We start from the raw sequence: 57,042 nt of genomic DNA, 5'->3' as shown, positions 1-57,042 counted from the left end.
TGCGCGCGCGGTGCTACGCCGCGGCGGGCGCCTACCTGAGTTTCACCGACGAACTCGACGCCGCCGAGGGGGCCGGCACCGCTGTGCTCGATGGTCCGGGCCGGGCCGACGCGTTGGTCAGGCAGCTGAACGACGCCGCTCGCGGGGTCGACGAGTTCTACAACGCGAACCGCGCCGGTCTCGCCGAGGCGGCGACCGTGCGGGCATCGGTGCCGCAGCTCGTGACGCACGTGCGAGCCGAGGCCGAACGGGTGCTGGCGGCCGCGGCGTCGTCCGGATTCACGAATTACCCTTCGATCGCCACGGGTGTAAGGAGGCTGAATGAGGCTCTGATCACAGCCTCTTCGGTCGATCCCGGCACTGCCGTCGCGGGCGCGCGCGAGGCGGCGGCGCAGGTGGAGCAGGCGACCACGGAATTGTCGAATGCGTTGGCGCAGGCACCTTCTCGTGCGTCGGCCGCCGCGAACGCGATCGCCTCGGTGACCACCCGGCTGGCCGCGGTCCGCAATCGCGCCGGTGCGCTCGGGCCCGCCTACTCCGCGCTGCTTCGTGAGTTCAGTGCTGCGAGTTCGGCGGACTTGACCAACAATGAGCGGGAAAGCCGTCGCGGCATGGATGCCGCCGACGAGGCGCTGGTCGGCGCGCGCGTCGCGGCAGCCGATCGTGATCCGGAGACCGCCCTTGATGTGACCGCCACCGCACGCGAGTACCTCGCCGAGGCCGAGCAGTTGGTCGACGCCGTCACCCGGCGCCTCGAATTGCTCCGTGAGGTACGTGCCGACCCCGAAGCTCAGGCCCGCACCGTACGATTCCGGCTGCGGGACGCGCAGATGCTCGCGGTCGACCGAGGACTGGTCGCCGAGTGGGGCTCGGTTCTCGATGCACAAGCCGAACGCCTCGACCGCATCACCGCTGGACTCACTGGTCGCCATCCAGACTATTGGGCGTATGTTACCGAGCTGGGTACCGTCGCGGAGTTCATCGCCGGAGTGGTCGAGCGAATCAGAAAACACGCTTCCGAAAAGTAGAAATGACAATGGGTCGACAGATGAGGTGGGGGGAATGACCGCGGGCTACGCCATCGCACCGGAAGTTTGCTTGCGTAAGCAGGTACCGCTGCGCCATTTCCAGCAGTTGCAGGGTCCCCGCAGGCGGGAGTTGTTCCTGGTCGAGCCGGAGCCGATTGAAGGCCCCGACGACCGGGAGCTGTTGGCGACCGCGCTCGGCGCGACGCTCTATGTGCCCGCGACGCGCCCCGATCTCGCCGCGACGATCCGCCGACGCGCCGCGCGCGGGGTGTGTTCGATGGTGATCGACCTCGAGGACGCCGTCGCCGATCACCAGGTGGAGGCCGCCAAACAGCACGCGGTGGACACCCTCGACCTGCTCGCGCGCGGCGAAGACGCCAATCCGATGCTGTTCATCCGGGTGCGCGACGCGGCCTCGGTCGGCGAGCTGGTCGCCGCGCTCGGGCCGGGCGCCGATGTGCTCACCGGGTTCGTCTTCCCGAAGTTCGACGCCGTGAGCGGTCCCGCGTACCTGGCCGCGCTCGACGACGCCAACCGCAGCCTCGGCCGCCCGGTCTACGCGATGCCGGTGCTCGAATCGGCGAACCTGGTGCACCGCCAGACCCGCGACGAGCAGCTCGCGCGCATCGCCGAACTGCTCGCCGGACACCGCGAGCAGCTGCTGGCCGTGCGGATCGGCGCCACCGACATGTGCTCGACCTTCGGCATCCGTCGCGACCGCGACCTCACGATCTACGACGTGCGAGTGGTCGCCGACGTGATCGCCGACATCGTCAACTACCTCGGGCGCGTCGACGGCACCGGTTTCATCATCACCGGACCGGTGTGGGAGTACTTCGCCGACCACGAGCGGATGTTCCGGCCGCAGCTGCGCAGCGCGCCTTTCGAGGAGTCCGACGCGGTGAAGTTCCGCCAGTACCTGGTGAGCCGTGACCTCGACGGCCTGCTGCGCGAGATCACCCTCGACCGTGCCAACGGTATCCAGGGCAAAACGGTGATCCACCCCTCGCACGTGGCCGTGGTGCACGCGCTGTCGGTGGTGACCCACGAGGAGTACGCCGACGCGCTGGACATCATGGCCGCCGATGTCGGTGGCGTCGCGGCCTCGGAATACCGCAACAAGATGAACGAGATGCGCCCCCACCGCAGTTGGGCCCGCCAGACGCTGGTTCGGGCCCGTGCGTTCGGGGTTGCGAACAAGGGAGTGTCTTTCGTGGACTTGCTGACAGCGATGATCGCCGAATGAGTGCGTTCGAAACACCATGGGCAACAGTGAATCTCGGTATCGAGCTGCATCACGGCGAGTCCTTCGCCGCGCGCTCGGCCGAGGATGGCTTGCCGGGTGGGACGTCTGCCGAGGGCGTGCCGACTGACGGTGGGTTCGTCGCGTTGTCCGCGGAAAGTGTGCTGACGGGCGCACTGTCGATCGGCGCGCTGGTACAGCCGGGTCTGCGCCGCAATCCGCGCCGGGCGCATCTGCTGGTGTCCACCGTGCTCGGCAAGCACCTGCCGACCGACCCGCGTGTGGTGATCGGCGCGGGCAATCGGCTGGGCGATCTCGTGCGTGAAGTGCTCGGTGAGCGCGAAGCCGTCGTGCTCGGCTTCGCCGAGACGGCAACAGGTCTTGGTCACTGTGTGGCCGCGCGGATCGACGCGGGCTGCTACCTGCACTCCACCCGCCGCCACGAGTCGCGAGCCACCACGCTCACCGGGTTCGAAGAGGGCCATTCGCACGCCACCTCGCATCTGCTCCAGCCCGCGCCCGCCGCGATCTTCGCCAACGATCTCCCGCTGGTGCTGGTTGACGACGAGATCTCCACCGGCGACACCGCCATCGACGCGGTGCGAGCGCTGCACGCTTTCGCTCCCCGCTCGCACTACGTGCTCGCCTCGTTGGTCGACATGCGGACACCGGCCGACCGGACCAAATTCGAAGCTGCCGCAGCCGAACTCGGTGCGCGCATCGACACGGTCTGCCTGGCCTCCGGTCGCACCGAGCTGCCTTCCGGGCTGATCGACACCGTCACCGCCCTGCCCGATCCGCAGCTGAATCCGGTCGCGACACAATCGGGTTCGTACGGTCGCATCGAATTGAGCTGGCCCGCAGATGTTCCCGAGGGCGGCAGGCACGGGATCCTGCGCTCGGATGCCGCCGCGTTCGACATCGCGTTGAAATCCGTCGCCGACGAGGTGAACACCCGTCTCGACGCCGAGTTCGCCGGGCGCCCGGTGATCGTCATCGGCCACGAAGAACTCATGTACCTGCCCCTGCGCCTGGCCGCTGAACTGGCCGACGCGGGCACTCCCACCCGATTCCAAACCACTACCCGCTCACCGGCATACGTCCTGGACGAACCCGGCTACCCGCTCCGTCGAGGCTTCCGCTTCACCGCCCCGGAACCGGACCCCACCGCCCAGCGCTACCTGTACAACGCGCAGTGGCCCGACGCCGACCCGGTCCTGCTGGTCGTTATCGATCCCCCCGCCGACACCCCGGAGCTGGTTGCTCCCGGCGGCCTGGTCGACGCCCTCACGGCATCGGGTGCCGACGTCTTGGTCGCTGTGCTCCCCGGCGCTGATCCCCGTGCGCTGCACGCGGGCCGGACCGCTGCGCCGGTCGCCGTGACAGCGTCGCTCTCGATGTCGCACAACGATTCCGCGACCCGGGCTGATTCGCCGGGCCGCGAGAAATCGACCACGGGAACCGTATCGACTGACCGGGACGGCCACGCGGAACACGGTGGCGGCGCGAGCTCGGTCCCGGACGAGCGCGGTGCGCGCCCGCTCCCCGTCGCCCTGCACGGACCCGAGTTCGGTTCCTATGCGCCCGAAGATGTTTCGTGGCTGCTGAAGGATCTCTCGGATGCCGATCTGGAAGCCGATGTGACCGAGCGCGAGCATCGCATCCAGGCCGGCGTCGCCCATTACGCCGAGTCCTTGCCGGTGGAGTTCCAGCCCGACGCCGAATACCGCGAGCTCTTCGACCGCGTGCTGGCCGACAGCGCGCAGCGACTGGCGCTGGCGGTCGCGACCGTGGCCGAACTCGTTGTCGCCGAACGCGGTGAGAACATCGTGCTGGTCTCGTTGGCCAGGGCGGGCACTCCAGTCGGCGTGCTGATGCGACGGTGGCTCGTCAGCGGTATCGGCCGCGAACCGCTGACCGTCCCGCACTACGCGGTCTCGATCGTGCGTGACCGCGGCATCGACGCGGTGGCGCTGGATTATCTCGCGCGCCACCACGATCCGTCCTCGATCGTCTTCGTCGACGGCTGGACCGGCAAGGGCGCCATCACCCACGAGCTCACCGCCGCGCTCGACGCGTATCACGCTGCCGGCGGCGCCCGGTTCGACGACGAGCTCGTCGTCCTGGCCGATCCCGCCAATTGCGTGCGGACCTACGGCACCCGCGACGACTTCCTCATCGCCTCCGCCTGCCTGAATTCGACTGTGTCAGGGCTGGTTTCCCGCACGGTCCTCAACACCACCCTGATCGGCCCCGGCGAGTTCCACGGCGCCAAGTTCTACCGCGATCTGATCGACGCCGATGTGTCGAATCAGCTGATCGACACCGTCACAGCGGCTTTCGACGCGATCAGCGACAAGGTCCCGGCCGCCGTCGCCGCGATCCGGGATTCCGACCGCACTCCCGACTGGTCCGGATGGGCCTCGGTGGAGAAGGTCCGCGCCGAATACGGCATCAGCACAGTCAATTACGTGAAACCAGGCGTTGGCGAGACCACCCGTGTGCTGTTGCGCCGGGTACCGTGGCGAGTGCTGGTCCGCGAGGCAGACGCGCCGGAGCACGCCCACATCCGCCTGCTCGCCGCGGCGCGCAATGTCCCGGTGGAAGTGGTCCCCGACCTGGCCTATTCCTGTATGGGCCTGATCAAGGAGCTAGCCCGGTGACCGCCGAGTCCCTCTTCGCGACCGATCTGGATCGCACGATGATCTTCTCCCGCAACGGCTTCGGTGGCGCCGAAGCCGTGGCGAAGGAGTGCGTCGAGTACTACGAGGGTGAACCGCTCTCTTACATGACCACCGCCGCCATCGCCGCCCTGCGCGAACTCGCGGGCATCGCCCCGGTGATCCCCACGACCACCCGCACGATCGAACAGTTCCAGCGCATCACCTTGCCCGGCGCTCCGTGGCGCTATGCCATCACCAGCAACGGCGGCAACATCCTCGTCGACGGCATACCCGACCCCGCCTGGCGCGTCGCCATCGACGACCAGGTCAACGCGTCCGGAGCCACCCTCGCCGATGTCGGCGCCGAATTACGTTCCCGCATAGACGATTCCTGGGTCACCAAGTACCGCGAGGCCGACGAACTGTTCTGCTACCTGGTGGTGCGCCCCGACCAGGTGCCCACCGGCTTTCTCGCCGAATGGGATAGCTGGTGCCGTGCCAACGGCTGGTCGGCGTCCCAGCAGGGGCGCAAGATCTACACGATGCCCGACGCGGTCTGCAAGAGTCTCGCCGTCGCCGAAGTCCGCAAGAGGCTGACCGAGGCAGGCGAATTGGCCGGCAGCGCAACCTTGTTCACCGCGGGTGACGGCGCGCTCGACGCGGAGATGCTGAAAGCCGCCGACGCCGCCATCCGTCCGCGCCACGGCGAACTGGAAGAACTGAACTTCACCGCCCCCAACCTCACGATCACCACCACGGCCGGAATCCTGGCAGGCGAGGAAATCCTCGAGTGGTTCCACGCCTCGGCGCAGCGCACCACCGTGCCGGTCGGCTGACCGGCGAGAACCCGGGCGCCGAAATGGCCGCCCGGGTTCGAAGTGGTCAGTAGTGCTGCTGCTGACCAGCCAGCTGCTGGGCGATCACGCCCTGGATGCGCTGTAGGCCACCGACCGTCACACCGCTCTGGAGCTGACCCTCGATCGTGCGGACCAGCGCGTTGTCGCTCATGATCTTCTCGGTCGACTGGATCAGGACAGTGCCCGCGCCGGTGAAGTCGAACTGACGTTCCTCGCCGGAGTTGGCGCCCATCCTGGCCGCGCCCGCCGCGAGGAAGCTGCCGATCCAACCCTGGTCGTAGTGGTGACTGGGCGAGGGGCAATCAGCCCAGCCGACCAGGGATTCGGGGTCCACGCGCAGCGGCGGCTCGGCGAACATCACCGGCCCGTTCGACGAAGCGAGGAACTTGCCGGTACCGATCAGCGTGAGGAACCCGGGCACGATCGACTGCTTGAGAGCCAGTCCCGGCTCGAAGGCCAGCAGGTTCGCCCCACGGATGGTGAGATTGCCGTCTTCGAGATCGTAGGAATTGATGTCGTAACTGCGGTCGCCGATGATCAGCTTGCCGTGGCCCTGCGCCACCACGTAGTCGCCCGCGAACAGCGGGGCCGAGAACTGGCTGCTCACCATATGCATCAGCCCGCCCTGCAACCCGTGGGTGAGCATCTGGAACTCGATCTGGCCGTAGTAGGCGATCATCGCGCCCTTGCGCATGAACCACGGTCCGGTCAGATCGATGCTGTAGGCGTAGCTGTTGCCCGGAATGTTGTCGCTGGCACCGAGATTCATCGGCGAGAGGATTTCGCTCATCGGTTCACAACTTCTCTTCGGAGGCCTGCACGTACACCACACCCTGTCCGTGGCAATGCAACTGCATCGCCTCGCCCGCGCCGCGGCCTACCGCATCGCGCCAGCTCATCGCGGACTTCAACTCGGTCTGCACATTGCCGTACGCGGCGACGAACGCTTGTGGGTCGACCACGATCGGATTCGGCCCGCCCACCTGCAGTTCCAGGAATCCGCCGTGTGCGAGCAGCACCGCCGAACCCTGTCCGCTGAGCTGGGTGGTGAACATGCCGGTGCCGGTCGCGACACCCGCGGCAGCACCGCGCAGCGCGCCCATCAGACCGCCGCCACCACCGCCGCCGCCGCCCGAACTGGCCACGGACACCACGGAAGCCTGCAAACCGGCCGACTGCGCCAGCAGGCGCGAAGCCTCGGCTCGCAACACCGCACCCGGCTGCATCTGCACCACGTGCACCTCGAGCCCGGCGAATCCGTAATGGACTTCGCCGTTGCCCTGCGCCAGCATGGTCCGCTGGTGCTCACCGGCCATCATCTGCCCGGCCATCCGCATCAGACCGCCACCGCCCATACCCTGACCGGCGCCGGGAATCTGATGCGGCGCGAACGCCACCTGACCCGTGTAGAACAGCATCGCGCCGGACCGGGCGACGACGCCGCCCGCCTGTCCGACGTTGACCTTGACGACCTTGCTGTTGACCTTCTCGAACATCGCCTGCCCCTACCGTTCCGCCGGCTGGATCAGCACGACACCCTGGCCGTCGAACCGCAGCGAGAATGCCTCGCCCGCGTCCTGACCGACCATGCTCCGCCAGGAGACGTCGGTGACGAACGACTGGTTGAGATTGCCGCGCGAGGCGACGAACGCGTCGGGATCCACGATCAAGGGGTACTGCGGCGACACCTCCAGGTGGATCAGCGGCCCACCGGCCGACAGCAGCGCCACCTGACCCTGTCCGCTGACCGTGGTGGTGAACAGCCCGCTGCCCGCCGACATCCCACCGACCCCGGCGAACCGCACATCGGTGCGCAGATTGCCCGCGAAGGCCAGCAGCTGCTGCGACTCCACCTGCAGAGTCTCATTGTTGAGGTTCACCACGGTGACGTTCTGACCGTTCACCGCGAGGAAGACGCGCCCGTTGCCGTTGCATTCCATCAGTGACAGTTTCTCGCCGGTGGCGCGGCGCTTGAGGCCGTTGAGCACGCCCTCGCCGCCGCCGAACCCGGCCGATTTGAACTGCACATTGCCTTCGTAGGCCACCATCGAGCCTGCGATCGCGCGGATACTCGTCCCCGCGAGCTGCGCCTCGATCACCTTCTTCGACTGTTCGAACAATTGCGCCATGACAGGCTCCGCTGTCCCCTCTGAATAGGCGGGCGAACCGCCGTCGTCCGACTGCGTCGTCACCCTAACCGATCAGGCGAAACTCCGCCCGCGACGCCGAACATAGTGGGTGGGCGCCACAGAGCCCGGACGTGTGCGCCCGGTTTCTCGTAGAGTGGCAAGCGAGTTCCGTCGACACCCACCAACGACAAGCGAAGGGTCGAACTTGTCTGCAACACTCGCCAAGGGCCAGAACGGCCCGGTGGCCGTCAGTGATGTGGTGATCTCGCTCCAGGTCACCGCACCGGCCGACTTGTCCGCGCTGCTCGTGACCGAGCAGGGCAAGGTCCGCACCGACGCTGATTTCGTCTTCTACAACCAGCCGAGTGGACCGGGTGTCGATCTGCGGCCCGGACCGGCGGGTCAGCCTGCCTCGCTTGCTGTTTCGCTGCCCGCGGTGCCCGCCGACATCGATCAGATCCGGGCGGTGATCACCCTCGACGACGCGAACAGCAACTTCGGCCGCTTCGCCCCGCCCACCGCCATCGTTTCCGACGCGTCGGGCAACCAGCTGTTCAGCTACCAGATCGATGGTCTGAACTCCGAGTCGATCGTGATCGCGCTCGAGCTGTACCGCCGCCAGGGCAGCTGGAAGGTCCGCGCGGTCGGCCAGGGCTACGCGGGTGGATTCGCGGCACTGGTCACCGATCACGGTGTGCAGGTTGATGATTCGCCTGCCCAGGCCGCCCCGCAGCAGGCCGCGCCCCCGCCGCCCCCGCCGCAGCAGGCCCCGCCCGCGTACCCGGCGCAGTCCGCGCCCGGCTACCCGCAGCAGCCCGCGCCCGCCTACGCCCCGCCCGGTGGTGGCTACCCGCCCCCGCCCGGCCCGGCCCAGCAGCCCCCCGGCGGCTACCCGCCGCCGCCCGGACAGGGCTACCCGCCGCCCGCGCAGGGTGCGCCGCAGCAGCCGACCGGTGAGATCAGCCTGAGCAAGGATCGCCCGGTCAGCCTGCAGAAGGGCCAGCGGGTCACGCTGCGCAAAGACGGCGGCGCCGCGCTGACTTTCGTGAAGATGGGTCTGGGTTGGGACCCGGTGCGCACGCGTGGAATGTTCGGCAACCGCACCGTCGACATCGACCTCGACGCCTCGGTCTGCCTGTTCGCCGACCAGAACCTCGTGGACGTGGCCTACTACGGCCAGCTGTCGTCGAAGGACGGTTCGGTGCGCCACCAGGGTGACAACCTCACCGGCGAGGGCGACGGCGACGACGAGATGATCCTCGTCGACCTGACCAGGATCCCGGCGCACATCACCACGCTGCTGTTCATCGTCACCTCGTACAAGGGCCATTCCTTCGAGCAGGTGCAGAACGCGTTCAGCCGCCTCATCGACGGCACCACCAACGGCGAGCTGGCGCGCTACACCCTCGCGGGCGGCATGCCGTTCACCGCGATGGCGATGGCGAAGGTGTACCGCGCGGGCGGCGACTGGAAGATGCAGGCGCTCGGCGAGGGCTTCAACGCCAAGCATCCAGGTGAGGCCGTGCCGCAGTTGGGCCGATTCCTCGGCGGCAACTGAACCAAGCGACAGAGCAGGGCAGACACCGTGATTCACCTGAAAGCGGGGCAGAACACTGCTCTGACCGCTGATTCCGTGCGCTTCACCGCGCAGACCACCGGCACCGTCGAACTCGGTGCGCTGGTGGTCGGCGAGGATCTGCGGGTTCGCGACGTGCACGATCACGTGTGCGCGTCGCGGCCCGCGGCACCCGGGGTGAGCTTCGCCGGAGCGGCGGTGGATCTGACGCTGTCGCAGCTCAGGTCCGATGCGCACGCGGTGCTGCTGTTCGTCGCGGGCGGGCAGACGCTCGGTGCGGTGACCGCGTCGCTGTTCGAAAACGGCAGTCCCGCCGCTGAATTCGTCATCGCTCCGACAGCGGGCGAGAGCGCGCTGATCTGCCTCGAGGTGTACCGCCGTGGCGGTGGCTGGAAGTTGCGGGCGCTCGGTCAGGGTTACGCGGGCGGCTCGGCACAGTTGCTCAGCGCGCACGGCGTGACCCCACCCGCGCCCGCGCAGGCCTGGCAGCCGCAACCCCTCGCACCGCCGAGCGCTCCCACCGAGACGGTCGCGAGACCTGTACCCGCGTCGGGCATTCCGCTCGAGGTCGATCACGGCCTGCAACGCATGTGGATGATCTTCGAAGACGCCGCCCGCTCGGCCGCCGCCCTGGTCTCGGCCCGCGACTACGCGACCAAACGGCTGGATCAAGAACTCTCCGAAGCGGTGTCGAACCCGGCGACCCGTAATACCCCCGCCGCCGACGCGGCCCGCGCGCAAGCACAACGCCGGCACGACGACCTCGTCGCCTCAGCCGACGCCGACCACCGTCGCGACAGCGACCAACTCGGCCAGGAGATCGCCGAAGCCGACGCCGCCATGCCCGCCGCGCTGGCCTCCTGGCTCGCTCCCGCGTGGACCACCCGCGCCGCCCGCGCCGACGGTATTCGCCTCGGCGAGCTCTACGCCCTCGACCGCGGCGGCCTGCGCGTGCCGTATTGCGTTCCGGTGCCGCTGAATCGGCCGCTGTGGGTCGACACCGAGTCCACCGCCGCGGCCTCGCGCGTGGTCGGCGCCCTGGTGGCCCGGCTCGTGGCCGCGATCCCCGACAAGCCGACCAAGGTCGACCTGATCGACCTCACCGGTGGCCTGCGCACCCTCGCCGCCCCCCTCGCGCCACTGTTGGCAGGCCCGGTCATCGCCGACCACGGCGACATCTCCGCGCGCCTCGCCGAACTCGCCCACGCGGCCGAACTCGCCGACATCGCTTACAACAGTGGACAAGCCGTACCCCCCACCGAACACCGCATCCTCGTCGCCGCCGACTTCCCCCACGGCTACCAGGGCAGCGACGTGGTGCGCCTGGGCCAACTGATGGTGCGCGGCGACCTGATCGGCCTGTCTCTGGTCATCGTCGGCAGCGGCAGCGGCGAATTCGGCGACGGTCCGGTAGATCTCCTAGCCCAGTCGTGCAGGCACCTTCCCACCATGCCCGGCACCCCCCTGTTCGACCCCTGGACCGGCAACGCCTGGGAACTCGACCTCGACATGCTCCCCGCCGAACCAGAACTCCAGGCCCGCTACCTCCGGATGTAGAGCGGAAGTTTCGTTCGGGCCTGCGCCGGTCAGTTCAGAACCGATATGGGTCGCGAGCTGACCGTGGCCTGGCGGGGGCGCAGGAATTCCGGGAGCCAGGGGAGTAGCGGGTCGAGGGCGCGGTCGAGGACGCCGCCTGCTGGGTCGTCGACGAAATCGCGGCGGACCACGTCGTGCTGTGGGCGCAGGATCTCGTAGACGATCAGCGCGCACAGGCCCAGGACTGCCAGGTCGCGCAGGACGACGGTGCCGGTGAACCACTGTTCGGGCAGGCCCTTGTTGTCCTCGCCGAGGTAGTAGTACATGCGCGGCACCCAGACCAGTGCGTCGATCGTCATCCAGGCCAGCAGGATTCGGCGATGTGGCAGCGCGAGGACCGCCAGCGGCACCAGCCACAGCGAGTACTGGGGGCTCCACACCTTGTTCGTCAGCAGGAAGGCCGCGACGACGAGGAAGCACAGCTGGGTCAGGCGGGGGCGGCGTGGCGCGGTGAGCGCCAGGTAGGCGATGCCCACACAGGCGGCCACGAAGGCCAGCAGGGAGACGGTGTTCAGGATCGTCGGCGGCTCGCCGTGGCCGATCTGCCCGTCGAAGCCCGTCCAGCCGGTGAACGAGGTGATCACGTTGTAGATCGAATCGGGGTCGGCGTGGCGAGTGGTATTGAGGCGGAAGAACTCTCGCCAACCTTGTGGATACAGCGCCGCGATCGGCAGGTTCACCGCGGCCCAGGTGCCCGCCGCGCTGAGCACGGTGAGGATGGCCGCGCCGAGCGGACGCAACGCGAAAAGGTGTGTCCTCGCCGGTGTCTCACGCAACCAAGTGCGGGCGGTCTCGAGACTGTCGATATCGCGCAACCGCAGCCCGGCCCGCGCGGCGGGCTGGCGCTGCATCGGATCGATCCGCATGCACAGCACCACGATCGGTCCCAGCAGCAGCAGCGGATACAACTTCGCCGCTCCGCCGAGTCCGAGCAGGACGCCCGCGAGCACCGGCTTACGCCGCGCCCACGCCAGCAGTCCGGTTGCCGCGAAAGCCGTTGCCAGTGCATCGAAATTCGTGAACATATGCACGATCACCAACGGCGACACCGCGATCAACGCGGCGTCCCACACCCGTCGCCCGGCTAATCGCGACGAAGCCCAGACCGTGATCAGCCAGCCCACCGAAAGGCCGAGCGCGACAACGTTGAAATACACCACCACCGACATCGCGCCGGGCAGCGGCAGGTGGTCCCAGACATTGCCGATCTGCATCGCCGCGTACTGGTACAGGCCCGAAAGCACCGGATACTCCATGTATCTGGTCTCGGTGCCGCCGTCGGGCGTGGATTCGGTCCAGGATTTCTTGTACGGGAACGCGCCCTCGTTGAGCCGTTCGGCGCCGTAGAGCGGCACGGTGTCGGAGTAGCACATGGCCACGTACTGGCGACCGTTGTTCCAGTCCAGCATCAGACCGCCGTCGCCGTCGCCGGTCTGCTGGATGCAGCCCGCCTTGGCGGTCCAGCCCAGCGCCAGGAAGATCACCGTGAAGGCGAACATCACCCGCAGCGGGGTCCAGAACCGCACCCGCCCGATCAGCGCGTGATCGCCGACCGGGCCGCCGATCACGGTGGAGAGCTGCGCGGTGAGTGAGTCGTTGCGGCTGGGCCGGTCCCGCGCATCGATCGAGCGCAGGTCGGGCGCCAGCCGGGCGGGCGCCACGTAACCCGCCTCGCGGCCCAGCCGGGTACCACTCGACGCCGGCTGGTCCGCGATTTGCTGATCGGTCACGACATCCGAGGCTACCGGTGGCTACCGGGATCGGGTCGGCGTGGTTCCCGCGCCGCTGCTCTCGTTGTCGTTACCCGTGGCGCCGTTGTTCGGTCTGGTCGACCCGCCGTTGCCGTTTCCTGGCGTCGCGGGCGAGCCCTCGGGTCCGGCCGTCGGCTGGCCGGGCAGCGGGCCCGGACCGGTCTCGACGGGGGTCTGCTGCGACTGCGGCACCGCGGGCTGCTGCACCCCGGGCACCGGAATCCGGATGCCGGGCAGGATCTCGACCTGCGAGGGCACGATCACCGGCGGCACGATCGCGGGCACGGTGGTGGACGGCGCGGTGTAGGGCGCCGACCATTCCGGCACACCGGCCTGGCCCTTGATCGGGGCGGGCTTGGGGAACGACTCGTTCGACGTACCCGACAGCGCGCCGTCCATCGTCGCCTTCCAGATGTCGGAAGGCAGACCGGAACCGTAGATGCTGCCGCCGCCGTAGTTCTTGAGCGGCTCGCCCTGCTCGGTGCCGACCCACACCGCCGTCGACAGCGACGGGGTGTAACCGACCATCCAGGCGTCGCGGTTGTTGCCGGTGTCGCCGAGCTGGTGGGTACCGGTCTTGGCCGCGGACTCGCGGCCACCGGCCAGGTTGTGGTTGCGCGAGTACGCCGCGATCGGCTTCATCGCCGCGGTGACGTTGTCGGCCACGGCCGCGCTCACCCGCTGTTCACCGGCGGGCTCGCCGCGATCGAGCAGCACCTTTCCGTCGGCGGTGACGACCTTCTGCACGAAGTGCGGCGCGTGGTAGACGCCCGACGCCGCCAGGGTGGCGTAGGCCGAGGCCATGTCGAGCGGGCGCGACTGGTACTGGCCGAGCACGATGCCGTTGTTGGGGCCGACGCCGCCGGGCTCGGTCAGCGTCTCGCCGACGCCGGGCAGCTCGGTGGCGATACCGAGCTTGTGTCCCATATCGGCGATCTTCTGCGGACCGTTCTGCATGTCCAGCTGCATGCGGTAGAAGCTGGTGTTCAGCGAACGCTTGAGCGCCTCGGCGATGGTGCACATGCCGCAGCCCTCGCCCTCGACATTGCCGATCTGGATGCCGTTGACGGTGATCGGCGAACTGTCGTAGAGCTGCGAAAGCGGAACGCCCTGTTCGAGATTGGCGGCGAGGCCGATCGCCTTGAACGAGGAGCCCGTCGGCAGACCGGCGTTGGCGAAGTCGAAACCCTGACCGTCGCTGCCGCCGTAGTAGGCGCGGACCGCACCGGTGCGCGGGTCGATGGAAACCACCGCGGTGCGCAGGTTCTCCGGCTCACCCTCCAGCTTGCCCTGCGCGGCCTTGATAGCGGCGTCCTGAGCCTTCTGATCGATCGTGGTGGTGATCTGCAGACCCTCGGTGTTCAGCTGCTGCTCGCTGATGCCCGCGGTCGAGAGTTCCTGGAGCACCTGGTTCTTCACCAGACCGGACGGGCCCTCGTCATTGTTCTTGTCGCCGAGCGAGGCGAGCGTCACCACCTGGGGGTACTGCATCCCCTGACGTTCGGTCGCGGGCAGGTTGTTCTCCGCGACCATGCCGTCGAGCACGTATTCCCAACGCGTCTTGGCGCCGGTCGGGTTCTTCTCGGGGTCCAGCATGGAGGGCAGCTGGATGGTCGCGGCCAGGACCGCGCCCTCGGCCACGCTCAGCTCCTGTACCGGCTTGCCGAAGTACGCCTTGGCGGCGGCATCGATGCCGTACGCGCCACGACCGAAGTAGATCGTGTTCAGGTAGGCCGCGAGGATGTCTTCCTTGCTCCACTGGCGCGCCATCTTGGCCGAGATCACCAGTTCGTGCATCTTGCGCGTCATCGATCGCTCGTCACCGACCAGCGCGTTCTTCACGTACTGCTGGGTGATCGTGGAACCACCACCGGCGCTTTCCTTGCCGAGGACGTTGTCGCGGGCGGCGCGGGCGAAGCCCGAGACCGAGAAGCCGGGGTTGGTGTAGAAGTCACGGTCCTCGGCGGCGATCACGGCATTGCGCACGTGCGGCGGGATCTGATCGATCGAGACCTCGGTGCGGTTGCCCTGCGGCGGAACCACCTTGCTGATCTCGGTGGTGCCGTCGCTGGCGAAGATCGTCGCTACCTGGTTGGTCTCCAGATCGCCCGGCTTCGGCACCGACACCGCCGTGTAGGCGACCAGGAACACCGCGCTCGGCACGACGATGGCCAAGGCCATCAGGACGTAGAGCGTGCGGCGAACGATTCGCCACGGCGATTTCTTCTTCGCGCCATCGCTACCCGACCCGTCGTCGCCTCCGCTGCCGTCGCGGCGGTTGCGCGGACCGGTCGGCGGTGGTGTCCCGCCCGCGGCGCGCCGTTCACCGGTGGTCGGGCCCGCGGTGGCGCGCCGTTCACCGGAGATGGGGCCACCGGGGCGTTGACCCGCGCCGGCCCGCGCGGCCGCGGCCGCACCGCCCGCGCGGGCGGGCCGGGCCAGATCGTCGTTCGCGCCGCGCACGGTCCGGGGCTGACCCGCGCGCATGGTCGACTCGTCGGGGCCGCCGGGACGCGGCAACTTCTGCGTGGCGCCGGCGGCGGGCGTGCCGGGGCGACCCGGCTGCACGGGCCGACCCTGCGGCGGCCTGCCCTGACCGGGCGCGCCCGGCGGAACCGGCCCACCCTGCGGCCCACCAGGACGCTGTGGCGGCTGACCCGGCCGACGCGGCGGCATCCCGCCGGGCGGCGGCCCCTGCTGACGATTCGGCGGCGGCCCCTGCGGGCCACGTCCACCAGGCACCGGTCCACCCTGCGGGCGCCCACCCTGCGCGGGACCACCGGGCGCACCCTGCGGGCGCGGTCCGGCGGGCGGCATCGGCCGACGCGGCGGGGGACCGCCGGGACGATCACCCGACTGCGGGGGGAGACCCGGTTGCGCACCCCGAGCCGGACGACCGCCGCGCGGATCATCGCCGTGGGGGGAGGACTCGTAGGGCGAACTCACTGACCAGATCTCCATAACTTGTAAGGTTCGGACACACAACATCCGCGCCGGAGAACCGGCGCGGAGAGAGTGCACCCCGAACAGTGGCGCATCACGCGGTGGCCACCATTACTTGTGCGGGCAGCCCGTTACTCGGCAGCCCTGTCGCTCGACAAGCCATCACTCGGCAGCAGAGCGCCGGGCTCGCGAACTCGTCCGTCGCCTGGCAGGCGCGGGAGCCGTGCCGAGCACGTACGACTGCACCAGATGATTCCAGCTGCACGAGCGGCATACCTCGACGACATGCACCGAGAATTCTTCGTTCGACTCGGCCATCCGAATCAATTCCTCGGGCGTCCGCGCCGACCCGGCCGCTTGGCCGAGCCCATCGCCGAACACCCACGAAACCAACGTCAGCTGCTCTTTTCGACAGATCGGACAGGTCGCCTCGCTGCCCCGGCCGTGGAACTTCGCGGCCCTGAGCAGATAGGGATTCGCATCGCACACCTCGGCGACGCCGACCCGCCCCGCGTAGACATCGGCCAGCAGGGACCTGCGCCGAAGCGCATAGTCCACCACCTGCCGCTGAATTCGCACGATCACCAGAGTAGCGGGGTTCGGATTCACGCGCCCACGGCATCGTTTGATCCGACTTCGCCGATTAAACTCCCGATACCGGGGTTCATCCGGGTGTTTTCGCAGGTGAGGTGACCCACGGCCATGGCTGATTCCGGGCAGCGACGGGCAGCCGTCGATTCGGTGCTGCGCGCACGTGACATCGATCGCGCACAGGTGTCGACCGTGCTTGACGCGGCCTACGCCGAGGGCCAACTCGGCGCGCAGGAGTACCACGACCGTGTCGCGTCGGCGAGCAGCGCGCGCACGGTAGGCGAGCTCGCCCGCCTGACCGCCGACCTGCAATCACCTGCGGTTTTCGGCGATGCCGCCCCCACCGGACGCCCCCGCCGCCGCGCCCCCGACGAGTACCCGGCCCGCACCAGAGCCAGGTCGACCGACCGCACGACGACCGTCGCCGCGCTCGACACCGCCCACGCCGACGGCCAACTGGATTCCGACGAACACGCCGCGATGGTCGAATTGGCCGCAGAAGCACGAACATTGGGCGATTTGTCCACCTTGGTGGCCGAGCTCCAACAGCGTCCGGCCGCGCCGACCAAACCACGTGCTCGCCGAGACCGCACTCGGTCGGCGGTCATCGCACTCGCGGCGGCCACCGCCGTCGCCGGATTCGTGTGGACGGTCCGCGACGACGCGCCCGCGCCCGCTGCGGCCGTGACCGTGGCAGTCGACTACGACGCGGCGCCACCGCTGGTGATTCCCACGCCGATGCTCAATACCCTCGCTGGATTCGTCCAGTTTCGCGACGATTACCGCACCATCTTCGGCGACACCGTGGTCGACGAGGCGGTTCTGCACGACGAGCACGCCTCCGCTGTGCGGCGCGTGCCCGGCAATGCGAAATCAACCGTCGATTACACCTATCGCGGTGGCTTCGCGCGGTCGAGTTCGCAGATCAACACCCGTCGGCGCGATGCCGTCGACATCGATCTGGCACAGGTGAACGTCGAGGCGCTCGGTGCGGCGTTCGCGACGGCGGCGGCCACCGTGCGGGTACCGAACGGCGCGGTCACCCACTACCGGATCGCGAACGACAGCTGGGCCGGACGGCCGGGGATCACGATCTTCGTGCGGAACGAAGCCGCCCAATCGGGACATTTCGTCCTCGCGCTGTCGGGAGATGTGCTGAAGACCTACCCGTACGAAGGATGACCCAGCGATGAAGCCTCCGTCTCCGACGAACAACCTGCGCACTCGCGACGCCGATCGCGCCGACGTGTGCTCGATGCTCGATGCCGCCCTTTCCGACGGCCAGCTCACCGCCGCAGAGCACGAGACCCGCACCGCCACCGCGATGCGTGCCGAGAACTTCGCCGCCCTCGACCGTCTCGTCGACGATCTACAGGTCCCGGCCGAGCTCGCCGCCACTCCCGTGGCGCGTGGCGTCGCTCGCGTACCCCGGCGCTGGTGGATTCCGGTCGGCGCGATCGTCCTCGCCGGGCTGCTCGGCGCGGGCGTGGGCCTGCTCGGCCGCACAGTCGGCGACGCCGTCCTCGGCGACCCGCTACCCGACCTCACCACCGGCAACGGATTGGCCCACTTCGTCGCGGACTACCGCGCCGAATACGGCACCACGATCGCCGACGAGCTGACCCTGTATCCGGAATACGCCTTGGTGGAGCGTGATTCCGGCAAACCTGGCAAGCAGGACGAGCTGAAGTACCGCGGCGACTTCGAAAAATGGGGTTCACAAGGCTCCCGTCCACCTGATACTCGCTCGTTCGACCTTGCCACCGTCGACCTGGCCCGCTATGCCCGCCTCGTGTCAGGCGCAGCCGGAACAACCCGCGTCCCCAACGGCTGGGTCTCGCATGTTCTGGTCAGATACCCGCCGGGCGGCGGTAAAGACGCCGAACTGGAAATCAGCATCTACGTCAAGAACGAAGCCGAGCAGAGCGGATACTTCAAAATCCGTCCCAATGGCGAACCCATCGCGGTGTACCCCGCCTAGCGCTGCGACTCTTCCTCTCCCTGACCTGTGTCGATGACGCATGCGTCACATTCGACTGTGCGTAGATGTATCGCTCCGATATAGTTGGAACTCGCATCCACGGTTAGGTCCGTTCGGCCTGTGAGGTCGACATAGTCAGGGAGTGAGGTCGGCAGTGCTCGAATTGGCGATTCTCGGCCTGCTCCTCGACGCGCCCATGCACGGTTACGAGCTGCGCAAGCGGTTGACGGGCCTGCTCGGAGCGTTCCGGGCCTTCTCCTACGGTTCGCTCTACCCGACGCTGCGCAGGATGCAGGCCGACGGGTTGATCGCCGAGGAGCTTCCGGACGGCGCGCTCGCGCGTCGTGCGCGCCGCGTCTACCGGCTCACACCGGTCGGCCGGGAACGGTTCTCCGAACTCCTTGCCGACACCGGTCCGCAGAACTACACCGATGACGGCTTCGGCGTTCACCTCGCCTTTTTCAGCCGCACTCCCGCCGAGGCGAGAATGCGGATCCTGGAGGGCAGGCGTCGTCAGGTCGAGGAGCGCCGAGAGGGGCTGCGGGAAGCGATCAAGAAGGCCAGCGGGTCGTTGGATCGCTATACCAAACAGCTCCACCAGCTCGGATTGGAATCAAGCGAGCGCGAAGTGCGCTGGCTCAACGAGTTGATTGCGGCGGAGCAATCGACGAAGGCGGCACCACAGAAAGAGGGAAAGAGCGGCCATGAGTGATGTCAACAAGGTTGGATCCGGCGAAGTTCGCGTCGCGATCGTCGGTGTGGGCAACTGCGCATCGTCGCTGGTGCAGGGCGTGCAGTACTACAAGGATGCCGACGAGAACCAGGTCGTTCCCGGCCTCATGCACGTCAAGTTCGGTACCTATCACGTACGCGACGTGAAGTTCGTGGCCGCGTTCGATGTCGACGCCAAGAAGGTCGGCTTCGACCTGGCCGAGGCCATCTTCGCCAGCGAGAACAACACCATCAAGATCTCCGATGTGCCGCCGACCGATGTGACGGTCCTGCGTGGCCCGACCCTCGACGGCATCGGCAAGTACTACGCCGAGACCATCGAGCAGTCCGAGGCGCCCGCCGTCGACGTGGTGAAGGCGCTCAAGGATGCTCAGGTCGACGTGCTGGTCTCGTACCTGCCCGTCGGTTCCGAAGAGGCCGACAAGTTCTACGCGCAGTGCGCGATCGACGCGAACGTCGCCTTCGTCAACGCGCTGCCGGTCTTCATCGCCTCCGACCCGGTCTGGGCGCAGAAGTTCGTCGACGCCGGTGTGCCGATCGTCGGCGACGACATCAAGTCGCAGGTCGGCGCGACCATCACCCACCGCGTGATGGCCAAGCTGTTCGAAGACCGCGGCGTGGTGCTCGACCGCACCTACCAGCTCAATGTCGGCGGCAACATGGACTTCAAGAACATGCTCGAGCGTGAGCGTCTGGAGTCGAAGAAGGTCTCCAAGACCCAGGCCGTCACGTCGAACCTCACCGGTTCGCTCGCGGGCAAGGTCCACGACCGCAACGTCCACATCGGTCCCTCGGACTACGTGGAGTGGCTCGACGACCGCAAGTGGGCCTACGTGCGCCTCGAGGGTCGTGCGTTCGGCGATGCTCCGCTGAACCTGGAGTACAAGCTCGAGGTGTGGGACTCGCCGAACTCGGCGGGCATCATCATCGACGCTGTCCGCGCGGCCAAGATCGCCAAGGACCGCGGCATCGGCGGACCCGTCATCCCGGCCTCGGCCTACCTGATGAAGTCCCCGCCGGTGCAGATCGCCGACGATGTCGCGCGCACTCAGCTCGAGGCGTTCATCATCGGTGCCGATTAGTCACTGAACGAAAAGAGCCGGTGCGCACGAACTTCGTGCACACCGGCTCTTCTCGTCTCAGTCCAGGGAGACGTACACCTCGACCGAGGTCGGACCGGTGTAGCGCTCCAACTCCGCTGTGTGCGAACGGGTGATGGTGCCCGCGTTCTCGGCTTTGATCACCTGCGCCCACGCGGTGCGCAGCAGATCGTAGGGCTTGTCCGAGACCACGAACTTGGCGTAGCGGCCCGCGGGAATGCGGGTGAGCACGTCGCCTTCGTCGATGTCGTCCAGCCCGGCCACCTCGTAGCCGAGTACGGCCACCGCGTGATCGTTCTGGCCGATATAGGCCGCCGCGCGGGGAACCGGCTTCTCCCGCGACAGATACCGATCCCAGGTGAAATTCACCAGATCGAGATCACGAGCGGTCACCTCTCGGCCGGCCAACGGCACGGTGAGACCCGCGACCAAGCCGTCGTCGAGGGTGACGATTTCGAAATCCACGGCCATCAGCTGTTCTTCTCCTCGGTCAGCGAAACGAAGATCTCGACCGTGCGCTCGTCGGGATACTGCTCGCAATCGCCGGTATAGGCGCGCACGAATTCGCCCGCGGCCTCCGCGTCCCACACCTGGCGCCACAGCCCGACGATGGTGTCGCCGAGATTGTCGCCACTGGCCACGAAGCGCGCGTAACGCCCCGCCGGAATCCGGCCGAGCACGTCGCCTGCCTGCAAGTCGGCGAGCGTTTTGCACTCGTATCCGACGATGTGCGTCAGATAGGAGTTGATCTCCGGAGCGAAATCGACATAGCCCGTCGCGACCGGCCCCGGTAACGTCCTCGCCCGCAGGTGCGCCCACGCCTCGACCACTTTGGCGCGGCGCGGCCCCTCGACGGCGAGCGCCGGACTGCGAAGCACCGTGCCCGCGATCAGCGTCTCGGGACGGTCAACGACATTGAAATCCACCTGCGTAGCCCCTATGTCTAGTGTCGTCGCATGTCGGTACCGACCGCACATCCTCCCGTATCGGTCCGACAGGTTCCGCGCCGGGATCATTCGACCCCTGGTCGGGCGGTTCGCGCTCTGGGCAACGATGTTGCCATGCCGCCGGGGTAGTCGGGTCCGGGTGCGCCAACTCGTGATCTAGCGCGGCCCTTCGCCACCGAGCCCGGGGAACAGATCACCCGGTGTCGACGGGTTCGGCGCGGGCGGAATGACGATGAACGGCGGCGGCGCGGGGCGCGGTGAGCTCGTCGGCGGACCGAAGATGTCGAAGCCGCCGCCCGGCGTCGGCGCCACTGAGGTACCCGGGCTCGGTATCAGCGGCGGGTTGGACAGCGGCGGCACCTCGAACTGTTCGACCGGCGTTCCGGCCAGTGCCGTGTCCATCGTCTGCTTCCAGATGTCGGCGGGCAGCCCCGAACCCCAGACGGCCCCACCGCGTCCCGTGCGCAACGGCTGCGGGTGCTCGGTGCCCACCCACACCGCGGTGGACAGTGACGGCGTGTACCCGACCATCCACGCGTCCTTGTTGTCCTTGCTCTCGCCGAGCTGGGTGGTTCCGGTCTTGCTCGCCGACTGCCTGCCGCCCGCGAGCCCGTGGCCGTTGGAGTAATTGGCGATCGGCACCATCGCCGACGTAGTCGCATCGGCGATCTCGGCGGAGATCCGCTGCTCGGGCTCTGAATGTTTCTTGCCCGTCGCGGTTTCCCAGCTGCGGTCGAGCAGCACCCGCCCGTCCCCGGTGCTCACCTTCTGCACGAAGTACGGCTGGTGATAGACCCCGGACGCGGCCAGCGTCGCGTACGCCGACGCCATGTCGAGCGGGCGCACCAGATACTGCCCGAGCACGATGCCGTTGAGCGGATAACCGTCCGGCTCCGTGAGACTCACGCCGTCGACGCCGGGAATGTATTCGGGGATGCCGGCCAGGTGCGCGGCTTCGGCGATCGAGCGCGGACCGTCGGCCATCGTCATGGTGAGCCGGTAGAAACTGGTGTTCAGTGAGCGTTTGAGCGCTTCGGCGAGCGAGCACCGCCCGCACGAGTCGCCCTCGACGTTGGTGATCTCGGTTCCGCGATCGGTGATGGGCGAGCTGTCTATCGCCCGCGATATCGGGATGCCCTGGCGTTGCGCGGCGACGAGGGCGAAAACCTTGAACGCGGAGCCCGTCTGGAGCGGCGCCTGCGCGAAATCGAACCCGGTCCCGTCCTCGCCGCCGTAATAGGCGCGCACCGCGCCGCTGCGCGGATCGATCGACACCACCGCCGAGCGCAGTTCCGGCGGCTGCCACGACAACCGCTCACGCACCGAATCGACCGCGCCCGCCTGCGCCGCGGCATCGATGGTGGTGGTGATCTGCAGTGCGCCCGTATTGATGTCGGCGTCGTCGAGACCGGCGGCACGCAATTCGCGTAGCACCTGGGTGCGGATATGCCCTTCCGGTCCGAGCGCGACGGCTTCGGCGGGCACATCGTCGAGCGGGATGATCGCCGGGAACTCCGTCGCGTCGCGGTCGCCGGGCGCGAGCGCGGTCATCTCGACCATCCCGTTGAGCACGTACTGCCAGCGCGCCCGCAACTGATCGAGGTGGTTCTCCGGATCCAGTACCGAGGGTGAGCGGATGACCGCCGCGAGCACCGCGCCCTCGGCGAGGGTCAGTTCCGGCACCGGCTTGTCGAAATAGGCCTTCGCCGCGGCCGCGATCCCGTACGCCCCGCGCCCGAAGTAGATGGTGTTGAGATAGGCGGACAGGATCTCGTCCTTGCTCCACTGCCGTGCCATCTTGGCCGCGATGATCAGCTCGCGCATCTTGCGGGTGACGGTGCGTTCGGAGCTGAGGAAGGCGTTCTTCACGTACTGCTGGGTGATCGTCGAGCCGCCGCCCGCGTTGTCCTGTCCGCTCACATTGTCGCGAGCGGCACGCAGGAAGCCGCTGGTCGAGTACCCGGCGTTGGTATAGAAGGTGCGGTCTTCGGCCGCCAGCACCGCGTCGCGCACCGGATACGGCACATCGGTGAGCGGAATGGGAATCCGATTGCCCTGTGGCGGAATGAATTTCGTCAGCACCGTGGTGCCGTCCGCGGCCAGTACGGTGGCGGGCTGCTCGACCGCGACCTCTGCCGGTTCGGGGATCTCCGAACTCCAGTACACCGCGACCAACAGCAGCGCGGGCACACACACGAAGATCACGAACAACGCGAGCAGCAGCCGCCGGATGCGTTGACCCCTGGTGCGCGGCTTACGTTCGGAGGGTTGGTCGTCGGTGCCGAGGCGGGCGGCCTGTTCCCGTCGGGCGCGACCCTTGTCGGGGGGCCCGTCGGTGGCGGCCAGTCGTGCCGCCTGTGCCCGTCGCGCCGCGCCCTTGCTCGGCTTGGGGTCCTTCGCCAGTGGATCGCGGAACCCGGCTATCGAGGTATACGGCACGTCATCATCGGAACGCCCACGCCCGCGCTGGGAGGCCACACCATCTCCTTTCGGAGCGAGGGAGAAGAGCTCGCCTGCACCGACGTCGATATCGGTGCAGGCGACTCTACCCGGCGGTGGCGGCAGAACCCGGTAGGTCAGCTCTTGACGCCGCCCGCGGTGAGACCGGAGATGATGCGACGCTGGAAAATCAGCACCATGATCACCAGCGGCACGGTGACGATCACGCCCGCCGCCATGATGGCCGCGTACGGCTGCACCAGCGGGTCGTTGCCCGAGAAGCTCGCGATCGCGACCGTCACCGGTTTGGTGTCGTCGCCCGACAGCAACCGTGCCAGCAGGTACTCGTTGATCGAGGCGATGAACGCCAGGATCGCGGTGGTGAACACCGCGGGGGCGGCCAGCGGCAGCATGATCAACCGGAAGGCCTGGAACTTGCTCGCGCCGTCGATGCGCGCGGCCTCTTCGAGCTCCCACGGCAGTTCGGCGAAGAACGAGGCCAGGATGTAGACCGTCATCGGCAGCACGAACGAGATGTTCGGGATGATCATCGCCTGGTACTGGCCGATCCAGCCGATATCGGTGAACAGCTGGAACAGCGGGGTCACCAGCACCACGGCCGGGAACATCGACGCCGACAGGATCAGCCCCGAGATCAGGTACTTGCCGGCGAAGGCCATCCGGGCCAGCGCGTAGGCCGCGAGCACGCCGAGGATCAGCGCCACGGCGGTGGTCGCCGATCCGATGATCACACTGTTGAGCAGCGCCTTGCCGAAGTCGTTGCCGCGGCTGGTGTCGAAGGCGTTGCGGAAGTTCTCCAGCGTCACGTGGGTCGGCCACGGGGTGCTGTCGAAGGTGTGGGCCGGGTCGCGGAACGCCACCACGGCCATCCAGTAGAACGGCCCGAGGCCCCACACCAGCACGATGGCGACACCGACGTAGGTGCGCATGGTGCCGAACCGCTTGCTCCACGACACCGGCCGCACCGGCACCGGATTCGCTTCGACGGCAGGATCTTTCGTCATCGAGATGCTCATCAGTTCGCCTTCCGCTGTTCTTCCTGCGTGCGAACAGCGTTGGCGCCGAGCACCTTCACCAGGACGAACGCGATGGCGAAGACGAGCAGGAAGGTGATCACCGACAGTGCCGCGGCGCTGTTGGGACCTTGGCGCACCTGCTCGACCACCAGGATCGACAGGGTGCTCGTCGCCGGATTGGCGCCGGTCATGATCGCGGGCAGGTCGTACATGCGCAGCGCGTCCATGGTCCGGAACAGCACCGCCACCAGCAGCGCGGGCTTGAGCAGCGGCAGCGTGATATTCACGAACCGCTGCCACGCCGACGCGCCGTCGACCTTCGCTGCCTCGTACACATCGGCCGGAATCACTTGCAGCCCAGCGAGAATCAGCAGCGCCATGAACGGTGTGGTCTTCCACACGTCGGCCGCGATCACCGCGAACCGCGACGCCCACACCTCCGAGGTCCACAGGATGTGCGTGCCGAGCACTCGGTTCACGACGCCGTCGTACTGGAACATGAACTCCCACAACCGCGCTGTGACCGCGGTGGGAATCGCCCACGGGATCAGCACGGCGGCACGCAGCAGCGCCCGGCCGCGGAAGGTCTTGCCCATCACCATGGCCATGCCGAGTCCGAGCAGGGCCTCGAGCGACACCGTGATCACGGTGAAGAACAGGGTGACCCCGACCGCCGACCAGAACTGCGAGCCGAGGGTGCCCGTGGGGCACGACACGGTGCCCGACAGCGACCCGCACTGCTGCAACAGCCAGTGGGTGTAATTGCTGAATCCGGCGCCGCCGCCCTCGACGAACATCCCGGTGGCCGGGTCGATGCCGGAGTCCTTCTGCGAGGACATCCAGATCGCCTCGACCACCGGATATCCGATGACCACGGCCAGGGCGACGAGCACGGGCGCGACGAACAGCCACGCCTTGCCGGATTGTCGCAGTTGCAGCGCTAGCCCGCGCTGCTTGGCTCCCGAAGGATCCGACACCGTTACTACTCTCCTACGGTCTGGTCGGGTCCGCTGCGCGTACCGCTACGAACCGGCGGTCTCGATGCCCTTTTGCATGCCTGCGACTGCGTCGTCGACAGACTTGGCACCGGTCAGTGCAGCATAGGCGTTGTCCTGGATGGCCTTCGACACCGCGGGATAGAACGGGGTGACCGGACGCGGCACGGCGCTGGCGATGGATTCCTTCAGCGCGGGCAGGTACGGCATCTTCGCGATCAGGGCCGGGTCGTCGTAGAGCGAGGAGCGCACCGAGGGCAGCGAGCCCGAGGCGATGATCTGCTGGGCCTCTTCGCTGATCAGGTAGCGGACGAAGTCGGCGGCGGTGGCCTTGTTCTTACCGAACGCGCTGATCGCGGCGTTGTAGCCACCGAGGGCCGAGGCGCCGACGCCGGTGCTGCCCGGCAGCGGGGCGACGCCGAACTTGTCCTTCACCGCGGAGCCGTCGGCGGAGGCCTGGGCGTAGAGGTAGGGCCAGTTGCGCAGGAACAGCAGCTTGCCCGACTCGAACGCGCTCGCGCTCTCACCTTCCTTGAAGGTGATGGCTTCCTTGGGGATGTCGCCGCTCTTGTAGGCGTCGACGAGAACCTTCAGGCCGGCCTTGGACTCCGGGCTGTTCACGGTGGGGGTCTTGCCGTCGGCGCCGACGAAGCTGCCGCCGTAGGCGTTGATGACCTCGGCGGTGTTCACGGTCAGACCCTCGTAGGGGAACAGCTGACCGGCGTAGCAGCCGATGTTGTTGTCCCGGGCCACCTGGCACTGACCGAGCATCTCGCTCCAGGTCTTCGGCGGGTTGGGCACCAGGTCCTTGCGGTAGTACAGCAGGCCGCCGTTGGTGTTCTTCGGGGCCGCGTACAGCTTGCCGTTGTAGGTGGCGCTCGCCACGGTAGGCGCGAGCAGCGGCGCGGTGTCGATGGCGAAACTGCCCTCGAGCGGCTGGACCCAGCCCTTGGCGGCGAACTCGGCGGTGTCCTTCACGTCGAGCGCGACCACGTCGTAGCCGTCCTGTTTGGCGCGGAAGTGCTCGGCGAGGTCGTCGTGCTGCTGGGTGCCGTCGGCGGACTGCTCCTTGAACGTCACCTGCTCGTTCGGATGCGCGGCGTTCCAGCGGTCGATGAGCTGCTTGACCACACCGGTTTCGGTGGTGTCCTTACCTTCGACGTAGGTGATCGGGCCGCGGCCCGTCAGGTTCTGGTCGAGTGCGTTGCCACCGTCATCACTGGAACAACCACTGGCGAACGTTGCGGTGAGCAAGGCGATCGAGGCAGCAGCCATCGTCGCTCTGGGGACAAACTTCAAGGCCATCGCAGACACTCCAGGGTCAAGACGTGAGCAGCAGCACACCGTGCGGTGCAACAGGCAACATACATGGTGAGGGCTCCCCGCGTCCGATCGTCCTGGTCTTCGGCTTACTTCTCGGTCAGTTCGCCTACGATTCGCTGTCGGTGCCGTGCCCTACCCTCGACACCGTGACCAGTCCACCGCCGTCGACGCCCGATCGGATGCTCACCCGCATCGGTGGTTTGCTGCGTAAAGCCGAGTCCACCGACAATGCGCACGAGGCCGAAGCCTTCCTCGCCGCGGCCCAACGGTTGGCGACGAAGTCCTCGATCGATCTGGCCGTGGCGCGCTCACATGTGGCCTCGCGTGAGCGCAGGTCGGTCCCTGTTCAACGGATCATTCCGATCGGCGAACCAGGCCGAAAGGGCCTACGCACCTACGTCCAGCTGTTCGTCGCGATCGCGGGCGCCAACGACGTTCGCTGCGATGTCGCCCGTACCTCCGCCCAGGTCTACGCCTACGGCTTCGCCGCCGACATCGATACCTGCGAAGCGCTCTACGCGAGTCTGCTCATCCAAATGGTCCGAGCGTCGGACCACTACATCAAATCCGGCTCCTACCGCGAGGCGACGGTCAGCAAGATCGTCACCGAGAAGCGCCTCGGTCGTACCGTGCGCCGCAAGGTGGAGGTCCCGGTGGCAGGCGTCACCGCCCGCCTGAACTTCCAGATGGCCTTCGCCGCCCGGATCGGCGCCCGTCTGGCCGAGGTGAAAGCCGAGGTCGTCGCCGAGGAATCGGTCGTCGAATCGACGGGAACCGCCCTGGCCCTGCGCGACAAAGAGGTCGCACTCACCGATTTCTACACGGCCACCTCCGAGGCTCGCGGAACATGGCGAGGCCCGCAAACCTCCACCGGTCACTCCGCGGCGGCGCGGCGCGCAGGCGACCGAGCAGGCCGTACCGCCCGCCTCGGCACCGCACCGGAACTCCCCGCCGCACGCGGGAAGCTGTCGGGTCGATGAGCTGTGTCGCCAGGTAGTTCGCAACGGCCGCGGCGCGACAGCCAGCGCGCCAAGGTCTACGACGGTGAGCAGTTGGTGCGTGGGGTGTTCGATCGGGCCGACGAGTTCGGGCATCGGACGGTCGATGTCTACGGCTCACAACTGACCCTGCCGGTGGAGCGGCGCTTCGCCTCCGTGGAGTCGGTACAGAGCTATGCCGAGAAGGTGTTGGCGCTGAATTGGGTTCGCGCGAAATGGGAGCGGGCCGCGGTATCGATCAGGGTCCGCGCCCGTGGTGGTGCGGCGGCCGCGCACTACGAGCCGGAGACCGCCGTTCTCGCCGTCCCGTTGCACACCGGTTCCACCGCATGGGCGCTGCGCGAATTGGTGGTCCTGCACGAACTCGCCCACCACCTGTCGCCCGATTCGGCGGCGGCGCCACACGGGCCCGAATTCTGTAGCCGCTATGCCGAATTGGTCGACGGTGTGATCGGTCCGGAGGCCGCCTTGCTGATTCGCGCCACGTTGACCGGTTGCGGTGTTCGTTTCGGCTAGCCGCGCTCGAGCAGTGCGCTGACTCGCTCGTAGCGCCGCAACCACCAGTCGACCCGCTCGGGATCGGGGTGTCGGTACTTGTCCAGCAATGCGGGGTCGGGCTCCGGCGGCGAAGCCGGGACCGGCAACCAGCCGTCGACCGGCAGCAACGACTCCGCGACGAGATCACCTTCGAACAGTGCGAGAGTGCCCAAACCGCAGGCGAATTCGAGCTCGGGCAGCGCGCCCGCCAAGGCCAGCTGCGCCGCCAAGCCGACGCTGGTCTCGAGCGCTGACGAGACAACTGTCGGCAGCCCGGCCGCCCCGGCGACCGCCAACGCGCGTCGTACCCCACCCAACGGCGTGCACTTGAGCACCGCCACATCGGCGGCCCCCGCCACCGCCACCCGCATCGGATCCTCGGCGCGCCGAATCGACTCGTCCGCCGCGATCGGCACCGAAACGCGCCGACGTACCTCGGCCAATTCCGCTATGGTCCGGCACGGCTGTTCTACGTATTCCAAACCCCCTGCGGCCTTATCGATCTCCCCGATATGCCGCACAGCGGTCTCCACGTCCCACACCGCGTTCGCGTCGACCCGTACAGCCCCTGATTCCCCGATCGCCTCGCGCACCGCCGCCACCCGAGCCACATCCTCGGCCAGCGAGTCGGGATGATCCGCTACTTTCACTTTCGCGGTCGCACAACCGGATTCCCGAACAATGCGGCCTGCTCGATCGGCGTCCACGGCGGGCACGGTGCAATTCACCGGAATGCGATCGCGCACCGGCGCCGGCCACCCCACTGTCACCTGCTCGACGGCGGTAGCCAACCACCCGGCCGCTTCTCGATCGTCGTATTCGGGAAACGCGCAGAATTCCCCCCAGCCCAACTCCCCGCGAATCAACATTCCCTCGCGCACAGTGATCCCGCGAAACCGTGTTCGCATCGGAATCGCGTAAACAAACAGGTCGGCGCTCACCCGTTCGATCGTAGAGGTCGTGTAGATACCGGCCACGGCCTGAGTAATTTCACGGTTTCAGGCGGCTGTCGAATCTCGGATGCTGGGCACATGACAGCTCCGGCCAGGCCCTCGGGCTCCCTGGGCGACACACTGGTCGCCATCGTTCTGCTCGTTCTGCTCGTGCCGATCGCGGGTATGGCTGTCGTCATGGCGGCCTACTTCGAACTGTCCAACAAGACCTGTGGGGCAAGCTACGGCGGCTGCTACACCCCGTATGTGAACCTGGGGTTCATGGTGGCTGCGGGCGGCGCCGGTGCGGCACTTCTCGGCTCGACGATATGGATTGCCGTCGGTGCGGCGAAAGGCTGGTCGGTCGGCTACGTACCGCTGGTGGGCGTCTTGTTGATCATCGCCACCTTCTTCCTCGGCGGCGAGATCGCGACCTGGGCATGAACGGTCGAGCCGAACGGTGGCGCTCGCGCTGAGCGCCACCGTCGCGGTTCACAGCCGTTCGATGATGGTGGCGTTGGCGAGGCCACCCGCTTCGCACATGGTCTGCAATCCGTAGCGCGCCCCCCGCTGCCCCATCGCGTGCACCAGCGTGGTCATCAATCGCGCCCCGGACGCGCCGAGCGGATGCCCGAGAGCGATCGCCCCGCCGTTGACGTTGACCCGGCTCATATCCGCACCGGTCTCCTTCGCCCAGGCCAGCACAACCGGTGAAAACGCCTCGTTGATCTCGAACAGGTCGATGTCGGCGATTCCCAGCCCGGCCCTGCGCAGCACCTTCTCGGTGGCCGGGATGACCGCGGTGAGCATCAGCAACGGGTCGTCGCCCGCGACGGAGAAACTGTGCAGCCGGGCCAACGGCCGCAGGCCGAGTTGTTCGGCACGCTCGCCGGACATGATCAGCACCGCGGAACTTCCGTCGCTGACCTGGCTGGCCGAGGCGGCGGTGATCTCCCAGCCGATCTGCGGGAACCGCGCGGCCATCGCGGGGTCGTAATAGGCGGGCTTCAGTTTCGCCAGGGTGTCGATGGTGCTGCCGATCCTGATTCCCTCGTCGGTGTTCAATCCGTTGATCGGCGCGAGTTCATCGGCGAAGAGTCCGTCTTTGGTTGCCCGAGCCGCTTTTTCATGACTGCCGAGGGCGAATTCGTCGAGCTGGGTTCGCGTCAGGCCCCACTTCGCGGCAATGAGCTCGGCGCTGATTCCCTGCGGGACGAGATCCTCGGGATAGCGCTGTGCGAAGGCGATGCCGGACAGATCTGTGGCGCCGAGCACGCTCGCCCCCATGGGAACTCGTCCCATCGATTCCACGCCCGCTGCCACGACGATGTCATAAGCCCCTGCGATAACCCCCTGTGCCGCGAAGTGGATCGCCTGCTGGCTGCTGCCACATTGCCGGTCCACCGTCGTGGCGGGCACAGATTCCGGATATCCGGCGGCCAGCGCGGCCCGCCGGGTCATGTTCGCCCCTTGTTCGCCGACCTGGGTGACGACGCCGCCGATCACATCGTCGATCAGCACCGGATCGATCCCGCTGCGCTCGACCACCGCGCGCAGGCTGTGCGCCAGCAGATCAACAGGATGAACGTCGTGAAGTGCGCCGTTCGGCTTGCCCCGTCCGATCGGGGTTCGTACCGCTTCGACGATGACCGCGTCTCGCATGGGAGTCCTCTTTCGACAACGCTGGCTCTATCTAACAATAGCCAGCGTAGCCCCTAACTATCATCGACTCAAGTCAGATTCGGTATGATGTCCCTCATGTCAGCCGTGATGGAAGGACCCCTGGCCGATCTCAGCAAATGGGACACGGCGGGCTGTTCCATCGCCAGGGCCATGGACCTCATCGGCACTCGCTCCGCGATGCTCATCCTGCGCGAGGCCTACTACGGCACCCGCCGCTTCGACGGGTTCGCCCGCCGCGTCGGCATCACCGACGCCGCCGCCGCGGGCCAACTCCGCAAACTCACCGCCGCGGGCCTCCTGGAAAAACGCCCCTACCAGGAAGAAGGCAAACGCACCCGGCACGAGTACATCCTCACCCCGATGGGCCGAGACCTACTCCCCGCGGTAGTGGCCCTCTGGCAATGGGGCGACGCCTACCTCCAGCCGGGCGCCCCGCCCCTCCTGCGGGTCGACGCGCAAACCGGCGAACCGGTCCGCGTCGATCTCCGCACCCCCGACGGCACCGAGATCCCCCTCGAACGCCTGGCCGTCCGAGTCAACGACGACTACCTCGCCGAGCGCCGGAAGAAGAAGTCGGGCGACTAGGCGCTGAACACGCCGATCGTCACGTCCTCGGTGCCGAGGGCCTGGAACAGGCTGACCCACAGCAGGACGACCGGTTCGGTGCTGCGGGCGGTGTTCAGGGCGCCGAGGTCGATCAGTTGCTCGTCGGCCCAGCCGAAGGAGTTCAGCAACCGCGCCACTTCTTTCTTGGCGTCGGCGTCGTCGCCGCTGAGGAAGATGTTGTGCTGTCCGGGAATTCGGGTCGGGTCGACCATCACCTGGTTGTTGGTGGTGTTGAGCGTCTTCACCACGCGGGTGGTGGGGAAGGCCTGCTGGATTTCCTCGGCGACGCTGCCCGCTTCGGGGACAACGAGTTTCGGTGGGAAGCCCTGGGAGAAGTCGAGTGCGTTGGAGACGTCGACGATGATCTTGCCCGCGAGGTTGTCCGCGCCTGCCGCGGTGAGGGCGGCCACCGACACCGTGCCCGACGTGGCATTCACGATCAGCTCGGCAGTGCCCGCCGCATCGGCGAAAGTGCCGTGTGTTCCTCCGGTTTCGGCGGCCCAGGCCGCCGCGTCGGCATTGTCGGCGGTTCGCGACCCCATCGTCACCGTGTGCCCGACTTCGACCAGCTTGCTCGCCAGCCGTCGACCCACCTGGCCGGTGCCGAGTACCGCTATGCGCATGTCACTACCTCATGTCGACAAACCTGCCCGGCGATCACCGGCGGCGAGCCTCAGCATAGGGCCGGACCAGGCATCGAGCCGAGCGTCTACGCGCACAGCGCAACCGGGCGCGGGCGACTCGATCGACGAGCCGCCCGCGCAGCCGAATCAGCGCAGGCGGCGGCCGTCGACGCTGAAGAAGTACACGTGCTCGGAGTCGGTGGTGAGGCGGAGGCGATCGCCCCGGCGCGGCGGGTTGCGCCAATCCACGCGCGCCACAATGGTTTCGCCGGTCTGGCCGTTGGGGCCGGTGGAGACGGCGCGGCCGTACACGTAGGCGTCGGAGCCGAGTTCCTCCACCACGTCGACCTCCATCTCGAGGCCGCCGTCGCCCACCTCGAGGTGTTCGGGGCGGATGCCGAGCACCACGGAACCCTCACCCGCGTCGGACACCGCGCGCGGCACCCGGACGGGGTACCCACCGATGGTGACGGTTCCGTTGTCGACGGGCAGCGTGAACAGGTTCATCGCGGGCGAACCCATGAACCCGGCCACGAACATGTTCGCCGGATCGCGGTAGAGGTCGCGCGGGGAGGCGCACTGCTGGAGCAGGCCGTCCTTGAGGACAGCGACCCGGTCGCCCATCGTCATCGCCTCGACCTGGTCGTGGGTGACGTAGACCGTGGTGGTCCCGAGCCGTCGCTGCAACTGCGCGATCTGGGTACGGGTCTGCACGCGCAGCTTGGCGTCGAGGTTCGACAGCGGCTCGTCCATCAGGAACACCCGCGGCTGCCGCACGATCGCGCGCCCCATCGCCACGCGCTGGCGCTGCCCGCCCGACAGTGCCTTCGGCTTGCGGTCGAGGTACTGCTCGAGGTCGAGGAGCTTGGCCGCCTCGAGCACCCGCTCGTCGCGCTCGGCCTTGGACACCTTGGCCAGTTTCAGCGCGAAGCCCATGTTCTCCGCGACCGACATGTGCGGGTAGAGCGCGTAGTTCTGGAACACCATCGCGATATCGCGATCCTTGGGTTCGGCGTTGGTCACATCTTTGTCGCCGATTCGGATGCACCCGCCGTTGACCTCCTCGAGGCCGGCCAGCATGCGCAGCGAGGTCGATTTGCCACACCCCGAGGGTCCGACGAGCACCAGGAATTCGCCGTCGGCGATCTCCAGGTCGAGTGCGTCGACCGCGGGTTTGGTGGCGCCGGCGTAGAGCCGGGTAGCGCGGTCGAAAGTCACGGTAGCCATGCGTAGATCAACATCCCATCCCGGCAGGAACGTGCCGGACGATCCGAGTAGTGGGTCGCTGGGGATCGTAGCGGCCCACAACCGCGCCGGGTAGCCTCGGTCGCGGAGCCAACCCGAGCCATCGAGGAGCCAGCGAAATGAGTCGTCCGGTCCGTATCGGAGTCCAGCTTCAACCGCAGCACGCGCCCGATTACGGACTCATCCGCGACGCGGTGTTGCGGGCGGAGGACGCCGGGGTGGACATCGTCTTCAACTGGGACCACTTCTATCCACTCACCGGCGACCCGGCGGGCGCGCATTTCGAATGCTGGACGATGCTCGGCGCGTGGGCGGAGCAGACCGAGCGGGTCGAGCTCGGCGCGCTGGTCTCCGGCGGCGGCTACCGCAATCCCGACCTGCTCGCCGATATGGCGCGCACGGTCGACAACATCAGCGGCGGCAGGCTGATCCTGGGCATCGGCGCGGGCTGGTTCGAGCGTGACTACGACGAATACGGCTACGAGTTCGGCACGCCGGGCAGCAGGCTGAATTTGTTGAAGGACAGTATGTCTCGCCTCACGTCCCGGCTGGCGAAGCTGAACCCGCCGCCGGTGCGGGAGATTCCGATTCTCATCGGCGGTGGTGGGGAGCGCAAGACCCTGCGCTTGGTCGCCGAGTACGCCGACATCTGGCACTCCTTCGCCGACGTGTCGACATTGGTGCACAAGAACAAGGTGCTGGCAGAGCACGCGGCGGCGGTCGGCACCGACGAGTCGCGGATCGAACGCTCGGTGCAGTGGCAGGGCCGTGACGACGCGAAGGCGCTGCACGACGCGGGTGTGACTCTGTTCACCGTGGGCGTCTCCGGTCCCGCGTACGACCTGACCGAAGTGCGCCGCGCGATCGAATGGCGCGACGAGGTGAACCCCGAGGTGCTCGAAGGTCTCGCCTGAGTCCGGCGCGGCGATCCGGTGTCGCCGCCGTAGCGCCGCGTCGCACGGTCGCCGCCGGGTAGCCGATGCGGTCGGCAGCGGACGCCCCGCGTGCGTAACCCTCGGTATGCAAGGTTGCGGCTAGGGTCTATCGGCATGGCAGGTGTACGAACACGGGCGCGGATCGCTGCCCTCTTGCTCCTAGTCGGCGTCGCGGCGACCGGTTGCGGTGGCTCGGACACCAGCACCGCGGGCGATCTCTGTTCCCCACCGGGGCCATCGGCTGCCGCCGCCGCGCCCACCAACTTGGCCGCGGGCGAGACAGCGGGCGCCGATCGCTACACCACCGCGACAACGGCGCCGGTCGACTCGATCGACACCGCGAAACTCGGCCTGCTCGAGCCGGGGACCCTGAGCGTCGGCACGTTGTCCGACGCCCCGCCGAGCATCTGCGTCAACAGCGAGGGTGACTTCACCGGCTTCGACAACGAACTCCTCGCCGCGATCGGCGCGAAACTCGGGTTGCGCGTGGAGTTCTCCGGCACCGAGTTCGCCGGCCTGCTCGCCCAGGTGTCGGGCAAGCGCTTCGATGTGGGCTCGTCCAACATCACCACCACCGATGCCCGCCGCGAACTCGTCGGCTTCACCAACGGCTACGACTTCGGCTACTTCTCCCTTGTCGTTCCGCAGGGCAGCGCGGTGAAGGGCTTCGGTGATCTGAACCAGAGCTCGCGCATCGCGGTGGTGCAGGGCACCGTGCAGGACGAATTCGTGGTGAACCAGCTGAAGCTGGATCCGGTGAAGTTCCCCGACTACAACACCGCCTACGCGAATCTGAAGTCCGGCCAGGTCGATGCCTGGGTGGCGCCGTCGGCCCAGGCCGAGGGTGCGATCAAGCCCGGCGACGGAATGGTGATCTCACAGAACACCTTCAGCCTCGACAACTTCGTCGGCTACGCGGTGGCGAAGAACAATCAGCCGCTCATCGACGCGCTCAACTCCGGCCTCGACGCGGTGATCGCCGACGGCACCTACGCGCGCCTCTACGCCGACTGGGTGCCGCGCGAACTCCCGCCGGGCTGGAAGCCGGGTTCGAAAGCCGCACCCGCACCCCAACTTCCGGACTTCAAGGCACTCGCGGCCGAGAATCAGCCGGGGGAGACCGAACAGGTCGCGCAGAAATCGACCCTGCAGCAATTGAAGGACACCTTCTTCGACTGGTCGTTGTACCGCAAGGCTTTTCCCGACCTGATCAAGGTCGGTCTGCCGAATACTCTGATCTTGGCCTTGGTTTCGGGTGTCCTCGGCACCGTGATCGGCATGCTGCTCGCGGTGATGGGCATCTCGCGCACTCGCTGGTTGCGCTGGCCCGCCCGCGTCTACACCGACATCTTCCGCGGCCTGCCCGCCGTGGTGATCATCTTGCTGATCGGCCTCGGCGTCGGCCCGGTGGTCCGCAATATCACCGGCGGCAACCCGTACTGGCTCGGCGCGGTGGCGCTGGCCCTGCTCTCGTCGGCCTATATCGGTGAGATCTTCCGCTCGGGTATCCAGTCGGTGGAGCCGGGTCAGCTCGAGGCCGCGCGCGCCATCGGCTTCGGGTACCGGCAGTCGATGACGCTGGTGGTGATTCCGCAGGGTGTACGCCGGGTGCTGCCCGCGCTGATGAACCAGTTCATCGCACTGATCAAGGACTCGTCGCTGATCTACTTCCTCGGCCTGCTCGCCTCCCAGCGCGAGCTGTTCGCCGTCGGCCGCGACCTCAACGCTCAGACCGGCAACCTGTCCCCGCTGGTCGCCGCGGGCCTGATGTATCTGGTACTCACCATCCCGCTCACCCACCTGGTCAACTACGTCGACCAGCGCATGCGCACCGGCAAACCCACCCCCGCTGATCCGATCGAGCAGGCCGTCATCACAGAAGGGCGAGGCGCGTGAGTGCATCGTTGACCGGGACCGGGCTCAACCTGACGCTCGGCAACAACCACATCCTGCGCGGCGTCGACATTCATGTCGAGGCAGGCCACGCCACCACCGTCATCGGCCCGTCCGGCTCCGGCAAGTCGACCCTGCTGCGGGTACTCAACCGCCTACACGAGCCCGATTCCGGTGACGTGCTCCTCGACGGCAAATCGGTGCTGAAGGACAATCCCGACAAACTGCGCCAGCGCATCGGCATGGTCTTCCAGCAGTTCAACCTGTTCCCCCACAAGACGGTGGCCGACAACATCGTCCTCGGCCCACGCAAACTGCGCGGGCTGTCCGCTGACGAGGCCCGCGCGCTGGCGATCGAACAGCTCGAGATCGTCGGTTTGGCCGACAAGGCCGACGCCAGGCCCGCGTCGCTGTCGGGCGGTCAGCAGCAGCGCGTCGCCATCGCCCGCGCGCTGGCCATGAAACCGGAGCTGATGTTCTTCGACGAGGCCACCTCCGCGCTCGATCCCGAGCTGGTCAAGGGCGTGCTCGCGCTGATGGCCGATCTCGCCTCGGGCGGTATGTCGATGATCGTGGTGACCCATGAGATGGGGTTCGCCCGCGAGGTCTCCGACAGCGTCGTGTTCATGGATCAGGGTGTGGTGGTGGAGACCGGCACCCCCGACGCCCTGTTCGACGACGCCAAGACCCCACGCCTGCGCCGTTTCCTCGATCAGGTCCTCTGACCAGTCACAAGGGGTCGCAGCAACCTATGCGCAACTGCTAATGTCGGAAGTGCTTCAGCTCCATTCGATCAGTACCGGACCGAGTTCCGGGAAACCGGGAAGAGAGAGCCGATGACCACCACGCACGCCGAACATCCGCAGCACACCCACGTCCACGGGCCCACCTGCGGCCACGTCGCCGTTCCGCACGAGGACCACGTCGACTACGTCCACGACGGCCATCTGCACCGTGAGCACGAGGGCCACTTCGACGAGTGCGAGACCACAGCACACGTCGAGCACACCGAGCACACCCACGAGCACGGCCCCGGCTGCGGGCACGTCTCCGTCCCGCACGGCGACCACGTGGACTACATCCACGACGGTCACCGCCACGCCGCCCACGCGGACCACTACGACGACCACTGACCGCCGGGCCCCGACCCCACCTCAGGTGGGGTCGGCAGCCCGTACTACCTCCGGCTCGACGATCGATCGGTTCCCCGGATACTGTCTGTGCCTGCGGCCTGCGTCATGCCTGCCGATTCACGGATGAGGATCTTTCGGTCGATGGGCAAAACAATCAGGCGCACAATGGCTTTCGGTGTCGTGAGCAGTGTGCTGGCCGCGTGCGTCGCTACTTTCGGCGCGGGCAACGGCCTGGCCGACGGGCGCGATCCGATCGTCGAATCCAAGAAACTCCTCGCGACGCCGACCACCGCGAACGGCTCGAACATCATCTCGAGCAGGGTCGATGGCCGAAATCTGAGCATGCTGGTCTTCTCCGCCGCGATGAACAAAGCCATCACGGTGAAGGTGCAGCGGCCTGCGGAGGCCTCCGTGCCGCGCCCGGCGCTCTACCTCCTCAACGGCGCCGGTGGCGGCGAGGACCGCGCGACCTGGTGGCAGAACACCGATGTCGGCGATTTCCTCGCGACCAAGGACGTCAATGTGGTGATGCCGATCGGCGGCGCCTGGGCGTACTACACCGACTGGCAGCGCGACGACCCCGCGCTGGGTCGCAACAAGTGGCGCACCTTCCTCCTCGACGAACTCCCGCCCCTGGTCGACGCGGCGCTGGGCACCAACGGCGTCAACGCCATCGCCGCCAACTCGATGACCGCCACGGCCGTTCTGCAATTGGCGGAGGCCAGGCCGGGCTTCTACCGGTCCGTCGCCGGCTACAGCGGCTGCGCGCAGATCGCCGACCCGATCGGCAAGCAGTTCACCAAGCTGGTCGTGGAGACCTACGGCGGCGGCGATGTCACCAATATGTACGGCGCCGACGACGACCCGGCCTGGACCGCCAACGATCCCGTGGTGAATGCCGAGAAGTTGCGCGGAACCAGGCTGTTCGTCTCGGATGCCTCCGGTCTGCCCGGCCCGCACGACCGCGTCGACGACCCGTACATGATGAATCCGACGCCGGTCGGCCTGGCCAACCAGGTCGTCGTCGGCGGCATCATCGAGGCGGCGGTCAACTGGTGCACCCGCAATCTCGAGTCTCGGCTGGACGAGTTGGGGATTCCCGCGACCTTCGATCGTCAACCGAGCGGCACGCACTCCTGGGGCTACTGGCGCGATGCCTTCTATCGTTCGTGGCCGGTGCTGGCAGCGGGTTTGGGACTGCCCGAATAGCCGTTCAGCCGGTGACGGTGGCGAAGGCGGCCCAGAGCAGGGGTGAGTTCTCGGGCGTCGGCGCGTCACGCCAAGCGGCCAGTCGCGACCTTTGCCAGGTCAGCAGGGTGGGGATGGGTGTGGGTGAATCGTGAGCGGTGTCCACGGCGCAGATGGCCGATTGCAGGGGGAATGTGGTGGTGGGGGTGAGGGTGTGGAAGGCGTGGTCGGTGGGCAGGGGCCAGCGGGTGGCCGTCACCAGTTCCGCGCCCGCGGCCAGCGCCGCGGTGGTGAGGCCGAGGGCCTCGGTGAAGCGCAGGTCGCCGCCGCTTTCGCAGGCGATCAGGGCTACCCGGCTCGGCATCGGCCAGAGGTCGCGGCCGGGGATCGGGTGCGAGTCGAGCGAATGGGTGCCGAGTAGGAGGTCTTTCGCCGAGAGGGGGCGGTGGGTGCGGTTCGTCGCCGCGAAGCCGCGTGTCTCGGTGGTGCAGCTGAGGTGCAGTTCGGCGTGTTCGCTCTGCCCGGATTCCGGCGCGGGGGCGGTGACATGGCCTACGTAGACGAGTCGGCTCGCACCGGACCGGAGAACATCGGAGAGCCAGTCACGGTCGGTGTCGGCGCGGCGGAACAGCTCCACAGGATCGTCGACTCGGGGGACGACGCGATTGCCGTACCGGCCGAAATGCCGGGCCACCAGGGTTTCCGGGCTCGGTCGACCGAGCACCGATCCCAGCTCTGAGTCGGCACGGAATCCGGGCACCCGAGGATCGAGCACCGCGACGACCGGTAGATCGTGAGTGTCGTTCCAGCGGTGCACGATTCGTTGTGGCGCGTGAACCACCGACACCGGCGCCAGCAGGCTCACGTCGGCGATGTCGAGCAGCCGGAGCGCGGGATCGGGAGCGATGAGCTCCCACGGAACCTGTGCCAGCCGTGGTGAAGGCTGAATCCGCAGATGCGGCCGAACTCCGCGCTGCGAGAGTTCGTAGAGCTGCACAGCCAGTCCGTAGGGCAGCAGGGTGCGCGACAATGCCTGCGCCAGAGCGCTTTCCGCGGCGGGATCGACCAGCGCGCCTTCGGTCATCACGCGCCGCAGATCCTCGGGCCGAGTGGGATCGGGTACCGCCTCGGTGAGTAGTCGCAGCGCCTCGCGCACCTGGTCACGGGGCAGTGTGGCGACTCCGCGCGCGAGCGCGTCGTCGACCCATCGCCACGAGACGTAGACATCGCCCGCGTCGGCCATCCTGATGAGCGCGGTCGGTGAGTCCGGGGACGGCGGTAGCGCGTTCACAGCGCGAGGACCCGCTGGTCGCGAACCGAACGACCGTAGCGGTCTTCGGCGTAGGTGATGAAGTCCGCCAGCACTATTCGATCGCCGTCGGTGAGTCGAGGGGGAAGCGCGACGGGGATCCCCGCCGCTGCCGCCACGTCGGCGAGCGCGGCGCCGAGTTGCAGTGCGGGAGTAGTTATCTGCTCGGCGTCCACCGGCTCGAGCAGCTCGAAATCGAGAGAGGGCGTCTCGGCGTCGTGGTAGGAGTTCAGGTCGAGAGTCGTTCCCGCGCACTGGGTGTCGATCAAATCGCTGACCAGTTGGCCGTTGCCGGAGAGGGCGGCGCAGCGGAAGGCCAGGCGCATGGCCGGTTCGGCGACGGTGCGGTGCCAGTGCTCACGCTGGTTGCCGTTGGGCAGAGTGTGCCGGACGGCGTCGATGGCGAGGGCAGCGGGGACCGCCAGGGACACGGCGCGCCCCAACAGCGTCGGATCCGGTTGTGGCGCTTGCTCGATCGAGGCGTGGAGGAGTTCGGCGTGCCAATAGTCGAGTTGAGCGCAATGCATCCCGAGCCCGTGGGCGGCGTAGACCGAGAACGACGCGTCGAGCAGTTCTTCGGCGAGCGTGAGATCGCCTTCCGCGCAGGCGACGGTGGCGAGTCGCAGTCGAACATCCGCCGCGTCCACCACCGCGCCGGTGGCGTCGAACCGCTCCAACGCGCGCTCGTAATGCGCACGTGCCGTGGCGAAGTCATTCCGACGTTCGGCGAGAAAGCCCATCGTCTTGGCCCCGATCCCGGACCGATGTCCCAACCCGCCTGCCTCGAAGAACTGCTGGCTGGCCCGCAACGGCTCCTCGGCCTCATCGAACTGCCCCGCACGCACCAGCATGGTGGCCAGATTCTGCTGTGACTCGGCGACCGAGGCGTCCTCGCCCGCCGCCTCGAAAGCGGCCACTCCCTGCCGGGCGAAGTCGACGGCGAGTTCCCATCGCCCGGTTTCGAACGAGCAGGCGGCCAGGTTCATCAACGGGTGCCCGGCCATTTCGGGAGCGAAACGTTCTGTCACCCCGAGGGATTCGGTGGCCAACTCACCCGCGCGCGCCCACTGCTGCCGGTGCAACGCCACCGCTGTCAGCGACAGCAGACACGCCACCCGCAACAGTCCCTGATCGGTGCTGTCGGCGAGCAGCGTCCGCGCTTCCTCGAGCACATCCTGCGCGGCATCGAACTCGCCCAGATGCTGGAAAGCCTGCGACAGGTTCACCAACGCGGCGGGTCGCTGATGCGCGGCGTCGTCGGGCATTTCGGCGAGCGCGGTCCGGAACAGCACCACCGACCGCCGGTGATCGCCGAGCTCATCGGCCATACTCGCGGCATTGATCAGGGCCGCGCTCCGTAACCGCGGCGGCGCACCGTCGGCCGCCTTCTCGAACATCTCCAGTGCCGCGAGCACATCGCCTCGCTGATAGGCCGCATACCCCGCGGTGAGCTGCGCGTCGTCGCGATCCGAGGTTCTACCCGTGGCTGCCATCAGAAGTCCTCGTCCGTCTCGGCGGCCGCTGTTTCGGCGGCCAGGCGTTGGTCGCCGGTGGGTTCGGTGAGCCGGGCCCGGACGAATCGGCGAATCCGATCCCGAACTGCCGACTCGTCTTCCGGCTGGTCGACCGGACCGACACCGGGCACGAAAACGGTGATCTCCGGCGATTTCTCAGGTGTGCCGGGGAGCGTGGCCGAGCCCGTCCAGGCATCGCCCCGCAGATGCAGGGGCACCTCCACGTCGACCGAGGGCAGCTCCGCTCGCACCCGTGCGTACGGCCGAAGATGATCGGGAACGAGTTGTCTGCAGTCCGGCGCGGCGACCACGCTGACCCGCACCGTCGATACCCCGGCCGCCCGCGACACCTGCCACGACACAGCCTGCTCACCCGCGTCCAGGATGCCGGGCGGGCACAGCCGCCAATCCCATCCGCCGCTGCCGCGCGCGACGATCAGCCCTTCGGGCGAATCGGCGCCACCGGCCGCCAGGGCGTAATCCTCTGCACGGCCGGTGATCGACGCCGCGCCGTCGTCGGAGGGCCGCGCCGCGCCGAGTTCGTGGGCCACCTCGCCGACATCTTCATCGATCACCATCTCGCATGTCGCGGTGAGCAACTCGATCTCCTCGAGCAGCAGCCGATGATCCAAGGCGGGGATCCCGTCGACTGTCGACGCGGGCCACCACCGACTCGCCCAGTGCGCATAGGCGAGTCGCCGCAGGGCCGCCGTCGACTCCCTCCGAGCGGGCGCGGCTGTCACCGAGCGGGGACGGTTGTCCGCGACCGCCAAGGCGACTTCCTCGCCGTAGACCGCCCACACCCATTCCTGCGCCGCCTCGACATCATCGAGTACGGCGGCGGGTACCACGTCGCTGTCGAACACACGCCAACTCAGGTGTCCCCCGAGCACTTCGAGGACCAGCACATCGAGCCCCGGCGCGGCATCGGTGACCAGCGGCGCCCCGTCCGCGGCGATCACGAGCAGACCGGGCTCGGCATGGCGAAGATGGACGACGGTCATCAGCTGGCCCTCGCTTCCCTGTCGGCCACGGTATCGGCGGTCAGCGCCTGTTTGACCCGGGTGCGGTGGTCCAGGATCACCGACCGGGCGACACCGTCGAGCAGATCCCACAGCTCGCCGGGATCGAACACCGGCATCTCGCGCACATCCCGGCCGTGCAACCGCACCCACAACCTGCGCGAATACGGCCGCCACGGCGTCCGCAACTCGGCGGCCACCGCCGCGAGCGGCCCCGTCTGTCCGTCGACCACATGCACCGCGTACCGACGCGCCTGCAGCACATACCCTTCACGGCGCCAACGACCGTTGACCACCTCGTGCGCCCGCGACGACGGCACTCGCCGGTGAAAGTCTTCGGCGGCCGTCCCGATCGGTGAAAGACCCAGCGCCAGTTCGGAACCCGCCGCCGCGGCGACCCGCAGGGATTCCTCGAGCAATCCCCACGGGGAACAGCTGCGCGAGATCTCCCGCGTCACCAGTTCCGGAATCTCGGGCAGATCGGTCCGATCGATGCTGCCCTGCAACACCGTGAAGACCCGCTCGTAGACGGTCCGGTCGAAGGGCAGACCGAGACTCGCGGTCGACGCGGATTCGCCGAGCTCGGGTCGTCGTGGGCTGGAAGACGTGGTGAGTCCCAGGTCGTCGGCACCGGCCTCGGGATGCTCGAGCCACAGGGCGATTCCGCGGTGGGTGCCCGCGCGGTTGTCGAGGAGGTCGTCGAACAGGGGACCGGCGTCGGCCGGATCGCCGGAGTGGGCGAGCGTGCAGGCTTCGAGCAGCTCGGTCAGTTCGGCTGCCAGGTCACGGGCCGAGTAGGGGGCGAGCGGGCGTCGCGCCCAGGCGATACTCAGCAGTTCTGCCAGCTCGGCGTTTCGACGAGGCTCGGTGACATGGCGTTTGAGCGCTGCGGTGGTGCGTCCGCCGGTGCTGTCGTGGACTTCCCGCAGCGTCGCCGCGGCCCGCGCGTGCCCGCTGTCGCCCTCCGGCGCACCGGCTACGGTCGCCAGCTCGAAACAGCGCTGGAAGTAGAGATCCTGGGCGTTGCCCTCGGTGATCCGCAGCCGACGCCGCACCTGCTTCAGCACGACGAACCACGCCGCGCAGGCCCGAAGCGCATCGGACTGCGCGTGCACCAGGGCCGTGAGCAGCGCGATCCCGTCCTCGTCGAGCACGCTCGACGCCAACGCCGGATGCTGCATCGGCCGAAGCACCAGCGGATCAAGAATCAACTTCACCGTCCGGCGCAGCGGTCCGCCATCGGCCCCACTCAGCGCGTCGACACCATCGATCTCCCGCCACACCTCATCGAGCACCATGGCGCGCGGTCTCCGCATCCGACCAGGTTATAGGTAATTTCGGCGACCGGCGCGGCGGATGCGCGGCGCGAAAGTTGGGATCGGTAGGCGGCGAAAGATTTCTACCTTTCTCTCAACGGGTTACCAACCCGCTCACACCGAGAGAAACGGAAAACACCATGAACACCAAGCTGATCGCCGCCCTCGCCGCTTCCGCCGCCGCCACCGCGCTGTTCGTCACCGGTTGCAGCGACGATGCCGGTACCGCCGCCCCGAGCACCTCCGGATCGGCAGCTCCGGCCCCGGCCGCGGGCAAGTCCGCCGCCACTGTCGACGGCAAGGAGTTCACCGCGAAGTTCGACACCACCTGTGCCAAGCAGGCGGGCACCCTGGCCCTGGCGCTCACCGACACGGCCAACGCCACCTACGGCAGCCTCTCGGTCAGCGCGTCGGTCGAAGGCGAGAAGGTCCAGGCGGTCGCCATCGGCGGTAGCCAGGGCGGCGCCAACGGCCTGCCCTACGCCGTGGGCTACGGCAACGGCCAGCCCGGCGGTTCCGCGACTCTGGCCAAGGACGGCAACACCTACCGCATCACCGGCGAGGGCATCAGCGCCGACATGACCAACCCGCTGGCGGGCCCGTCGACGGTCAAGTTCGACATCACCTTCGCCTGCTCCACCATCGTCGGCGCCTGATCTTTCGCGACCCGGTCGCATCCATTCGAGGAGAAATCATGAAATCCAAGCTGCGTGCGGCCGCGGTCGCCTTCGGAATCCTGGCCATCGGCTACTACCTCTTCTACGGTCTCACCTACACCCCCGACGAATACACCGGTGCGATGCTCGGCTGGGTCGGTCCCCAGATGGCCCTGCCGATCATCGCGCTCACCATCGTCCCGATCGTCTTCGCCTTCACCGGCGACGGCATCCTCGAAGCCTTCACCGGCCGCAACAGCAGCGAGTTCCGCGACGCCGCGGTCGGCATCGGCACCATCACCTCGTTCCGCCAGACCGGCGTCTCGGTGAACGACCAACCACAGGTCAAGATCGCCTTTCGAGTCGAAGGCGCCGACGGCAAGGTCTTCGATTCGCACGCCAAGATGATCGTCCCGCTCACCGAACTCGCCCTGCTGCAACCGGGCGTCGTGCTGCCGGTCCGGTACCTGCCGGGCCGCACCGACAAGGTCGAGGTCGACCGCTCCGGCGACAACGGCGCCGCCCAGCGCGCCATGAACGAATCCCTCATCCGCAAGGGCATCACCACCCGCGGCAAGCTCGACATCGCCGAGCGCGGCATCGCCGCCCAGGCGGTGGTTCGCAGCCTCGACGTGCCCGGCCGGATCCGCGGCGGCTACACCGAGATCGCGCTAGGCCTGGTGGTCACCCGCCCCGACGGCACCACCTTCGAGACCCGCGCCGAGAAGTACCTGCCGCCCACCGCGGTCGGGCACGTGCAGGTCGGCCGGATCGTGCAGGTGCACTACCTGCCCGGCAACGAGCAGGAGGTGGTGATCTCGCTCCCGATCAACGCCTGATGACAACTCCATACCCGCGGCGCGCGCTGTGACCGATCCCGGTGATCGGTCACAGCGCGCGTCGAATCGCGTTCCCTCCCCGTGAAATCGTTCGCGACCGGTCACAGGCGGTCGCTGCCGACTCGCGGCGGGTCGGTTCGCGCGGTGGCAGTGCCCGCAACCGGCGAGTGAATCGGCCCATAGTGTGCGAGCATTCGTTTGCTCGACGTTGCCCGGCGCCCATGCCGCGACGCGTGCGGTACGGCGGAGGCTACGGCGAATGGAACGATCCCGATCAGTTCTCACGCTCATCGCCGGGGTGTTCCTGCTCGGCATAGGTGTCTTCGCGCTGATTCACGAGGTCGACGACATCGATGAGGTGATGTGTGGCGAGCGGGTGATGAAATCCAGCCAGCGTTGCTCCGCCAGCAAGGCCGATGCCCGGCTCGGTGCGGGTAAGACCTATGAGGCGATGCGGCGCGAACAGATCGCCAACTCCAACAGCTTCTACAACGTCCTCGGGGTCGGCGCCGCTGTCGTCGGCGCGACGATGATCGGTGTCGGCGGGTACCGGCTACGACCGGGACAGCGGGCGGGGACAAGCGCCACGAATCCGGCCGGGAATCCGCCACCCTGGAACCCGTCGAGCGCCCCGCCGTCACCGCCCGGTTTCACGCCGCCTCGCGGTGCACGCGGGCAGGACGCGCTGGTCCGGGTCGAGCTCACCCTGGCCGAATGCGCGGCCGGTGCGGTCAAGCCGGTCACCGTCGATACCGTGATCGCCTGCGTCTCCTGCCTGGGCGGCGGCTTCACAGCCGCGGGTCCCTGCGTGCACTGCGGCGCGAGCGGACGAGTAGGCGCACGGCGCACGATCCAAGCCCGTATCCCTCCGGGAATCGCGGCCGACCAGCGACTGCGGCTGCCCGGACAGGCCGAAGCAGGCTCCGGTGGCGGCGAGAACGGTGATCTGTACCTGGAAATCGTGGTGCGGCCGGACCCCGCGTTCCGCCGCGACGGCGCCGACCTGCACACCGCCGCTCGTATCTCGTCCCAGCACGCGGCTACCGGCGGCCCGTTGACCATCCAGACCCTCATCGACGGCACTACCACCGTTCAGATCGCGTCGAACACCCAGCCGGGCAACGTGATCACGATTTTCGGTTACGGGATGCCGCGTCCGGGCGACCAAAGGCGCGGCGACCTCTACATCCATATCGTCTGAGGGGATCGCGCCGGTGGCGCGCGCGTCAGTCGGAATTGCGCAGCTCGTGGTTCTCCCGTTCGAGGAGCACCACGCCGTCGGCGGTTTCGAATCTCGAGGTCACGAACAGCAGTGCGATGAGCAGCGGCATGTAGCCGATCAACCACAGGATCTCCGGTGGCCGTTCCGCTTTGGGAGCGGTAAAGGTTCCGAACACCATGTACGCGGAGAATGCCACGAAGAGCACGCCGATGATCGCCGCCAGGATTCGCCACACCAGCACGCGGCGCTGCGTGCCAGGGGCGTCGGTGATGTCCATCGGCACCGCTTGCCGACACAGCGAACACGGCACGTGTGCTCGGATCGTTCCCGAGGGCGGCCTCGGCACGGTGATGGCAGTCAGCGCATAGACATCGACGTTGTACGCCGACCTCGCGGGGTCTCGATGCGCGAGTCGTATCGAGGGCTGGTAGCCGGCCCGGTACAGGAATACTTTCTTCACATTGCGAACGAAGGACATCGAATTCCCCACCGTGGATCGGACTTGGTCCGCGCATCCTCGCATGAGCACGGCGTGCGCATCGGCTGAATACAGCGGTAGCGATAGCCCGCGACCGACGCGCCGAGTTTTGGTCGTGTGTTCATCTTCGCGTTCCCGATGGCTCGCCTGAGCGGCTTACGGTGCCCGGAGTCCGTTCTACTCAGGAGTCACCGTGAGTCCGAAACCGCTCGCCCTGTTCGTCAAGCACGACGGTCAGTCGGCACGCGCCGCCCTGACCTGTGAATACAAGTGCGGCAACGCCTGCTTCCACGAGCCCCCGAACACCTCAGCGGGTGCCTACTTCGGTGACATCGTCAGCGGCCTCAATCGCCGTGGCCTGATCAAGGGCGGCGCGGCCGCGGTGCTGGCCGTCGGCGCGGCGAGCGCGCTGGCCGCCTGCGGTGACGACTCCGAGGTCGCGAAGACCCCGGCCCCGACGCCGGCCGGAACACCCGGCACCGGAACCGCTTTCACGGCCGTGGCGCCGAACAAGGAAGACGCGCTGACCATTCCGGAAGGCTACGACCAGCAGGTCGTGATCCGCTGGGGTGACCCGATCTTCGCCGACGCTCCCGCGTTCGACTTCGACAAGCAGACCGTCGCCGCGCAGCTGAAGCAGTTCGGCTACAACAACGACTTCGCCGCGCTGCTGCCGATCGAGGGCCAGGCCAACAGCTACCTGCTCGTGGTCAACCACGAATACACGACCGGCCCGATGATGTTCCGCGGCTACGACAAAGCCAAGCCGACCGACGAGCAGATCGCGATCACCAAGGCCGCGCACGGCATGGCCGTGGTCGAGGTCAAGGGCGAAGCGGGCTCCGGCAAGCTCACCCCCGCCTTCGGCAAGTACAACCGCCGCATCACCGCCGACACCGAGTTCCTGCTCACCGGGCCTGCCGCGGGCAGCGCGTTCACCGTCACCAGCGCGGACCCCTCCGGCACCAAGGTCCTCGGCACCTTCGCCAACTGCGCGGGCGGTGTAACCCCTTGGGGCACCGTGCTTTCCGGTGAGGAGAACTTCAACGGCTACTTCGCCAACGGCGACCTGGCCTCCGACCCGCAGGGTCGGGTCAAGCGCTACGGCTTCGCCAAGGGCGGCACCCCGAACCAGTGGGAGCGTACCGACAAGCGCTTCGATCTGAGCAAAGAACCCAACGAGGCCAATCGTTTCGGTTACGTCGTCGAGGTCAACCCGTGGGATGCCTCGTCCACGCCGATCAAGCACTCCGCGATGGGTCGCCTCAAGCACGAGGGCGCGTCGATCTACGTCACCGATTCCGGTGACGTCGTCTCCTACACCGGCGACGACGAGAAGTTCGACTACATGTACAAGTTCGTGTCCTCGCGCAAGATCCAGTCCGGCACCGGCGCTTCCGCGATGCGGCACAACCTGACCATCCTCGACGCGGGCACCCTCTACGTCGCCAAGCTCACCGGCGACCACGCCGCCGAGATCGACGGCTCCGGCAAGGTCCCCACCGGTGGCTTCACCGGCAAGGGCCAGTGGATCCCGATCCTGGAGACCGGCGACGACGGCAAGGGCAAGTCCCTGGTCGACGGCATGACCGCCGCCGAGGTGGCGGTGTTCACCCGTCTGGCCGGCGACAAGGTGGGCGCCACCAAGATGGACCGCCCCGAGGACTTCGAGGCCAACCCGTTCACCGGCAAGGTCTACGTGGCACTGACCAACAACGACAACCGCGCCAAGGACGACAAGCCGGGCGTCGACGAGGCCAACCCGCGCAAGCTGAACAAGAACGGCCAGGTCCTCGAGCTCACCGACAACCACACCGGCACCGACTTCACCTGGTCGCTGCTGCTGGTCTGCGGTGACCCCGCCGCCGCCGACACCTATTTCGCCGGTTTCGACAAGACCAAGGTCAGTCCGATCTCCTGCCCGGACAACCTGGCCTTCGACCCGTACGGCAACCTCTGGATCTCCACCGACGGCAACGCCCTCAAGACCAACGACGGCCTGTTCTCGGTGATCCTCGACGGCCCCAACCGCGGCGAGACCAAGCAGTTCCTCACCGTCCCCAAGGGCGCGGAGACCTGCGGCCCGATCGTCACCGAATCCCACGTCATCGTCTCGGTCCAGCACCCTGGCGAGGCCGATGACGCCACCCCCGACAACCCGCAGTCCCACTGGCCCGACGGCGGCACCTCGCAGCCCCGTCCCGCCGTGGCGGTCGTCTGGAAGAAGAACGGCGGACGAATCGGTGTGTAGCCGACCTCCGATCCGCTGATGAAACCGCTACTCGGCTGGGCGAGTAGCGGTTTCGTCATGTCAGCTGCTGCCGAACAAACCGGACATGTTGGCGAAGCGGGCGAAATCGCGATCCGCGGCGTTGAAACGGTTGACGTCGGTGCCGCCATGGATGCCGGGGACCGAGCCGCGATCGGTGGTCTGCCAGAACGTCCAGGTCGGCCAGTTGCCGGGGACTTCGGGGTGGTCGTTGCCGCTGTAGTCGGCGATCCAGAGCGGATAGCTGGTGAAGGCGCTGGTGTCGGCCATCGCGGTCTTCCAGAAGTGGGGGTACGTGTAGATGATCGGGGTGCGGCCGGTGAGGGTCCGCACGGTGTTGAGGTAGCGGTGGGTCCAGTCGATGAGGGCGGCGGGAGCCAGGCCGCCGGAGGTTTCCAGGTCGAGGACCGGCGGGAGGTCGAGTGGGCCGTTCTGGCCGAGGACCGTCGCCGCGTACATCGCGGCCTGCGGTTCGGGCGGCAGTTCCGGCCGCGCGAAGTGGTACGTCCCGCGCGCTACCCCGGCGGTGCGCATCAGAATGCTGTCCTGCACGAAGTACGGGTTGATGTAGTGCAGACCCTCGGTGGCCTTCACCATCGCGAACTGATGTCCGGCCGCGCGCACCGCGTGCCAGTCGATCATCCGGCCGTCCACATGCTGCCAGGACGACACATCCGGCCCGCTGGGCTCCGCCTGCGCGGTAGCGGGTAGCGCGCAGACCAGGGCGGCGAGGGCGACACAACCACGAACCGTCGAACTCCAGCGCTTGGTGTCCATGGCCGTCGACCGTAGTGGCTTGTTTCGCGTGTGACCAGCGGTGTTGGTGGGTGTCTGTGAATAGTTACGCAATGCCTGTCGGCCCGTGCCCGTATCTTGGTGCGGACATCGGCTGACAGGGAAGTGGTGGGCATGGCGCGCAAGCGTGAGGTGCGGTTCGAACCGGCGGTGGCGAAGCCGGGGGCGCTGCGACCCGCGGTCTCGCCGGGCGATGACCCCGCCGACGAACTGACCGTCACCGACGTCGAATATCGCGACGCGGATTTCGCCGAGAGCCACGTTTCCGGCATGAGCGTCGAGGCCTGCCTGTTCGACAGCGTGCGCTTTCCGAGCACCCTGCGCCACAGCACCATCGCCGAATCCACCCTGCGGGTCTGCGACCTGGCCAACGTGCAGGCCGACGACTCCTCGCTGATCGAGTCCCTGATCGAGCACGGTCGCCTCACCGGATTGTCCTGGACCGCGGGCGTTCTCCGCGACGTACTGATCGACTCCACCCGCGCCGATCTGTCGTCGTTCGCCCAATCTCGCATGCGCACAGTAGTTTTTCGCGACTGCGACCTTCGTCAGGCCGACTTCCAGAGCATCGAGTTCCGCAACGTCCGCTTCGAGCGCTGCAATCTCGTCGGCGCACGATTCACCGGCGCGCGCATCCAGCAGAACCTGCGCTTCGAGGACTGCGACCTCACCGGCATCTACGGCATCACCGCGCTGCGCGGCGCCACCATCACCGGCGGTGATCCGGAAGGTCTGGCGTCAACCCTGGCGCGCGAACTCGGCATCACCGTCGAATGGCAGACCGCTGTCGGGGAGAACTAACCCAACCAGTCGAGAACCGAAGCGGCAGTCCAGGATTGCTGCATACTGCCCAGCGGAGCGCCGGTGTAGGGCTCGTAGTACTCGGCGAAGCTGCCGTCGCTGGCCTGGCGCAGACCTTCGGCTCGAAGCATGTAGGAGCGTTCGGCCCAGCCTCGGCGGGCGAAGGCCCAGGAGAACAGCCAGCTCATGACCGGCCAGACCGGGCCACGCCAGTATTCGCGGGGACGGAAGTCCTTGGAGACGGGGGAGGTCGATGGGGGCAGCGCGTAACGCAGGTCGGGGTGCCCGCAGAAGCGAGGGCCCTCGAAGGTGTTGAGGAGGGCCCGCTCGGCGTGGCGGGACAGGCCGCCCGAGATCAGCGGCGCGAACATGGCGAGGGTCTCGGTGCTGATCCAGCGCTGCAAGCGGGAATCGTAATCCCTTGCCGCGCCGGTTCGTTCGTCGGTGGTGGCGACCACGCCCTTGCGGAAACGCTCGGCCCAGCCGTGCAGTTCGCGGACGTCGGCGTGCGGCTGCTTGTACTCCTCGCCGATATCGGCCAGCACCTCGCAGGCCAGCGCGAAGATCGCGGAGACGAACACGTCCTCCACGGCGAAACTCATCACCGAGGTGAGCTGGAAATCGTCGTAGTTCGCGCGCCGCATCTGCTCGACCAGCCACAGGTAGCGGTCGTATTCGCGGTCACTGGGTCGCTGAGTCGGGTCGGAGACGATCGAGGTGTCCGCGCGCCGATACGGCGGAAGGTCCTTGCCCGGAACAACATTGGCGTAGGCGCGGTCCCATCGCGGGGAGTTGTCCATGCCGGATTCCCAGCCGTGGTACAGCGTGATCCGCCCGGTTTCCTTGGGGTCGCGGGCGTGCGCGAGCCAGCGGTGCCAGCGCACCAGATCCGGCCAGCGGCGGTTCAGGAATTCCTCGGCCACGGCCCGGGTGGAGCGGCCGTGCCTGCGGGAATGGTCGAGGATGCGCTGCACGGCGATGGCGTGCACCGGCGGCTGCGTGATGCCGGAGGTGTCGGGGCCGTCGGGCGCGTTCGTCGCGAGCTTGCGACATTCCCACCGTGCGGGCCCGGGGAAGTACCCGTCCACACCGTTGGCGAAGACGATGTGCGGGATCATCCCGTTCTTCCACTGCGCCGACAGCAGCGTGTCGAGTTCGACCACGGCCCGCTCCACGCTCAACGGCGCCAGCCCAACCGCGACGAACGCCGCGTCCCAGCTCCACATGTGTGGGTAGAGGCGGGGCGCGGCGCTGGTCATCGTGCCCAGGTCGTTGCCGCGCAGGAGGTAGGCGGCGCGGGCCGCGAGCTGCGTCGAGGTGAAACCTGGGTCGGTCATCTGTCTATTCTGCGGCGGAGCAGGCCCTATGGCATCTCGGCGACACTGTGACGATCAGTACCCGGCTTGACGCGGCGTGTTCTGGGCGGCCGATCCGACCGAGCTGAGCATGGTGGTGATACACAGCCCCACCACCAGGTTGATCGCCGCGGTCGCGATCTTGGCGTCCAGATCGGCGGCCAACGTGAACGGCAGGATCACCGCGACGGCGGTGAGGAGCAGACAGATCCAGGTGAAGAACGTGAGCGGGCTCGGCATGGCGAGCAACAACACCATCAGCAGGGCCGTGGCCAGCAGCGCGGCGGCCGCGGCGGCGATGGCGTAGGAGGTGGTGGAGACGGTGCCGTACGCGCCCGCGCCTTCCGGCGAGAGGATCGCGATGCCGAGCACGCCGCGGATCAGCATGATCGCGACGACCACCAGCAGGGCGGCAACGACGGCCGTGCCGATACCGCCTGCCCACAGCTTGCCCACATTGACCTTGGGCTCCGGCTCGCCCTGAGGATAGGGGGGCTGGCCCTGGCCGTACTGAGGCTGGCCCTGGTGCTGGGGGTACTGCGGGTCCGCTGGTCCGTAGTTGTACCGGGGATCGGTCATAGTCCGACGGTACTAGCCGGTGCTGTCCTGCGCTGGGGGAAACGGCCAGGGCGTCGAGATATCTGTGCCCGCTAGCGTGGGATGTATGACGGTGACCAATACTCCCGCCCAGACCGCTCTCATCACCGGCGCGAGCCGTGGACTCGGTGCCGCGATCGCCCGCGAGCTCTCGCCCACCCACGAGCTACTTCTCGGCGCCCGCTCGGCCGACGCGCTGAAGCCGATTCTCACCGAACTGCCCGACGCGACGGGCTGGCCGGTCGCGCTCACCGATTACCCCGCGGTGTCGGCGGCCGCCGAGCGGATCTCGCGGCTCGATGTCCTCGTGCACAACGCGGGAATCGCGGACCTCGGGACGGTCGCCGAGTCGTCGGTCGAGCAGTGGCGTGAAACTCTCGAGGTCAATCTGATCGCCGTCGTCGAGCTGACGAGGGTGTTGCTGCCCGCGCTGCGCGCCGCGAACGGGCATGTGGTGTTGATCAATTCGGGAGCCGGGCTGCGCGCGCATCCCGGCTGGGGTTCCTATGCGGCGAGCAAATTCGGGCTGCGCGCCTTCGCCGACGCGCTGCGCCAGGAGGAGCCCGCGCTGCGCGTGACCTCGCTGTTCCCCGGCCGCATCGACACCGATATGCAGCGCGCGATCGTCGCCGACGAGGGCCGCGAGTACCGGCCGGAGGAATTCCTCACCGCCGAGACGGTGGCCGGTGCCGTGCGAACCGCTCTCGATACACCGCGCGACGGACATCCCACCGAGATCGTGCTGCGTCCGCGCTGACCGAATTCGCGCGATTCGGTAGGGTCGCCGATAGCTGCGAAGGCGGGGTCGGCGCTGGAATTCGCACAGAGGTATCCGCTGGTTCAGACGTTCGATGGATTCGGTAGGTATCGTCCCGCGGCGCCGGCCGCAAAATGACTCGAGTAGGGGTTTCGTAAGTGGATAGACGTCGAATGCTGGCGATGTTGGCTGCGGGTACCGCTGTGGCGCTGACCGGTTGTGCGACCGCCGAGGGCGAGACCGTCGAGGCGGGTTCCGCGGGCGAGATCCCTACGCCGCCGCCGGCTCCGACCCCCGTCAAGCCCGTGCTCCCACCCCCGCCGGGCGGCCCGAAGTCGATCATTCCCCCGAAGCCCATCACCGCGCTCCCTGGTCAGGGCCGTTCCATGGCGCTGACCGTGGATGACGGCGCCAGTCCCGAAGTCGTCGGCGCCTACGTGAAATGGGCGAAGGACACCGGCGCCCGCTTCACCTTCTTCGTCACCGGCTACTACGAATCCTGGACCATCCACCGCGACGCACTGCGCCCGCTGGTGGAATCGGGTCAGATCCAACTCGGCAACCACACCTGGGACCACGCCGCCCTCACCAAAATCGGCACCACCGAGGTGGCCGACCAGCTGAGCCGCACGAAAACGTTCCTGCGCAACAACTTCGGCGTCGATGGCACGCCGTACTATCGCCCGCCGTTCGGATATCACAACGCCACCGTCGACAAGGTGGCCGCCGATCTCGGCTACACCGTCCCCACCATGTGGTACGGCTCGCTCTCCGACTCAGGCCTCATCACCGAGGAGTACCTGATCGAATGCGCCCACAAGTATTTCGCCGCCCAGACCATCATCATCGGTCACGCCAATTTCCCCCCGGTGACCCATTGCTACGGCCAGCTGGTCGACATCATCAGGGAACGCAACCTGGCCCTGGTCACGCTGAATGATGTGCTCCAGGTACAGGCCTGACGGAAGAGCCCCGGCGATGTGACTCTCGTCAGGGATCGTTCCGGGGCTTCGCCGTAGGTGCTATCGCAGGTCAGGGGACGATGTTGACCATCTTGCCCGGCACCACGATGATCTTGCGCGGCGCTTGACCTTCGAGCAGGGCGATGACCTTCTCGTCGGCCAGGGCGGCGGCTTCGATCGCCGCCGCATCGGCATCGGCGGGGACCTGGATTCGGCTGCGTACCTTGCCCTTCACCTGGATCGGGTATTCCACCGAGTCGGCGACCAGCAGTGCCGGGTCGGCCGCGGGAAAGGGGCCGTGGGCCAGGGACGCGTTGTGGCCCAGGCGTTCCCACAGTTCCTCGGCGATGTGGGGAGCCAGCGGGGCGAGCATCAGCACCAGGGGTTCCACGGCGGCGCGGGGGGCGCCGGTGGGGTAGTTCTTGGTGAGGTGGTTGGTCAGCTCGATCAGCTTGGCGCCCGCGGTGTTGTCGCGCAGCGCGGCCAGGTCGTCGTCGACGCCGGCGATGGTGCGGTGCACCAGGCGCAGGGTCTCGTCCGAGGGCGCGGCGTCGGTGGCCTTCACCGTGCCGGTTTCCTCGTCGACCACCAGGCGCCACACCCGCTGCAGGAAGCGGTGCGCGCCGACGACGTCCTTGGTCGCCCACGGGCGCGAGGTATCCAGCGGACCCATCGACATCTCGTAGAAGCGGAAAGTATCGGCGCCGTAGAGGTCGCACATCTCGTCGGGCGAGATGGCGTTCTTCAGCGACTTGCCGATCTTGCCGTACTCCTGGGCCACCTCGATCTCGACGCCGTCGGCCCCGGTCCAGAAGAACTTCGCGTCACGCTCGACGACCTCGGCGGCCGGCACGTATGCGCCACGCTCGTCGGTGTACGCGTAACCCTGCACGTAGCCCTGGTTGTACAGGCGGCGGTAGGGCTCGCTGCCCGACACATCGCCCAGGTCGAAGAGCACTTTCTGCCAGAACCGCGCGTAGAGCAGGTGCAGCACCGCGTGCTCCACACCGCCCACGTACAGGTCGACGCCGCCCGGGTCGTTCGGGCCGTGCTCGGCCGTGCGCGGGCCGAGCCAGTACTTCTCGTTCTCCTCGGCGCAGAACGTCTCGGCGTTGGTCGGGTCGGCGTAGCGCAGCTGGTACCACGACGATCCGGCCCAGTTGGGCATGACATTGGTATCGCGGCGGTACTGCTTGGGCCCGTCGCCCAGGTCCAGCTCGACATTCACCCAATCGGTGGCCTTGGCCAGCGGCGGGGACGGCTCGGAGTTCGCGTCGTCGGCGTCGAAGGTGACCGGCGCGAAGTCTTCCATCTCCGGAAGCTCCACGGGCAGCATGGATTCCGGCAGCGCGTGGGCCACCCCGTCGGCGTCGTAGACGATCGGGAACGGCTCGCCCCAGTACCGCTGACGGGCGAACAGCCAGTCGCGCAGCTTGTACTGGACGGTGCCGGTGCCGTGGCCCTCGGCTTCGAGGTGGCCGATCATGGTCGCCTTGGCTTCGTCGACCCGAAGTCCGTTCAGGAAGCCGGAATTTACCAGTTCGCCGTCACCGGAGTAGACGGCTTCGCTCACGTCGCCGCCCGCGATCACCTCGATGATCGGCAGGCCGAGTGCGGTCGCGAAATCCCAGTCGCGCCCGTCGTGGCCCGGCACCGCCATGATGGCGCCGGTGCCGTAGCCGCTCAGCACGTAGTCGGCGATGAAGATCGGCACCTGTGTGCCGTCGGCCGGGTTGGTGGCGTAGGAGCCGAGGAAGACGCCGGTCTTCTCCTTGTTCTCCTGACGTTCCAGATCCGACTTCGCCGCGATCGACTTGCGGTACGCGGCAACGGCTTCCGCGGGGGTGGCGCTGTCGTTGGTCCAGCGGGCGTCGGTGTCGGCGGGCCAGGCTCCGGCGGTCAGCTTGTCGACCAGCTCGTGCTCGGGGGCCAGCACCACATACGTCGCGCCGAACAGGGTGTCGGGTCGGGTGGTGAACACCTCGATGGTCTCGCCATCGGCGTCGAACCGCACCTGTGCGCCACGCGAGCGCCCGATCCAGTTGCGCTGCATGGACTTCACGTTGTCGGGCCAGTCCAGCGTGTCCAGATCGTCGACCAAACGATCGGAGTAGGCGGTAATGCGCATCATCCACTGCCACATGCGCTTACGGAACACGGGGAAGTTCCCGCGCTCACTGCGCCCATCGGTGGTGACCTCTTCGTTCGACAGCACCGTGCCCAGCCCCGGGCACCAGTTGACGATCGAATCGGACTGGTACACAAGGCGATACGAGTCGATCAGCGCGCCGCGCTCGGTGGCCGACATGGTGTTCCAGTCACCGTCGGGAACCGGTCGCGCACCCGTGGCGAACTGCTCTTCCAGCTCCGCGATCGGCCGTGCCCGACCGGCTTCCTGGTCGTACCAGGCGTTGTAGATGCGCAGGAAGATCCACTGCGTCCACCG

General features: G+C 67.6%; 51 protein-coding genes (2 of these 51 running past the window's edge). 26 read left to right on the top strand and 25 right to left on the bottom strand.

Annotation, left to right across the window (positions count from 1 at the left end; all coding sequences use genetic code 11):
- The 4 genes in view from QX204_RS31640 to QX204_RS31625 are tightly spaced (at most 38 nt apart) and all read left to right on the top strand, a layout consistent with a single transcriptional unit that may run on beyond the window.
- A protein-coding gene (locus tag QX204_RS31640) for a hypothetical protein (RefSeq protein WP_301904117.1) crosses the window boundary here: on the top strand, positions 1 to 1,028 show its 3' portion. It extends 184 nt beyond the left edge of the window; 1,028 of the gene's 1,212 nt are visible here — the last part of the coding sequence; its start codon lies off the left edge, out of view; the stop codon is at positions 1,026 to 1,028.
- A 34-nt stretch (positions 1,029 to 1,062) separates the two neighbouring features.
- Positions 1,063 to 2,274 (top strand): HpcH/HpaI aldolase/citrate lyase family protein, encoded by a 1,212-nt coding sequence (locus tag QX204_RS31635; RefSeq protein WP_301904116.1) that lies wholly within the window; start codon positions 1,063 to 1,065, stop codon positions 2,272 to 2,274.
- Positions 2,271 to 4,934: a phosphoribosyltransferase gene (locus QX204_RS31630; protein ID WP_301904115.1), complete on the top strand. Its 2,664-nt coding sequence runs from the start codon at positions 2,271 to 2,273 to the stop codon at positions 4,932 to 4,934. Before QX204_RS31635 ends, QX204_RS31630 begins: the two co-directional genes overlap by 4 nt.
- Before the next feature lie 38 nt (positions 4,935 to 4,972).
- On the top strand, positions 4,973 to 5,770 hold the full coding sequence (locus QX204_RS31625; RefSeq protein WP_301908178.1) for an HAD family hydrolase: 798 nt from the start codon (positions 4,973 to 4,975) through the stop codon (positions 5,768 to 5,770).
- Between the two features lie 46 nt (positions 5,771 to 5,816).
- Here QX204_RS31625 and QX204_RS31620 read toward each other — a convergent pair whose 3' ends face one another.
- The 3 genes from QX204_RS31620 to QX204_RS31610 are packed head-to-tail and all read right to left on the bottom strand — an operon-like array spanning position 5,817 to position 7,920.
- Positions 5,817 to 6,581, bottom strand: a complete 765-nt coding sequence (locus QX204_RS31620; protein ID WP_301904114.1) for an AIM24 family protein — start codon at positions 6,579 to 6,581, stop codon at positions 5,817 to 5,819.
- Between the two features lie 4 nt (positions 6,582 to 6,585).
- Positions 6,586 to 7,287: an AIM24 family protein gene (locus QX204_RS31615; protein WP_301904113.1), complete on the bottom strand. Its 702-nt coding sequence runs from the start codon at positions 7,285 to 7,287 to the stop codon at positions 6,586 to 6,588.
- 9 nt (positions 7,288 to 7,296) lie between these two features.
- Positions 7,297 to 7,920 carry an AIM24 family protein gene (locus QX204_RS31610; RefSeq protein ID WP_056823909.1) on the bottom strand — a complete coding sequence of 208 codons (624 nt, stop codon included), beginning with the start codon at positions 7,918 to 7,920 and terminating at the stop codon, positions 7,297 to 7,299.
- A 205-nt stretch (positions 7,921 to 8,125) separates the two neighbouring features.
- Between QX204_RS31610 and QX204_RS31605 the strand changes: the two genes are divergently transcribed.
- Both QX204_RS31605 and QX204_RS31600 read left to right on the top strand, forming a co-directional pair.
- Complete coding sequence (locus QX204_RS31605; RefSeq protein WP_301904112.1) at positions 8,126 to 9,478, top strand: TerD family protein; 1,353 nt, start codon at positions 8,126 to 8,128, stop codon at positions 9,476 to 9,478.
- A gap of 27 nt (positions 9,479 to 9,505) precedes the next feature.
- Positions 9,506 to 11,053, top strand: coding sequence for a TerD family protein (locus tag QX204_RS31600; protein ID WP_301904111.1), 1,548 nt, complete (start codon positions 9,506 to 9,508; stop codon positions 11,051 to 11,053).
- A gap of 29 nt (positions 11,054 to 11,082) precedes the next feature.
- Here QX204_RS31600 and QX204_RS31595 read toward each other — a convergent pair whose 3' ends face one another.
- From QX204_RS31595 to QX204_RS31585, 3 genes are all read right to left on the bottom strand, one after another.
- Positions 11,083 to 12,807 carry a glycosyltransferase family 87 protein gene (locus tag QX204_RS31595; protein WP_301908177.1) on the bottom strand — a complete coding sequence of 575 codons (1,725 nt, stop codon included), beginning with the start codon at positions 12,805 to 12,807 and terminating at the stop codon, positions 11,083 to 11,085.
- Positions 12,808 to 12,843: 36 nt separating this feature from the next.
- Positions 12,844 to 15,024 (bottom strand): transglycosylase domain-containing protein, encoded by a 2,181-nt coding sequence (locus tag QX204_RS31590; protein ID WP_367620209.1) that lies wholly within the window; start codon positions 15,022 to 15,024, stop codon positions 12,844 to 12,846.
- A 924-nt stretch (positions 15,025 to 15,948) separates the two neighbouring features.
- Positions 15,949 to 16,347: a DUF5318 family protein gene (locus QX204_RS31585; protein WP_056824208.1), complete on the bottom strand. Its 399-nt coding sequence runs from the start codon at positions 16,345 to 16,347 to the stop codon at positions 15,949 to 15,951.
- A 141-nt stretch (positions 16,348 to 16,488) separates the two neighbouring features.
- On the opposite strand from QX204_RS31585, the gene QX204_RS31580 reads away from it, so the two are divergent.
- From QX204_RS31580 to QX204_RS31565, 4 genes are all read left to right on the top strand, one after another.
- A complete protein-coding gene (locus tag QX204_RS31580) occupies positions 16,489 to 17,559 on the top strand; it encodes a DUF1707 SHOCT-like domain-containing protein (RefSeq protein WP_301904109.1) in 1,071 nt (356 codons plus the stop codon).
- Between the two features lie 7 nt (positions 17,560 to 17,566).
- Positions 17,567 to 18,358: a DUF1707 SHOCT-like domain-containing protein gene (locus QX204_RS31575; protein WP_301904108.1), complete on the top strand. Its 792-nt coding sequence runs from the start codon at positions 17,567 to 17,569 to the stop codon at positions 18,356 to 18,358.
- 154 nt (positions 18,359 to 18,512) lie between these two features.
- Entirely contained in the window at positions 18,513 to 19,070 is a 558-nt protein-coding gene (locus QX204_RS31570; RefSeq protein ID WP_056823890.1) for a PadR family transcriptional regulator, read from the top strand.
- Positions 19,063 to 20,172, top strand: coding sequence for an inositol-3-phosphate synthase (locus tag QX204_RS31565; protein WP_301904107.1), 1,110 nt, complete (start codon positions 19,063 to 19,065; stop codon positions 20,170 to 20,172). Before QX204_RS31570 ends, QX204_RS31565 begins: the two co-directional genes overlap by 8 nt.
- Positions 20,173 to 20,229: 57 nt before the next feature.
- Here the strand turns inward: QX204_RS31565 and QX204_RS31560 are convergent, their stop codons facing one another.
- The 6 genes from QX204_RS31560 to QX204_RS31535 form a co-directional block, all read right to left on the bottom strand.
- Positions 20,230 to 20,661, bottom strand: a complete 432-nt coding sequence (locus QX204_RS31560; RefSeq protein ID WP_301904106.1) for a GyrI-like domain-containing protein — start codon at positions 20,659 to 20,661, stop codon at positions 20,230 to 20,232.
- Complete coding sequence (locus tag QX204_RS31555; RefSeq protein WP_301904105.1) at positions 20,661 to 21,116, bottom strand: GyrI-like domain-containing protein; 456 nt, start codon at positions 21,114 to 21,116, stop codon at positions 20,661 to 20,663. Before QX204_RS31555 ends, QX204_RS31560 begins: the two co-directional genes overlap by 1 nt.
- 177 nt (positions 21,117 to 21,293) lie before the next feature.
- On the bottom strand, positions 21,294 to 23,615 hold the full coding sequence (locus QX204_RS31550; protein ID WP_301904104.1) for a transglycosylase domain-containing protein: 2,322 nt from the start codon (positions 23,613 to 23,615) through the stop codon (positions 21,294 to 21,296).
- 98 nt (positions 23,616 to 23,713) lie between these two features.
- Entirely contained in the window at positions 23,714 to 24,601 is an 888-nt protein-coding gene (locus QX204_RS31545) for a carbohydrate ABC transporter permease (protein ID WP_301904103.1), read from the bottom strand.
- A gap of 11 nt (positions 24,602 to 24,612) precedes the next feature.
- A complete protein-coding gene (locus QX204_RS31540; RefSeq protein WP_301908176.1) occupies positions 24,613 to 25,551 on the bottom strand; it encodes a carbohydrate ABC transporter permease in 939 nt (312 codons plus the stop codon).
- An 84-nt stretch (positions 25,552 to 25,635) separates the two neighbouring features.
- Entirely contained in the window at positions 25,636 to 26,913 is a 1,278-nt protein-coding gene (locus QX204_RS31535; RefSeq protein WP_301904102.1) for an ABC transporter substrate-binding protein, read from the bottom strand.
- Between the two features lie 197 nt (positions 26,914 to 27,110).
- Here QX204_RS31535 and QX204_RS31530 point away from each other — a divergent pair, with 197 nt between their 5' ends.
- Positions 27,111 to 27,911 carry a DUF2786 domain-containing protein gene (locus QX204_RS31530; protein WP_301908175.1) on the top strand — a complete coding sequence of 267 codons (801 nt, stop codon included), beginning with the start codon at positions 27,111 to 27,113 and terminating at the stop codon, positions 27,909 to 27,911.
- Positions 27,912 to 27,914: 3 nt separating this feature from the next.
- On the top strand, positions 27,915 to 28,445 hold the full coding sequence (locus QX204_RS31525; protein ID WP_301904101.1) for a TIGR04338 family metallohydrolase: 531 nt from the start codon (positions 27,915 to 27,917) through the stop codon (positions 28,443 to 28,445).
- Here the strand turns inward: QX204_RS31525 and QX204_RS31520 are convergent.
- Complete coding sequence (locus QX204_RS31520) at positions 28,442 to 29,374, bottom strand: o-succinylbenzoate synthase (protein ID WP_301904099.1); 933 nt, start codon at positions 29,372 to 29,374, stop codon at positions 28,442 to 28,444. The two genes, QX204_RS31525 and QX204_RS31520, sit on opposite strands and share 4 nt — an antisense overlap.
- Positions 29,375 to 29,497: 123 nt before the next feature.
- Between QX204_RS31520 and QX204_RS31515 the strand changes: the two genes are divergently transcribed.
- Positions 29,498 to 29,842: a hypothetical protein gene (locus QX204_RS31515; protein ID WP_301904098.1), complete on the top strand. Its 345-nt coding sequence runs from the start codon at positions 29,498 to 29,500 to the stop codon at positions 29,840 to 29,842.
- 48 nt (positions 29,843 to 29,890) lie between these two features.
- Here QX204_RS31515 and QX204_RS31510 read toward each other — a convergent pair whose 3' ends face one another.
- The gene (locus QX204_RS31510; protein ID WP_301904097.1) at positions 29,891 to 31,060 is read right to left on the bottom strand and encodes a thiolase family protein; all 1,170 of its coding nucleotides are present in this window, start codon (positions 31,058 to 31,060) and stop codon (positions 29,891 to 29,893) included.
- A gap of 84 nt (positions 31,061 to 31,144) precedes the next feature.
- On the opposite strand from QX204_RS31510, the gene QX204_RS31505 reads away from it, so the two are divergent.
- Positions 31,145 to 31,666, top strand: coding sequence for a winged helix-turn-helix transcriptional regulator (locus QX204_RS31505; RefSeq protein ID WP_301904096.1), 522 nt, complete (start codon positions 31,145 to 31,147; stop codon positions 31,664 to 31,666).
- On the opposite strand, the gene QX204_RS31500 is transcribed toward QX204_RS31505, so the two are convergent.
- Positions 31,663 to 32,310, bottom strand: a complete 648-nt coding sequence (locus QX204_RS31500) for an NADPH-dependent F420 reductase (RefSeq protein ID WP_301904095.1) — start codon at positions 32,308 to 32,310, stop codon at positions 31,663 to 31,665. The two genes, QX204_RS31505 and QX204_RS31500, sit on opposite strands and share 4 nt — an antisense overlap.
- Positions 32,311 to 32,457: 147 nt before the next feature.
- A complete protein-coding gene (locus QX204_RS31495; protein ID WP_301904094.1) occupies positions 32,458 to 33,537 on the bottom strand; it encodes an ABC transporter ATP-binding protein in 1,080 nt (359 codons plus the stop codon).
- Between the two features lie 137 nt (positions 33,538 to 33,674).
- Here QX204_RS31495 and QX204_RS31490 point away from each other — a divergent pair, with 137 nt between their 5' ends.
- The 5 genes from QX204_RS31490 to QX204_RS31470 all read left to right on the top strand — a co-directional run bounded on the left by QX204_RS31490 (position 33,675) and on the right by QX204_RS31470 (position 38,725).
- Entirely contained in the window at positions 33,675 to 34,469 is a 795-nt protein-coding gene (locus QX204_RS31490) for an LLM class F420-dependent oxidoreductase (protein WP_301904093.1), read from the top strand.
- A gap of 135 nt (positions 34,470 to 34,604) precedes the next feature.
- The gene (locus QX204_RS31485) at positions 34,605 to 36,386 is read left to right on the top strand and encodes an ABC transporter substrate-binding protein/permease (protein WP_301904091.1); all 1,782 of its coding nucleotides are present in this window, start codon (positions 34,605 to 34,607) and stop codon (positions 36,384 to 36,386) included.
- Entirely contained in the window at positions 36,383 to 37,108 is a 726-nt protein-coding gene (locus tag QX204_RS31480) for an amino acid ABC transporter ATP-binding protein (RefSeq protein WP_301904090.1), read from the top strand. The genes QX204_RS31485 and QX204_RS31480 overlap by 4 nt, the downstream gene beginning before the upstream one ends.
- Positions 37,109 to 37,219: 111 nt before the next feature.
- Positions 37,220 to 37,516 carry a hypothetical protein gene (locus QX204_RS31475; protein WP_301904089.1) on the top strand — a complete coding sequence of 99 codons (297 nt, stop codon included), beginning with the start codon at positions 37,220 to 37,222 and terminating at the stop codon, positions 37,514 to 37,516.
- Between the two features lie 141 nt (positions 37,517 to 37,657).
- Entirely contained in the window at positions 37,658 to 38,725 is a 1,068-nt protein-coding gene (locus QX204_RS31470) for an alpha/beta hydrolase (RefSeq protein ID WP_301904088.1), read from the top strand.
- Between the two features lie 4 nt (positions 38,726 to 38,729).
- Here the strand turns inward: QX204_RS31470 and QX204_RS31465 are convergent, their stop codons facing one another.
- Genes QX204_RS31465 through QX204_RS31450 form a run of 4 tightly spaced genes read right to left on the bottom strand, consistent with a single transcriptional unit; the run spans position 38,730 to position 43,847 of the window.
- Positions 38,730 to 39,947, bottom strand: coding sequence for a CHAT domain-containing protein (locus QX204_RS31465; RefSeq protein ID WP_301908174.1), 1,218 nt, complete (start codon positions 39,945 to 39,947; stop codon positions 38,730 to 38,732).
- Positions 39,948 to 39,991: 44 nt separating this feature from the next.
- The gene (locus tag QX204_RS31460; RefSeq protein ID WP_301904087.1) at positions 39,992 to 41,506 is read right to left on the bottom strand and encodes a tetratricopeptide repeat protein; all 1,515 of its coding nucleotides are present in this window, start codon (positions 41,504 to 41,506) and stop codon (positions 39,992 to 39,994) included.
- Positions 41,506 to 42,531, bottom strand: coding sequence for a hypothetical protein (locus tag QX204_RS31455; protein ID WP_301904086.1), 1,026 nt, complete (start codon positions 42,529 to 42,531; stop codon positions 41,506 to 41,508). The genes QX204_RS31460 and QX204_RS31455 overlap by 1 nt, the downstream gene beginning before the upstream one ends.
- Positions 42,531 to 43,847, bottom strand: coding sequence for a hypothetical protein (locus QX204_RS31450; RefSeq protein WP_301908173.1), 1,317 nt, complete (start codon positions 43,845 to 43,847; stop codon positions 42,531 to 42,533). Before QX204_RS31450 ends, QX204_RS31455 begins: the two co-directional genes overlap by 1 nt.
- 158 nt (positions 43,848 to 44,005) lie before the next feature.
- On the opposite strand from QX204_RS31450, the gene QX204_RS31445 reads away from it, so the two are divergent.
- The 3 genes from QX204_RS31445 to QX204_RS31435 all read left to right on the top strand — a co-directional run bounded on the left by QX204_RS31445 (position 44,006) and on the right by QX204_RS31435 (position 46,561).
- Positions 44,006 to 44,521: a lipoprotein LpqH gene (locus QX204_RS31445; RefSeq protein WP_301904085.1), complete on the top strand. Its 516-nt coding sequence runs from the start codon at positions 44,006 to 44,008 to the stop codon at positions 44,519 to 44,521.
- Positions 44,522 to 44,559: 38 nt separating this feature from the next.
- Positions 44,560 to 45,360 carry a hypothetical protein gene (locus QX204_RS31440; RefSeq protein WP_301904084.1) on the top strand — a complete coding sequence of 267 codons (801 nt, stop codon included), beginning with the start codon at positions 44,560 to 44,562 and terminating at the stop codon, positions 45,358 to 45,360.
- Between the two features lie 259 nt (positions 45,361 to 45,619).
- Positions 45,620 to 46,561: a DnaJ C-terminal domain-containing protein gene (locus QX204_RS31435; RefSeq protein ID WP_301904083.1), complete on the top strand. Its 942-nt coding sequence runs from the start codon at positions 45,620 to 45,622 to the stop codon at positions 46,559 to 46,561.
- A 25-nt stretch (positions 46,562 to 46,586) separates the two neighbouring features.
- On the opposite strand, the gene QX204_RS31430 is transcribed toward QX204_RS31435, so the two are convergent.
- Positions 46,587 to 47,042, bottom strand: coding sequence for a hypothetical protein (locus tag QX204_RS31430; RefSeq protein ID WP_301904082.1), 456 nt, complete (start codon positions 47,040 to 47,042; stop codon positions 46,587 to 46,589).
- Between the two features lie 211 nt (positions 47,043 to 47,253).
- Here QX204_RS31430 and QX204_RS31425 point away from each other — a divergent pair, with 211 nt between their 5' ends.
- Positions 47,254 to 49,311, top strand: a complete 2,058-nt coding sequence (locus QX204_RS31425; protein WP_301904081.1) for a PhoX family protein — start codon at positions 47,254 to 47,256, stop codon at positions 49,309 to 49,311.
- 60 nt (positions 49,312 to 49,371) lie between these two features.
- Here the strand turns inward: QX204_RS31425 and QX204_RS31420 are convergent, their stop codons facing one another.
- Entirely contained in the window at positions 49,372 to 50,106 is a 735-nt protein-coding gene (locus QX204_RS31420; RefSeq protein ID WP_301904080.1) for a glycoside hydrolase family 25 protein, read from the bottom strand.
- A 132-nt stretch (positions 50,107 to 50,238) separates the two neighbouring features.
- On the opposite strand from QX204_RS31420, the gene QX204_RS31415 reads away from it, so the two are divergent.
- On the top strand, positions 50,239 to 50,925 hold the full coding sequence (locus QX204_RS31415) for a pentapeptide repeat-containing protein (RefSeq protein WP_301904079.1): 687 nt from the start codon (positions 50,239 to 50,241) through the stop codon (positions 50,923 to 50,925).
- Here the strand turns inward: QX204_RS31415 and QX204_RS31410 are convergent.
- Positions 50,922 to 52,262 (bottom strand): glucosylglycerate hydrolase, encoded by a 1,341-nt coding sequence (locus QX204_RS31410; protein ID WP_301904077.1) that lies wholly within the window; start codon positions 52,260 to 52,262, stop codon positions 50,922 to 50,924. The two genes, QX204_RS31415 and QX204_RS31410, sit on opposite strands and share 4 nt — an antisense overlap.
- A 54-nt stretch (positions 52,263 to 52,316) precedes the next feature.
- Entirely contained in the window at positions 52,317 to 52,859 is a 543-nt protein-coding gene (locus QX204_RS31405; protein WP_301904076.1) for a DUF6069 family protein, read from the bottom strand.
- An 85-nt stretch (positions 52,860 to 52,944) separates the two neighbouring features.
- On the opposite strand from QX204_RS31405, the gene QX204_RS31400 reads away from it, so the two are divergent.
- Positions 52,945 to 53,634, top strand: coding sequence for an SDR family oxidoreductase (locus QX204_RS31400; protein WP_301904075.1), 690 nt, complete (start codon positions 52,945 to 52,947; stop codon positions 53,632 to 53,634).
- 173 nt (positions 53,635 to 53,807) lie between these two features.
- Positions 53,808 to 54,596 carry a polysaccharide deacetylase family protein gene (locus QX204_RS31395; protein ID WP_301908172.1) on the top strand — a complete coding sequence of 263 codons (789 nt, stop codon included), beginning with the start codon at positions 53,808 to 53,810 and terminating at the stop codon, positions 54,594 to 54,596.
- Between the two features lie 70 nt (positions 54,597 to 54,666).
- Here QX204_RS31395 and leuS read toward each other — a convergent pair whose 3' ends face one another.
- On the bottom strand, positions 54,667 to 57,042 hold the 3' portion of the coding sequence (gene leuS, locus QX204_RS31390) for a leucine--tRNA ligase (RefSeq protein ID WP_301904074.1). Its footprint extends 465 nt past the window's final position; the window shows 2,376 of its 2,841 coding nt (coding positions 466-2,841); the start codon falls outside the window, past its right edge; it ends in the stop codon at positions 54,667 to 54,669.

Source organism: Nocardia sp. PE-7 (assembly GCF_030486425.1).
Lineage (GTDB): Bacteria > Actinomycetota > Actinomycetes > Mycobacteriales > Mycobacteriaceae > Nocardia > Nocardia salmonicida_A.
Note: the sequence above shows the minus strand (reverse complement) of the source record. Positions and strands in the feature narration are given on the sequence as shown.

Excerpts from the sequence above, each read along its gene's own strand:
- QX204_RS31590 (WP_367620209.1), bottom strand. The coding sequence starts at position 15,024 with ATGGCCTTGGCCATCGTCGTGCCGAGCGCGGTGTTCCTGGTCGCCTAC.
- QX204_RS31535 (WP_301904102.1), bottom strand. The coding sequence starts at position 26,913 with ATGGCCTTGAAGTTTGTCCCCAGAGCGACGATGGCTGCTGCCTCGATC.
- QX204_RS31440 (WP_301904084.1), top strand. The coding sequence starts at position 44,560 with ATGAAATCCAAGCTGCGTGCGGCCGCGGTCGCCTTCGGAATCCTGGCC.
- QX204_RS31615 (WP_301904113.1), bottom strand. The coding sequence starts at position 7,287 with ATGTTCGAGAAGGTCAACAGCAAGGTCGTCAAGGTCAACGTCGGACAG.
- QX204_RS31400 (WP_301904075.1), top strand. The coding sequence starts at position 52,945 with ATGACGGTGACCAATACTCCCGCCCAGACCGCTCTCATCACCGGCGCG.
- QX204_RS31495 (WP_301904094.1), bottom strand. The coding sequence starts at position 33,537 with ATGGCTACCGTGACTTTCGACCGCGCTACCCGGCTCTACGCCGGCGCC.
- QX204_RS31435 (WP_301904083.1), top strand. The coding sequence starts at position 45,620 with ATGGAACGATCCCGATCAGTTCTCACGCTCATCGCCGGGGTGTTCCTG.
- QX204_RS31545 (WP_301904103.1), bottom strand. The coding sequence starts at position 24,601 with ATGACGAAAGATCCTGCCGTCGAAGCGAATCCGGTGCCGGTGCGGCCG.
- QX204_RS31520 (WP_301904099.1), bottom strand. The coding sequence starts at position 29,374 with ATGCGAACACGGTTTCGCGGGATCACTGTGCGCGAGGGAATGTTGATT.
- QX204_RS31455 (WP_301904086.1), bottom strand. The coding sequence starts at position 42,531 with ATGACCGTCGTCCATCTTCGCCATGCCGAGCCCGGTCTGCTCGTGATC.
- QX204_RS31470 (WP_301904088.1), top strand. The coding sequence starts at position 37,658 with ATGGGCAAAACAATCAGGCGCACAATGGCTTTCGGTGTCGTGAGCAGT.
- QX204_RS31420 (WP_301904080.1), bottom strand. The coding sequence starts at position 50,106 with ATGGACACCAAGCGCTGGAGTTCGACGGTTCGTGGTTGTGTCGCCCTC.
- QX204_RS31475 (WP_301904089.1), top strand. The coding sequence starts at position 37,220 with ATGACCACCACGCACGCCGAACATCCGCAGCACACCCACGTCCACGGG.
- QX204_RS31515 (WP_301904098.1), top strand. The coding sequence starts at position 29,498 with ATGACAGCTCCGGCCAGGCCCTCGGGCTCCCTGGGCGACACACTGGTC.
- QX204_RS31490 (WP_301904093.1), top strand. The coding sequence starts at position 33,675 with ATGAGTCGTCCGGTCCGTATCGGAGTCCAGCTTCAACCGCAGCACGCG.
- QX204_RS31460 (WP_301904087.1), bottom strand. The coding sequence starts at position 41,506 with ATGGCAGCCACGGGTAGAACCTCGGATCGCGACGACGCGCAGCTCACC.
- QX204_RS31635 (WP_301904116.1), top strand. The coding sequence starts at position 1,063 with ATGACCGCGGGCTACGCCATCGCACCGGAAGTTTGCTTGCGTAAGCAG.
- QX204_RS31575 (WP_301904108.1), top strand. The coding sequence starts at position 17,567 with ATGAAGCCTCCGTCTCCGACGAACAACCTGCGCACTCGCGACGCCGAT.
- QX204_RS31395 (WP_301908172.1), top strand. The coding sequence starts at position 53,808 with ATGCTGGCGATGTTGGCTGCGGGTACCGCTGTGGCGCTGACCGGTTGT.
- QX204_RS31530 (WP_301908175.1), top strand. The coding sequence starts at position 27,111 with ATGCTCACCCGCATCGGTGGTTTGCTGCGTAAAGCCGAGTCCACCGAC.
- QX204_RS31415 (WP_301904079.1), top strand. The coding sequence starts at position 50,239 with ATGGCGCGCAAGCGTGAGGTGCGGTTCGAACCGGCGGTGGCGAAGCCG.
- QX204_RS31405 (WP_301904076.1), bottom strand. The coding sequence starts at position 52,859 with ATGACCGATCCCCGGTACAACTACGGACCAGCGGACCCGCAGTACCCC.
- QX204_RS31445 (WP_301904085.1), top strand. The coding sequence starts at position 44,006 with ATGAACACCAAGCTGATCGCCGCCCTCGCCGCTTCCGCCGCCGCCACC.
- QX204_RS31620 (WP_301904114.1), bottom strand. The coding sequence starts at position 6,581 with ATGAGCGAAATCCTCTCGCCGATGAATCTCGGTGCCAGCGACAACATT.
- QX204_RS31410 (WP_301904077.1), bottom strand. The coding sequence starts at position 52,262 with ATGACCGACCCAGGTTTCACCTCGACGCAGCTCGCGGCCCGCGCCGCC.
- QX204_RS31450 (WP_301908173.1), bottom strand. The coding sequence starts at position 43,847 with ATGGTGCTCGATGAGGTGTGGCGGGAGATCGATGGTGTCGACGCGCTG.
- QX204_RS31500 (WP_301904095.1), bottom strand. The coding sequence starts at position 32,310 with ATGCGCATAGCGGTACTCGGCACCGGCCAGGTGGGTCGACGGCTGGCG.
- QX204_RS31565 (WP_301904107.1), top strand. The coding sequence starts at position 19,063 with ATGAGTGATGTCAACAAGGTTGGATCCGGCGAAGTTCGCGTCGCGATC.
- QX204_RS31580 (WP_301904109.1), top strand. The coding sequence starts at position 16,489 with ATGGCTGATTCCGGGCAGCGACGGGCAGCCGTCGATTCGGTGCTGCGC.
- QX204_RS31630 (WP_301904115.1), top strand. The coding sequence starts at position 2,271 with ATGAGTGCGTTCGAAACACCATGGGCAACAGTGAATCTCGGTATCGAG.
- QX204_RS31610 (WP_056823909.1), bottom strand. The coding sequence starts at position 7,920 with ATGGCGCAATTGTTCGAACAGTCGAAGAAGGTGATCGAGGCGCAGCTC.
- QX204_RS31505 (WP_301904096.1), top strand. The coding sequence starts at position 31,145 with ATGATGTCCCTCATGTCAGCCGTGATGGAAGGACCCCTGGCCGATCTC.
- QX204_RS31625 (WP_301908178.1), top strand. The coding sequence starts at position 4,973 with ATGATCTTCTCCCGCAACGGCTTCGGTGGCGCCGAAGCCGTGGCGAAG.
- QX204_RS31510 (WP_301904097.1), bottom strand. The coding sequence starts at position 31,060 with ATGCGAGACGCGGTCATCGTCGAAGCGGTACGAACCCCGATCGGACGG.
- QX204_RS31560 (WP_301904106.1), bottom strand. The coding sequence starts at position 20,661 with ATGGCCGTGGATTTCGAAATCGTCACCCTCGACGACGGCTTGGTCGCG.
- QX204_RS31485 (WP_301904091.1), top strand. The coding sequence starts at position 34,605 with ATGGCAGGTGTACGAACACGGGCGCGGATCGCTGCCCTCTTGCTCCTA.
- QX204_RS31465 (WP_301908174.1), bottom strand. The coding sequence starts at position 39,947 with ATGGCCGACGCGGGCGATGTCTACGTCTCGTGGCGATGGGTCGACGAC.